The following is a 57101-nucleotide window of genomic DNA, read 5'->3' on the forward strand; positions in this document are numbered from 1 at the left end:
GCGAGGATCGGCGGTGGCTGCCGCCCTGACCGCTGCGCTGGTCATCGCGGGAGGCGCGGCCCCGGCCAGCGCGGACTCCTACCCGTCATGGGATGACGTGCAGGCCGCCAAGAACAACGCCGCGGCCGCCCAGGCGGAGGTGGATCGGATCAACGGCCTGCTGCAGAGCCTCCAGACTGCGGCCAACGCGGCAGGCGATCTCGCGGTCAAGCGTCTCGGGGAGTACGGCGCTGCCGAGGCGGCGCTGCAGGCGGCGACCGCGAAGGCGCAGGACCTCGCTGAGCGTGCGCAGGAGGCGGGCGCGAAGGCCGACCAGTTGAAGGCACAGAGCGGCACGCTCGCCGAGCAGCTCACGCGCGCGGGCACGTCCTCGGTGTCCCTCCGGCTCTTCCTCAGCCCGAGCGCCTCCCGGTCCGACTCGCTGCTCTACCAGCTGGGCGCCGTGTCGAAGCTGGCCGACCGCTCCAGCGCCCTGTTCGCGCAGGCGACCGCCCAGAAGAACCTCGCCACGTCGTTGAGCGCCCAGGCGTCCGCGGCGCAGACCATCCGCGACCAGCTCGCGACGGCCGCCAAGAAGGCGCTCGACGCGGCCACGGCGGCGAAGCAGGCGGCGGATGCGCAGCTCGCCGACCAGAAGCAGCACGCGAACACGCTCTACGCGCAGCTGGCGACCCTCAAGAACACGGAGGCGTCCGTCGAGCAGAAGTACGCCGAAGGCGTCGCGGCGGCCGAGGCCGCTCAGCAGGCCGCGAACTCGGGCGGCGGGTCCGACGGCTTCGCGCCTCCGCCCGGCATGGTGGTCGACCCGGCGGGAGCGCAGGCGTACGCGTCCAGCCGCCTCGCGGCCTTCGGCTGGGGGCAGGACCAGATGGGGTGCCTGATCAAGCTCTGGAACCACGAGTCGGGCTGGCGCGCCGACGCCTACAACACGTCGAGTGGCGCGTATGGCATCCCGCAGTCGCTGCCCGCCAGCAAGATGGCGAGCGCGGGCCCGGACTGGATGACGAACCAGAACACCCAGGTGAACTGGGGGCTCGACTACATCAACCGCGCGTACGGGTCACCCTGCGCGGCATGGAACTTCGAGATGAGCCACGACCCGAACTGGTACTGAGCGCAGACCTTTCGCCGAAGTGCACGTTGCTGTGCAGCCGCACGGCGTGTCCACCGCAACGACGTGCACTTCGGCGGGAGAGCGGATCCGGTCAGCTGGCGGGCGTCGCGGGGGAGCCGCCACGCGAACGGCGGCGACGCCGGCGCGGCGCGCTGTTGCCGTCGCGGTGCTGCGATCCGCCGCCGTCGTGCGTGCCGGCCGCGGCCTTCTGCTCGCCGCCCTCGGACGACGGAGCGCCCTCGGTCGACGCGGCCGGAGCGCCGCCCTGGGACTCGCCCGCTCCGCGGGTGCGGCGGCGACGGCGGCTGCCGGAGCGCTCGGAGGCCTCCGGCCCGGTCGAGTCGGTGCGCCCGCCGCGCGGGGTCTCCGGAGCCTTGACCGCCGGCGTCGACTTCAGCCGGCCCTTGGCGCCCGCCGGGATGTCGAGGTCGCTGAACAGGTGCGGTGACGACGAGTAGGTCTCGGTCGGCTCGGGCTGGCCGAACTCCAGCGCCCGGTTGATGAGGGCCCACTTGTGCAGGTCCTCCCAGTCGACGAAGGTCACCGCGATGCCGGTCTTGCCGGCGCGGCCGGTGCGGCCCGCGCGGTGCAGGTAGGTCTTCTCGTCGTCCGGGATGGTGTGGTTGATGACGTGCGTGACGTCATCCACGTCGATGCCGCGGGCCGCGACGTCCGTGGCGATGAGGATGTCCTTCTTGCCGGCCTTGAACGCGGCCATCGCGCGCTCGCGCTGCTCCTGGTTCAGGTCGCCGTGCACGGCCGCCGCGTTGAAGCCGCGGTCGTTCAGCTCCTCGACCAGCTTGGCGGCGGCGCGCTTGGTGCGCGTGAAGATGACGGTCTTCCCACGGCCCTCGGCCTGCAGGATGCGCGCGATCACCTCGTCCTTGTCGAGCGAGTGCGCCCGGTAGATGAGGTGCTTGATGTTGGCCTGGATCTGGCCCTCGTCCGGGTCGGTCGCGCGGATGTGCACCGGGCGCGTCATGAACCGGCGCGCCAGGGCGACGATCGGGCCCGGCATCGTGGCCGAGAACAGCATGGTGTGGCGGGTCGGCGAGGTCTGCGCGAACAGCTTCTCGATGTCGGCCAGGAAGCCGAGGTCGAGCATCTTGTCGGCCTCGTCGAGCACCATCTCCTGCACGTTCGCCAGGCTCAGCAGGCGCTGGCCGGCGAGGTCGAGGAGACGGCCCGGGGTGCCGACGACGATCTGCGCGCCGCCCTTGAGCTGCGCGATCTGGCCCTCGTAGGCCTTGCCGCCGTAGATGGCGGCGATGGAGGTCGGGCGGCCGGCGGCGGCGGTCTCGAGGTCTTCGTAGACCTGGATGGCCAGCTCGCGGGTCGGCACGACGACCAGGGCCTTCACGCCGGGCGCCGGGTCAAGGCCGAGCCGCTGGATCAGCGGGAGGCCGAAGCCGAGCGTCTTGCCGGTGCCGGTCTTGGCCTGGCCGATGATGTCCTGCCCGGTGAGGGCGAGGGGGATGGTCTGCGCCTGGATGGGGAACGGCTCGATGATGCCCTTGGCCGCGAGCGCGTCCACCATGTCCTGGTCGATGTTGAGTTCGGAGAAAGTCACTGGTGCGATGCCTGTCGATTCGATGGGAGGGTCCACGCCCTGTTCTCTGTCGCAGGCGTGAGGCCGTCGATCCTGCGCCGACGGCGTGACCAGCCTACTGGACCGTCCCGATACACTGCTGAGCGTGTCGACTTGGTTCACCCGTCGCCGGCCCTCCGGCGAGCTCCCGCGCCTGACCCCTCGGTCGCGCCCGGTCGCGACGGTGCGGGTCGACCTGCACGAGGTCATGCCGGACCTGCTGCCGTATCTCGGTCAGGCCGCGTACCTCCAGCTGGAGCAGTTCGAGACGCTGTCGCGTGTCGCGGCCGAAGCCGACGACCTCCGCGCGAAGGGGCTGGTCTCGGCGGCCGCGGGCCACGCACTGTCGAAGCACCAGGGGATCGTGGCGGAGATCCGCCGCCGCGGCGACGACCCGGCGGCGGCGATGGAGCCGTTCGCCGTGGAGATCGAAGGCTTCAGCGCGCTCATCGTCGGGGCGGACTGGCGCGAGACGCTGCTGTCGGCGCTCGTGACCGGCGGCCTCCTCGACGACTTCTTCATCCGGCTCGCAGCCGGTCTGCCGGGCGACGTGGGCCCGCGCATCGCGCACCTGCTGGGCTCGGAGTCCGGGCAGGAGGGCGTGCTGGAGGTGCTCCGCACCGAGATCGGCGCGGACCCGCTGCTGGCCTCGCGCCTGGCGATGTGGGGGAGGCGGCTCGTGGGCGACACGCTGCTCGTGGCGCGTTCGGCCCTGCACCTCTCGGGCAACCGGGCGACCGACGAGGAGCGGATCGAGCCGATCTTCACCGAGCTGATCGCCGCCCACACGCGCCGGATGGACGCCCTCGGCCTGACCGCCTGACGGACCCGCCCCGAAACATTCGTCACGAATGCGCCCTCGCTGGGCACGAAAGGCGACATTCGGCACGAATGTTCCCGGGTGCCGCAGCCGCACATTCGTCACGAATGCGCGCTCAGCGGGCACGAGAGGCGACATTCGGCACGAATGTGCGCGCGGGGCGCGTCAGCGGGCGACGGCGCCCTTCGCGAGCGCGTGCAGCATGCGGTCGTCGCTCTCGGTGCGCAGGCGGCCGATCAGGAGGTCGGCGACCGCCACGATAAGGGCGGTGCCGAGCAGCGTGATCCACCAGATCCAGCCGCCGTCCCACTTCAGCCCCGCCCAGGTGAGGGCGACCCAGAGGACGGACGCCGACGCGACGCCGATCGCGGGCATCAGCACGGAGCCGTGCGTGTGCCGGTTCGGCAGGAGGTAGCGGCCGGCGAGCCCGATGATGGCGCCGCCGAGGACGACGAAGAGCAGTTCCACGAGAGGGAGGCTAGCCGACGAAGCCGATCCGGCGCGATTCCTCGGTGCCGAGCTCGACGTAGGCGATGCCCGCGGTCGGCACGACGTAGAGGCGGCCCTTGTCGTCGGTGAGCTTGAGCACACCGCCGCCGTTCGTCAGCGCCGTCTCCACCTGCTGGGTGAGCTGCTCGGCCGGCTGCGACGTCTCGAAGCTGAGCTCGCGGGGGGCGTTGACGATTCCGATACGGATCTCCACGTTTGGTGCCTTTCGAGTCTGACCGGCGGGTGTGAGTTCAGACTACGGCACACGGCTCGCGGCCCCCGCTCGCGTTCTCTGTCGGCGGACGCCGATAGCGTGAAAGCCATGACGACGCAGGGCTTCCGGATGCGCGCAGCACGGGCTGACGGCGCGAGCGTCCCGACGCTCGACGCCGCGCAGGCCGAGGTGCTGACGCTGCCCGACGAGGCCTCCGCCGCGATCGTCGGCGCCCCCGGAACCGGCAAGACGACGACGCTCGTCGAGGCGCTCGCCGAGCGGGTGCTCGGCCGGGGGTACGGCACAGAAGAGGTGCTCGCGCTGAGCGCATCCCGCACCGCCGCGACGGCGCTCCGCGACCGGATCGCGCTGCGCCTCGCCGTCCCGACGCAGGGTCCGCTGGCACGCACGGCGACGTCCCTCGCGTTCCAGCTCGTCGGTGAGCGGGCCCGTCGCCTCGGCGCCGAGCCGCCACGGCTGCTGACCGGCGGCGAGCAGGACCAGATTATCGCCGAACTGCTCAGCGGCCACATCGAGGACCGCATCGGCCCGCACTGGCCGGAACCGCTGGTGGAGGAGGTGCGAACGCTCCGCGGGTTCCGCACCGAGCTGCGCGAGCTCATGGCGCGCTGCGCCGAGCGCGGCGTCACCCCGTCCCGCCTGTCCGAGCTGGGCGCCATCACGGGCCGCGACGAATGGCGGGCGGCCGCCCGGTTCATCGCCGAGTACCAGCTCGTCGTCGACAGCTACCGCGGCGGTTTCGTCGACTCGGCGGAGCTGATCGCCTCCGCCGTGACGGTCGTGCGCGAGGGCAGCTCGCTCGACCGCCTGCGCGTGGTGTTCGTCGACGACCTGCAGGAGGCGACGGTCGCCACGGTCGCGCTGCTCCGCGCCTTCGCCGACCGCGGCGTCGCCGTGGTGGCGTTCGGCGACCCGGACGTGGCATCCACCACCTTCCGCGGCGCCGAGACGACGGCTCTGGGGCAGCTGGAGTCGCGGCTCGGCGTCCCGGTGACCCGGTTCGTGCTCACCACCGCCCACCGGCAGACCCCCGCACTGCGCGAGCTCACCGCGCGCGTCACCGAGCGGATCGGCACGGCGGCGGCCGGCGTCCAGCGCATGGCGTCGGCCGGCCGCCCCGAGCCCGAGGCCGAGCCGAAGACGGAGCGGGATGTGCAGACCCCATCTGCCGAGGTCCCCCGCCCGGAGATCGTCCGCCTGGTCGCCGCCTCGGCGCCGGCGGAGGCGTCCCGCCTCGCCCGGAAGCTGCGCGAGCGGCACCTGCTCGACGGCGTGCCGTGGAGCGAGATGGCCGTCATCGTCCGCTCCGGAGCGCACGTCCCCGCGCTGTCGCGCGCGCTCGCCGTCGCCGAGGTGCCGACCACGACGAGCATCGCCGGGCGTCCGTTGCGCGACGACGTCGCCGCCCGCCAGCTGGTCACGGTCGCGGGCGTGCAGCTGGGGGCGATCGAGCTCACGCCGATCGTCGCGACCGAGCTGCTGCTCGGACCGTTCGGCGGCCTCGACAGCGTGAGCCTGCGGCGGCTGCGGCTGGCGCTCCGCCAGGAGGAGCTGGCCGGCGAGGGCAACCGGCCGGGAGACGAGCTGCTGGTGGAGGCGCTGGAGCACCCCGCCCACCTGGCCACGATCGACGCCGCCCCCGCCCGCCGTGCCGGACGGCTCGCCGAGACTCTGCGTTCCGGGCGCGAGAAGGCCGCGCAGGGCGCCTCCGTGGAGGAGCTGCTCTGGCACGTCTGGGAGCGCAGCGGCCTCGCGGCGCGCTGGCTGGAGCAGTCCGGGCGCAGCGGAATCGTCGCCGACGAGGCCAACCGCCACCTCGACGGCGTCGTCGCCCTGTTCACCGCCGCGCGGCGCTTCGTGGAGCGGTACCCCGAACGTCCGGCGTCCGACTTCGTCGTCGAGCTGCTCGGCGCCGAGGTCCCGGAGGACACCCTGGCCGCCCGCACCTCCGGCGAGGCCGTGCTGGTCTGCACCCCGAGCGCGGCCATCGGCCGCGAGTTCGAGGTCGTGGCGGTCGCGGGCCTGCAGGAGAGCGTCTGGCCCAACCTGCGCCTGCGCGGATCGCTGCTGCACCCGCAGGAGCTGGCGGATGCGTTGGAGGGCCGGCCGACCGCGACCGAGGACGAGCGCGCGGAGGTGCTCGGCGACGAGCTGCGGATGTTCGCGCTCGCCGTGTCGCGCTCCCGCGGGCAGGTGCTGCTCACCGCGACGGCGAACGACGACGAGCAGCCGTCGCCGTTCCTCCGGCTGGCCGGTGAGCTGGCCGTGGACGACCTGGACGACCAGCTGCATCCGCTCTCGCTGCGCGGCATGGTCGGCCGTCTGCGCCGCCGCCTGGTGGCGACGGGCGCGCCCGATGCCGCAGAGGCGCTCGCCCGGCTCGCGGATGCCGAGGTCGAGGGCGCCGATCCGGCCTCCTGGTACGGGCTCATCGAACCCTCGACCACGGAGCCGCTGGTCGACCTCGCCGACCCCGAGGCCGTCGTCCGCGTGTCGCCGTCCCGGCTCGAGACCTTCGAGAAGTCGCCGCTCGCCTGGTTCGTGGACACCATGGCCGCCTCGCCGAGCGGGCTCGCGGCGGGCATCGGCACCGTGGTGCACGCGGTGATGGAGGAGGCGAGCACCAGCGATGACCGCGACCTCAGCGTCGAACGGCTCTGGCGCGGCATCGAGCGGCGCTGGGGAGAGCTGGAGTTCGAGTCGCCCTGGCTCGAGGAGCGCGAGCGGCGGCGCACGCGCACGCTGACCGCGGGCGTCTCCGAGTACCTGCGCGACTTCGAGCGCGCCGGGGGCGTGCTGCTGGGCTCCGAGGGCGCCTTCGAGCTGCGCGTGGGACGCGCTCTGGTGCGCGGGACGATCGACCGCGTGGAGCGCACCCCGGACGGCACCGTGGTGATCGTCGACCTCAAGACCGGCAACCGCACGCCGTCGGCGGCGGAGGCGGCCGAGCACGCGCAGCTCGGCGCGTACCAGCTGGCGATGGAGCACGGCGCCGTCGAGCAGGCGGGCGGTCTGCCGTCCGGTGGAGCGAAGCTCCTGTTCGTCGCCAAGGGCGTGCGGGGCAAGGGCTACCGCGAGGTCGCGCAGGACCGGGTGGACGAGGAACGGCTGGACCGGCTCCGCGACCGCGTGGCGGGGGCGGCCGAGGGGATGGCGGGGTCGACCTTCGCCGGAGTGGTCGACCTCGGCGAACGCGATCCGCACGGGAAGTACGAGTACCGCATCCACCTGGTGCCTGCGGTCAGCGCGGGAGGAGCAGCATGACGGACGAAGCCACCCGCATCGACGAAGACGGCCTGCTGGAATGGGCGGCCGAGGAGGCGGGCCGCGACCTCGTCGAGCAGGCGTTCTCGCTGGCGGAGGCCCAGGAGGCCCAGGAGACCCAGGAGGCCGAGGCGGCCGACCGCGCCCAGAGGGATGCGGACGTCGCGTCTGACGGCCGCGCCCGGCCGCGCACCGCACTTGGCGCCGCCGCGATCGCCGAGGCGCTCGGGCTCCCCATCCCGACCCGGCAGCAGCAGGCGGTCATCGAGGCGCCGCTGCGGCCCGCGATCGTGGTCGCGGGAGCAGGCAGCGGCAAGACCGAGACCATGGCGAACCGCGTCGTCTGGCTGCTCGCCAACGGCCATGTCCGCGTGCCCGAGATCCTCGGGCTGACCTTCACCCGCAAGGCGGCGGGCGAGCTGGCCGGCCGCATCCGGACGCGCATCGAGCAGCTCGTCGCCTCGGGCGTGACCGACGTCGAGTTCGACCCGTTCGACGCCCCCGAGGTCGCGACCTACAACGCCTTCGCGAACGCGATCTTCCGTGAGAACGCGCTCCTGATCGGGCGCGAGCCCGAATCCGCCGTGCTCAGCGAGGCGTCCGCCTGGCAGCTCGCCCGCCGCCTGGTCGTGACCAGCACGGATGACCGGCTGGTGGAGCTCGACCGCGGCGTGGAGGCGGTGACGAGCGCCGTCGTCGGCCTCAGCCGCGCACTGAGCGAGAACGTCGCCGACGCGGGCGAGGTGGAGCGGATGGTGGAGCAGTTCGCGCGCACCGCCGAGCTCCCGACGGGCAACGGCCGGGTCAAGGACCTGTACGCGTCGGTGCGCTCGGCGGTCGACGCGGTCGGCGCGCTGCCGCCGCTGCTCGATCTCGCCCGCGCGTTCGCCGACGAGAAGCGGCGGCGCGGATTCGTCGAGTACTCCGACCAGGTGGCGCTCGCGCTCGACGTCTGCGAGCGGCTGCCCGCCGTCGTCGCCGACTACCGGCGGCGTTACCGGGTGGTGCTCCTCGACGAATACCAGGACACCTCGGTCGTGCAGACGCGCCTCCTCTCGCGGCTCTTCGCCGGGCAGCCGGTGATGGCGGTCGGTGACCCGCACCAGTCGATCTACGGGTGGCGCGGGGCGAGCGCCGCCAATCTGGGCCGGTTCTCGGCCGACTTCACCGGTCAGCGGCCCGGCACGCCGGAGGCCGCGGACGAGTACGCGCTGAGCACCAGCTGGCGCAATCCCACCCGGGTGCTCGACGCCGCCAACGTGCTGGTCGCCCCGCTGACCGCGGCCTCGCCCGTGCACGTCGAGCAGCTGCAGCCGCGTCCCGGTGCCGTCCCCGGCGAGCTGACCGCCGTCTTCGAGCAGACAGTGGCCGACGAGGCGGACACGGTCGCGCGCTGGCTGGCCGCCCGCCTGCGCGACCGGGACGCCGACGGCTCGCCGCCGAGCGCTGCGATGCTCTGCCGGTCGCTCAAGAAGATCGACGTGTTCACCAGCGCCCTGGCGCGCCACGGCGTCCCGTATCACGTGCTCGGGCTCGGCGGGCTGCTCGAGCAGCCGGTCATCGCCGACCTGGTGAGCGCGCTCCGCGTCATGCACGACCCGACGGCCGGCTCCGAGCTGATCCGGCTGCTCACGGGCGCCAAGTGGCGCATCGGCCCGAAGGACATCGCGGTGCTGCGGGATGTCGCCTCCTGGCTCGCCGAGCGCGACCACCGCCACCAGCGTCTCGACCCGGAGCTGCGCGAGCGCCTCCGCCGGTCGGTCGCGGGGGAGGAGGGCGCCTCCCTCGTCGACGCGCTCGACTTCGTGCTCGACGCACCGGACGGCCACTCCCTGCTCGCCGGCTTCAGCCCGGCCGGGCTCGAGCGGATGCGCGACGCGGGCCGTCGGCTCGACCACCTCCGCTCGCGCGTCGGCCTCGACCTTCTCGACCTGGTCACCCTGGTGCAGCAGGAGCTGCTGCTCGACATCGAGGTCGCCGCCAACGAGACGGCCCAGCTGGGCCAGGCCAGCCTCGACGCCTTCGCCGAGCAGGTCGCGTCGTACCTCGCCGCCGACGACCAGGCGACGCTCGGCTCCTTCCTCTCGTGGCTCGCGGAGGCGGAACAGCGCGACAACCTCGCGCCGCGCAGCGAGGAGCCGGAGCCGGGCACGGTCCAGATCCTCACCATCCACGGTGCCAAGGGCCTCGAGTGGGACGTCGTGGCGGTCCCGCGACTGGTCGACGGCGAGCTGCCCGGCCCGCCGCAGAGCCGCAAGGGCTGGCTCGCGTTCGGGCAGCTCCCGAACGAGTTCCGCGGCGACTCCGCCGAACTCCCGGTGATCGCGTGGCGCACGGCCGAGACCCAGAAGGACGTCCACGAGTCCATCGCCGCGTTCGAGGAGGAGAACGTCGCCCGGCACCTCGACGAGCAGCGCCGCCTGATCTATGTCGCGGTGACCCGCGCGCGGCAGAGGCTGCTGCTGAGCGGCTCCTACTGGTCGACGCAGACGAAGCCGCGCGGCCCGGGCGCGTACCTGCTCGAGCTCCAGGAGGCGGGACTGCTGCCGGAGGACGCCTTCCCCGACTGCGACGAGCCGGACGAGAACCCGCTCGCCCTCGCCTCCTCGACCGTCACCTGGCCGCTCGAGCCGCTCGGCGGCCGCCGCACCCGCGTGGAGCAGGCGGCCGAGGCGGTGCGCCGCGCGCGCGAGCAGGGCACCGGCGACGGCGGCGTCTACGCCCGCGACCTCGACCTGCTGCTCGCCGAGCGCGCGCGCCGCGCAGAGGACGCCGCGCTCGTGGAGCTGCCCGCCCGCATCCCCGCCTCGCGGTTCAAGGACTACGTCACCGACCCGGCCTCTGTCGCCGCCGCTCTGCGGCGTCCCATGCCCGAACGGCCCTATCGCCAGACCCGGCTCGGAACGCTGTTCCACGGCTGGGTCGAGGAGCGCTTCGGCACCCTGGCGGGGGCTGCGGACGAATTGGATGCGTACAGCGCCGAACTCGACGACCCGGCGGGCGACATCCTCGAGGCCGAGCGGTTCGCCGAGCTGAAGGCGACCTTCGAGCGCAGCGAGTGGTCGGGCCGGCGTCCGGAGGAGGTCGAGCTCGAGATCCACATCACGCTCGCCGGCCAGGTGGTGGTGTGCAAGCTCGATGCGGTCTACCGGGCCGGCGACGGCATCCACGACTACCAGATCGTGGACTGGAAGACCGGGAAGGCGCCGCGCGACGCGGAGGACCTCGAGCGCAAGCAGCTGCAGCTCGCGCTCTACCGGCTGGCGTTCGCCCGCTACGCCGGGGTGGACCCGGAGCGGATCGACGCCGTCTTCTACTTCGTCGCCGACGACCGCGTGGTGCGGCCGGAGCGGCTCTACGCGGAGGAGGAGCTGACGTCGCTCTGGTCGTCGGCGACGGGCTTCATCCCGCCGGAGCGGCGGTAGCCCTCGGGCCGGTCGCCCGGTGTCCGGTCGAGCATCGCCTCCACGTCGCCGACGGCCATGATCGGGCCGGTCGCGCTCGACAGCGGGTTCATCGAGTTGGTGTGCACCCGCTCGACCAGGCCGTCGAGCATCTCGACCGCGTCGTCCACGATGGACTGGTCGCGCACCTCACGGCCGTGCAGCAGCCAGCGCGCCACCTCCAGCTCCGCGTACAGCATGGCGCGCTGCGTGAACTGGCGGTCGGTGGCGACCTGCCGCGTGGAGGCGTAGGCGCCCAGGGCGCCGTCCGTCGCGTCCGGGTTCATGGCGAGCAGCCAGTGCAGGTCGCGGGCCGGGTCGCCGACCCGGAGCGCGGACCAGCCGATCACCGCGCTCACCACGTCGTCCTGCACGAGGAAGGAGTCGGCGGTGAGCGATCCGTTGATGACGGTCGGCTGGAACTGCCAGATGGAGTGGTCGGCCGCGGCGTCGCGCCAGCGGTCGCGCAGGGCGGTCGGCAGCAGCCCGGTGGATGCGGCCGACTCGATGACCGCGTTGGCGGCGGTCAGGCACTCGGCGGCGGACATCACGGGGAGTCCGGCCTCGCCGACGAAGGCGGTCGGGAGCGCGTGGATGGCGGCGATGGCGTGGCCGATCGAACCGGCGAGCCCGTCGCCCGGGGGCACATCCCCGACGGCGATGTGGTGGCCGGGCAGGAAGTCGTAGACGACCGCGCGGGTGCCGCCGATCGGCGCCTGACCCAGGTACCGCGGCACGTCGAACGGCAGGCGGCTGCGGATGCCCGTGGTGAGCGCGCGCAGCGCGACCAGGTCGGCGCTCTGCTCCGTCTCGGCCACCTGCGAGGTGGGGACGCGCACGATGACGGTGGAGCCGTCCCTCGTCGAAAGCAGCGCGGAGTCGAAGTCGCCGGACCCTCCGGCGCTGTGGGTGCGAGCGCCGGAGACGTCGAGGTCGGGGACGGCCGAGGTGGCCAGCGCGGCTAGAGTGAGATGGGATCTGGCCATGCACCCAGGCTAATCGGGCCTCCCTGCGACGGCCGTCCGCCACGCCCCGAAAGGACCTCGATGTCGTCCGCCCCGACCTCCGCTCTGCCGCTCGCGGCGCTCCCGCTGTCCCGCCACGCGACCGACCGCGATCACTCCGCCCGCTCGCGTCCCGCTCTGTTCGACGAGCTGTGGCAGGAATCGGGCACGCGGGTGCTCGCGCTGTGGAAGGGGCGCGCCCTGCTCACCGCGGAGAGCGTGGCCGCCGCGACTCCCGCCGCCGACGGCTGGTCCGCCCCGGATGCCGGTCCGGCCGCCCTGGAGCTGCTTCCCGTCGATCGGGTGACCTCCGCCCTGATCCGCGTCTACCTCGGGCGCACCACCGTGGCGAGCGCGACGGAGCCGTCCGGCACCGCTGTGGTGCTGGAGGTGCTGACGGACGCCGCCGCGCAGGAGCTGGAGCCGGACGAGGCGCGCTGGGGCAACCTGCGGACGGTGGCGACGGCGCTCAGCGACCGCGATGCGGGCCTGTTCACCGAGGCGCTGGCGATGGCGAACTGGCACGCGTCCCACACGCACTGCCCGCGCTGCGGCACGCCCACGGTCGTCGAGCAGGCGGGCTGGGTGCGCCGCTGTCTCGAGGACGGCTCCGAGGTCTTCCCGCGCACCGACCCCGCCGTGATCGTCACCGTGCTCGACGACGACGACCGGCTGCTCCTCGGCTCCAACGCCATGTGGGAGAACTCGCGCTACTCGCTGCTCGCCGGATTCGTCGAACCCGGGGAGTCGTTCGAGGCCGCGGTCGAGCGCGAGATGTTCGAGGAGGCGGGCATCCGCGTCGTGGATGCCCAGTACAAGGGGTCGCAGCCGTGGCCGTTCCCGGCGTCCGTGATGGTCGGCATGACCGCGCGGCTCGCCCACGACCAGGCCGCCGGGGCACTCGACCCGGACGGTGAGGAGATCCTCGACGTGCGGTGGTTCAGCCGCGACGAGCTGTGGGCGGCGCGCGAGCAGATCATCCTGCCGGGGCGTTCGTCGATCGCGCGTGCCCTCATCGAGGACTGGTACGGCGGCCCGCTCGACGAGCCGCCCGCGCCGTGACCGCGTCGCCCGCCGGGCCGGAGGCGCTGCTGGCCGGTCTCGACGCGCAGCAGCGGGTGGCGGCCGAGGCGCTGTTCGGGCCGGTGTGCATCCTCGCCGGTGCAGGCACCGGCAAGACCCGCGCGATCACGCACCGCATCGCGTACGGGGTCGCGTCGGGCGCCTACGCGCCCAACCGCGTGATGGCGCTGACGTTCACCGCCCGCGCCGCGGCGGAGCTGCGGGGGAGGCTCCGGCAGCTCGGCGCCGGCGGCGTGTCGGCGCGGACGTTCCACTCGGCCGCGCTCGCCCAGCTCAACTACTTCTGGCCGCAGGTCGTCGGGGGTCAGCTGCCCTCCGTGCTCGACGGGAAGGGCCGCATCCTCGGCCATGCCGCCGAGACGCTCAAACTCAAGGTCGACACGGCGACGCTGCGGGATGTGGCGGCCGAGATCGAGTGGCGCAAGGTCTCCGGCCTCGGAATCGACCAGTACACCGCGGCCGGCCGGCCCACTCCGGGGTCGCTGTCGGCGGAGCAGGTGGCCGCCCTGCTGCAGCGCTACGAGGACCTCAAAGACGAGCGCAAGCAGATCGACTTCGAGGATGTGCTGCTCGCCTGCGCCGGCATGATCGAGAGCGAGCCCGCGGTGGCGATGCAGGTGCGGGAGCAGTATCGCTTCTTCGTCGTGGACGAGTACCAGGACGTCTCCCCGCTGCAGCACCAGCTGCTGCAGCTCTGGCTGGGCACCCGGAAGGACCTCTGCGTGGTCGGCGACGCCAGCCAGACCATCTACTCGTTCGCGGGAGCCCGCAGCGAGTACCTGCTCGGCTTCGAGCGCGAGCATCCCGGGTCGACCGTGGTGCGGCTGGAGCAGAACTACCGTTCGACGCCCGCCGTGATCGAGACTGCCAACCGGCTGATGCGCGGCCGCTCCGGAGCCCTCACGCTGCGACCAGCGGAGGTGGCGTCGCACGGTGGCGGGGACTCGCCCGAGGTCGCCGTGCCGGAGCCCGCGGCCTTCGAGGACGACCGGGCGGAGGCGCGTGCCGTGGCCGAGCAGATCGCGGCGGAGCTCGCGGCCGGCGCGCGTCCGGAGCACATCGCGGTCCTGTACCGCGTGAACGTCCAGGCCGCCGCGCTGGAGCAGGCGCTCGGCGACCGGGGGATCAGCTACCAGATCCGCGGGTCGAAGCGGTTCTTCGACCTGCCCGAGGTGCGCCAGGCGCTCATGTCGCTCCGCGCCGCGAGCCTGGTGGCGTCGGACGAGCCGCTGTTCCGCACGGTCAGCGACGTGCTGCGCTCGCTGGGCTGGTCTGTGCAGCCGCCGGAGGGGCGCGGAGCTGTCCGGGAGCGCTGGGAATCGCTGAACGCCATCATGGGTCTGGTCGACGAGCAGCCGCCGGGGCAGACGCTGCGCGGCTTCACCGACGAGCTGCTCGCACGCCAGGCCGGCCAGCACGAGCCGACCATGTCGGCGGTCACCCTGGCGACCCTGCACGCGGCGAAGGGCCTGGAGTGGCCGTCCGTCTACCTGATCGGCCTCAGCGAGGGGCTCGTGCCCATCAGCTACGCCGGGACGTTCGAGCAGATCGACGAGGAGCGCCGCCTGCTGTACGTCGGCATCACCCGGGCACGGCAGCGCCTGCGCCTGAGCTGGTCGGCACGGGGCAACCAGCCCGGGCGTCCCTCTCTGCGGCAGCCGTCGCGCTTCCTGGCGGAGCTGCGACCGCCCGCCGCGCGCGCGAACGGCGCTGCGGCCGCAGGCGCGCCGGCCGCCTCGGCCGGCGTCACGGGGGCAGCCCGAGGCAGCCGCACGCGGGGTGCGGCGACCACGTCCGGCTGACCCAGTCCGCGGAACCCGGCGCCAGCCGCGCCGCCTCCCCGCACGCGGGACCGCCGTCGCGCAGGAGTGCGAGCAGCACCGCGGCCGCGCGTGCGGCGGTCGCCGCCGCGACGATCGGTGTCTCACCCGGCGCCGGACGGGTGTGCAGCTGCGCCGCCATCGCCGGCCAGGCGGGGTCGGCCTCCGTGCGGTGCAGGTCGAGGCAGCGCAGGCACGGGCCGTCGCCGGGGCGCACCATCGGCCCGACCATCACTCCGCGATCGCTGAACACCAGAGGCAGGTGCGGCACGTCCCGCCGGAGCCAGCGGGCATGCCGCTGGGGCTCGATCGCGTACGAGGCGACGATCACCGCGACGTCTGCGCGTTCGACGGCCGGGTCCGACCACGCCAGCCCGCTGCGCACCTCCACACCGGCGTCGGTCAGCATCCGCTGGAGCTGCACGGCCGTCGGTCCGGCCCCGTCGAGCACGACCAACGGGTCGCGAGCCGTCGGCGGCGCCGCAGAGGTCGGCGCCAGCACCGGCGCGAGCCGCCGCACCAGGTCCTCCGCCGCGCCTTCCGCAGCTCGCGCCCGGGACGCGATCACCCGGAGCCCCTCCTCGGTGACCCCGGCGGCCAGCCCGGCCAGCATGCGCTCCTCGGCATGACTCACCCGGTCGAGGACGAGCACGGGTTCGTCGACGCCGAACTGGAGGCTGTCGGGGGTGCGCCAGACGCGGGGGATGCGGGAGTCGAGAACGAGGACCATGTCCGAAATGCTGCCCGACCGACCGGGCCGATCCGGGGTTGTCCACAGGCCGGATTTCTTCGGCCTATCTCTCCACAGGACCGGTGCCGACGTCAGCGGCGACCGCTCCGGAAAGAGGTCACCGAAGCGGACATCAGCCCTCGGTCGGACGGTCCCGGTCGTCGCGCAGCAGGTCCTCGATCGCCTGGTCGAGCGCGTCCTGCTCCGGCTCCTGGCCGGTCGCGGCCGCGGTCAGCCGCGCGACGAGCGCCGACGGGTCGTCGAGGTCCGAGGACTGGGGGAGCAGGTCGGGGTGCGACCACAGGTCGTCGCGCGCGTCCATCCCGACCGCGTCCGTGACCGCCTGCCACATCGCGGCCGCGTCGCGCAGCCGCCGGGGTCGCAGCTCGAGTCCCACCAGGGTGGCGAAGGCGGACTCCGCCGGGCCCCCCGACGCGCGGCGGCGCCGCACGGTCTCGGCGATCGCGTCGGCGCGCGGCAGCAGCCGCGTGGCGTTCGCGGTCACGACGTCCACCCATCCCTCGACCAGCGCGAGCACCGTCTCGAGGCGCGCGAGCGCCTCCTGCTGCTCCTCGGTGCGCGGCGGGATGAGCCGCCCGCTGACCATGGCCTCACGCAGCTCTTCCGGGTTGGACGGGTCGAAGTTCTCGGCCAGCGACTCCAGAGCGTCCGTGTCGATCGTGATGCCCTTAGCGAACGCGGTGATCTGCGTGATCAGCTGGAGGCGCAGCCACTTGGCGTGGCGGAACAGCCGCGCGTGCGCCAGCTCGCGCACCGCGAGGTACAGCTGGATCTGGTCGGCGGGGATGTCGAGACCCTCGCCGAACGCCTCGATGTTCTGCGGGATGAGCGCCGCCTGCCCGTCCGGCAGCAGCGGGATGCCGATGTCGCCGCCCGAGACGACCTCCTTGGAGAGCTGCCCGACCACCTGGCCGAGCTGCATCGCGAAGAGGGCGCCGCCGATCGAGCGCATCACCTGGCCGGCGTTCTGCAGCATCGCCTGCATCTCCTCCGGCGCCTGCTCCGAGAGCACCCGGGTCAGAGCGTCCGAGATGCTCAGCGCGACCGGCTCGGCGAGCTGGCTCCAGAGCGGCATCGTCTGCCGCGCCCACTCGGCGCGACCGATGAGCTCGGGGGTGGCGCTGAGCGACGCGACGCCGGTCGCCTGGTCGAGCCACAGCGACGCCACGTGGAAGGCCTGGTCGAGGGATGCGCGCTCGGCCGGCGTCACGGAGTGCGCGCCGTCCGCGGCGAGCTGTCGAGCCTGCTGGTCGGCGATGTCCCAGTTGATGCCGCCGCCGGGGTTCATCAGGGCGTTCTGCAGCTGGCCGAGGAGCGCCTGGATGCTGGCCGGATCGTTGGGGAGGCCCGCGGCGCCGGCCAGCCGGCTCGGGTCGATCGAGGCCCCGTTCCCGGACAGGAACTGGCTCAGCATGTCGCGGAACTCGTCGTCCTCGCGGTCCGGATCCCGGTCGTCGTTCCGATCGTCGGCCATGGTCAGCGTCCTCTTCTCGAAGTGAGCCGGCCGTCGGCGATTCGGCGCCGTCGGCGCGACTTCAGGCTCGTGATCTACGCTAGCCGCTGGCGCCGGAGTGGCGGATGGGAATTGCCCTATGCTCGCCTTCGGGCCGTGCGCCCGTGGCGAACACTGACCGAGAGGACGGGCCCGTGACCCTGTTCAGCGACGACCGCCCGGAACGGGACGGCTCCGCGCCGGACGGCTCCGCCGGCGACGAGCCGGTCCGGGTCGCGCCGCCGCGCCGTGTCATCGCCGGGTGGGTGGCCATCGGCGTCGCCGTGGTGCTCGCCCTCGTGCTCGCGCTCGTCCCCGCCCCGTTCGTGATCGAGCAGCCGGGACCGGTCTTCAACACCCTCGGCACCGACCAGCAGGTCGGCGCCGAGCCCAGTGGCGACGCCAAGGAGCTCATCACCATCCCCGGCCAGAAGACCTATCCGACCTCCGGGTCGCTCGATCTGCTCACGGTCTCGGTCGTCGGCAACCCGGAGCAGCGGCCCAGCTGGCTCGAGATCGCGGGGGCGTGGTTCCAGCCCAGCAAGGCCGTCCTGCCGCTGGAGACCGTCTTCCCGCCCGGCACCACCACCGAGCAGTCGAACGCCGAGAACGCCGCGCTGATGGTCGACTCCCAGCAGGATGCGATCGCCGCCGCGCTGAACCAGCTCGGCTACACCTTCCCCGAGAACGTCGCCGTCAAGCAGCTGATCACCGGAACCCCGGCGTCGAAGGAGCTGAAGGTCGGGGACGAGATCACCGCCGTCAACGGAACGACGATCACGAGCATCCAGGGGCTGCGCGACGCGGTGAAGGCGAACGGCACGGGCAAGGCGGCCGAGCTCGCCATCGTGCGCGACGGCGTGGCGTCGACCGTCGCGATCACCCCGATCGAGTCGCAGGGCCAGGTCGTGCTCGGCATCGGCGCCGGGATGGACTACACCTTCCCGTTCGACGTCAAGATCCAGCTGAACAACGTGGGCGGACCGAGCGCCGGCCAGATGTTCGCGCTCGGGATCATGGACAAGCTCACCCCGGAGTCCCTCAACGGCGGCAAGCGCGTCGCCGGCACGGGCACCATCGACAACGCCGGCGAGATCGGCCCGATCGGCGGCATCCGGCAGAAGATGTACGCCGCGCGCGACACCGGCAAGGCGTCCTACTTCCTGGCGCCGGCCTCGAACTGCGACGAGGTCACCGGCCACATCCCGTCCGGGCTGCACGTGTTCGCCGTGAAGACGCTCGCCGATTCGCTGAAGGTCCTCCAGGCCGTCCGCGATGGAGGAAGCACGGCGGGGCTTCCCACCTGCCCCGCAGGCTGATCACCGCTCGACCGCAGCGTTCTCCAAGCGTTCGCTGCCTAGGATGGTTCTCACCCCCGCCACGAGACCAAGAAGGCCATACGTGAGTTCAACTGCTGCAGTCCGTCCCGCAGGCCGCCGGCGCGCGGCGATCTGGATCACTCTCGGGGTGATCGTCGCGGTGGTCATCCTGTTCTTCGTCTTCGCGGGGCTCTACGCCGACATCCTCTGGTACGACCAGCTCGGCTACCTGAAGGTGCTGACCACGCAGTGGTTCGCCGGCATCAGCATGTTCTTCATCGGCTTCCTCGGGATGGCCGTGCCGCTGTGGCTGTCCATCCAGCTCGCGTACCGGCTCCGTCCGGTCTACGCCAAGCTGAACTCCCAGCTCGACCGCTACCAGCAGGTCATCGAGCCGCTGCGCCGCCTCGCCATGTACGGCATCCCGATCGTGTTCGGCATCTTCGCCGGCGTCTCGACGGCGAGCCGCTGGCAGACCGCCGCGCTGTGGCTGAACGGCACGTCGTACGGCAAGACCGACCCGCTGTTCCACCTCGACATCGGCTTCTACCTCTTCGCGCTGCCGTTCTACCGCAGCGCGGTCGGCTTCGCCTCGGCCGTCGTCCTGATCTCGCTGCTGGCCACCCTCGCCACCTGCTACCTCTACGGATCGATCCGGGTGAGCGGCCGCGAGGTGCGCATCTCGCGGGCGGCGCGCGTACAGATCTCGGTCATCGCCGCGCTGTACCTCCTGCTGCAGGGCGTCAGCATCTGGCTCGACCGCTACGCGACCGTCACCGACTCGAACGTCAACGACATGATCAACGGCGCCGCGTACACCGACGTCAACGCGACCATCCCCGGCCGGGCGATCCTCGCGGGCGCCGCCGTGTTCGTGGCCATCCTGTTCGTCCTGACCGCCTTCATCGGCCGCTGGCGCTTCCCGATCGTCGGCACGGCGCTCCTCATCGTCGCCGCGCTCGTCGTCGGGGCCATCGTCCCCTGGGTCGTGCAGCGCTTCCAGGTCGACCCCAGCCAGAAGACGCTGGAGTCGCCCTACGTGCAGAAGGGCATCGACTACACGCGCGAGGCCTACGGGCTCAGCGACATCGAGACGATCCCGTACAACGCCAAGACCACGGCCGAGCAGGGCGCCCTGCGGCAGGATGCGCAGACCACCGCGCAGATCCGCATCCTCGACCCCGCGGTCGTCAGCCCCTCGTTCCGGCAGCTGCAACAGTTCCGCCAGTACTACGCCTTCCCCGAGAAGCTCAACGTCGACCGCTACGAGGTCAACGGCACGCAGCAGGACGCGGTCGTCGCCGTCCGCGAGTTGCAGCAGTCCGGCCTCGGCGGCACGCGCAACTGGTTCAACGACACCATCGTCTACACCCACGGCTACGGCCTGGTCGCCGCGTACGGAAACCAGCGCTCGCCCGACGGGCAGCCGGTCTTCATGGAGTCCGGCATCCCCACCACCGGGACGCTCGGCGAGTACCAGCCGCGCATCTACTTCGGCGAGCAGTCGCCGACCTACTCGATCGTCGGTGGCCCGAAGGACGGCAAGCAGGTCGAGCTCGACTACCCGGGCGGCGCCGACGGCGCCCAGCAGACGTACACGACGTTCAGCGGCAACGGCGGTCCGAAGCTCGACAACATCTTCAAGCGCCTCGTCTACGCGCTGAAGTTCCAGGACGAGCAGATCGTGCTGTCCGACGCCGTCAACAGCAACTCGCAGATCCTCTACGACCGCGACCCGATCAAGCGCGTGCAGAAGGTCGCGCCCTACCTGACCCTCGACTCGCAGGCGTACCCCGCGGTCGTGGACGGGCGGGTCAAGTGGATCATCGACGGATACACGACGAGCGACCAGTTCCCGTACTCTCACGTGGGCAGCCTCAGCGACGCGACGGCGGACAAGGACACCCCGAAGCCCGCCTACGCCTTCGACGACATCAACTACATCCGGAACTCGGTGAAGGCGACGGTCGACGCCTACGACGGCTCGGTGACCCTGTACGCGTGGGATACCACCGACCCGGTGCTGAAGACGTGGGAGAAGGTCTTCCCCGCGACGGTGAAGCCGGTGAGCGACATGAGCGCCGAGCTGATGAGCCACGTGCGCTACCCGTCCGACCTGTTCAAGGTGCAGCGCTCGGTGCTCGGCCAGTACCACGTCGACGACGCCGGCTCGTTCTACTCGCGCGAGGACGCCTGGACCACGCCGAACGACCCGACCTCGCCGTCGAGCAACCCGGCACTCCAGCCGCCGTACTACCTCACGATGAAGATGCCCGGACAGGAGTCGCCCGCGTTCTCGCTGTACTCGACGTTCATCCCGGCCGGTACGAGCGAGTCGAGCAGGTCGGTCCTGAAGGGCTATCTGGCGGTGGATGCGGACGCCGGCGACACCAAGGGGACGGTCGCGTCCGGCTACGGCAAGCTCAGGCTGCTGCAGCTGCCGTCGAGCGACACCATCCCCGGTCCCGGCCAGATGCAGAACCAGTTCGACTCGGATCCGACCGTGTCGCAGCAGCTCAACCTGCTCCGTCAGGGTAAATCGGAGGTCATCAACGGCAACCTGCTGACGCTGCCGGTGGGCGGTGGCCTGCTGTACGTGCAGCCGGTCTACGTCCGCTCGTCGGGGGAGACCAGCTACCCGCTGCTTCAGAAGGTGCTGGTGGCCTTCGGCGACAAGATTGAGTTCGAGGACACCCTGGACCAGGCGCTCGACGCCCTGTTCGGCGGCGACTCCGGCGCGTCCGCCGGCGACAACAACGTGCCGACCGAAGGTTCCGGGACCACGCAGCCCGGCACGGGCCAGTCCACCGGCGGATCGACGGGCAGCGGCTCCACCGCGGGGAACACCGCCCTGCAGGAGGCGCTGCAGCGCGCGAACCAGGCGCTCAGCGACAGCCAGGCCGCGCTGAAGTCGGGCGACTGGCAGGCCTACGGCGAGGCGCAGAAGCGCCTGCAGCAGGCGATCTCGGACGCCGTGGCGGCCGAGGGGCAGCCCGCCGCGAAGTAACGCGACCACCCGGAACGGCTCGCACGGACATCCCGTGCGGGCCGTTCCGCTATGTTCGGGCACTGTCGGAAGTGCGGGGAGCGCATCGCGCCGGCCGCTCGGACTTGTTCGTCCACCGCAGAAAAGTGGGCGCGAACAGTTGCCAGGACTTTGATTGTCAGCTTTACTAACAAACATGGCGATCGACCAGGGAACGCGCTCCACCCACTCGGAGCGGGCAGCAGCGCCCGACCGCGGCCTCGTCCCGGGCCGCGCGCTCCGGCCCCGGACGAAGGTGCTGCCGGAACACGCCCGCGGGCACAACCGCTCCCTGGTGCTGCAGTCGCTGTACCGCTCCGGCCGGGTCAGCCGCGCCGACCTCGCACGCACCACCGGCCTCACCCGGGTGACCATCTCCGACCTGGTGGGGGAGCTGATCGCCGAGGGTCTCGTGGTCGAGCTCGGTCAGCGCGACGACGCCCGCCCCGGCAAGCCGGCGGTGCTCCTCGACGTGAACCGCGGCGCCACGCAGATCATCGGCGTCGACCTCAGCGAGCACGCGGTGTTCCGCGGGGCCGTCCTCGACATGGACGGCCGCATCCTGGCCGCTGTCGAGGTGGAGCTCGCGGGCAGCCGCGGCGAGGAGGCTACCGAGAAGGTCCTCGCGCTGGTCGACCGTCTCGTCGAGGCGACGACCGCGCCCGTGCTCGGCGTCGGCATCGGCTCGCCGGGCATCGTGGATGCGGAGGGCACGGTCGCCGCCGCACCGAACCTCGGCTGGGTCGACGAGCCGCTGCAGCAGCGGGTCGCCGCGCGCACCGGCCTGCCCGTGTTCGTCGCGAACGACGCGAACGTCGCCGTGCTCGCCGAGCACGGCTTCGCCGACGCGCAGGGCGACATGATGCTGGTGAAGGTCGGCCACGGCGTCGGCTCGGGCCTGCTCGTCGCCGGAGCCCTCGTCTTCGGCAGCCGGTTCGCCGCGGGCGAGATCGGCCAGGTGATGGTCGGCACCGACGGCGGTCCCGAGGCGCCCTACGACCGCGAGCGCTGCCTGGAGGCCTGGCTGGCCGTCCCGCGGCTGGAGTCGCGCGTCGCGGCGGCCGCCGCGAAGGGGGAGCCCGCGGGTCCGGTGCTCCGCGAGGCGGGCCAGCGCCTGGGCGTGGCGCTCGCGCCGATCGTCGGCGCCCTCAACCTGTCCGAGGTCGTGCTCAGCGGCCCGGAGGAGCTCATCGACGGCGTCTTGCTGGAGGCGGTCGGTGAGACGCTCCGCAACCGCACCATGGCCGGTTTCCACTCGGGCGTCATGCTGCGGATGACGAGCCTCGGCCGCGACATCGTGCTCCGCGGGTGCGTGGTGATGGTGCTCTCCGCCCAGCTGGGGGTGTCCTGATGACCCTGGTCGCGGAGCCCGAGCTGCGATCCGCGTCGCCCGTGACCTTCGGGTTCGCGAACGGGGTGCGGGATGCGCTGCCGCGGTTCCGCGGCCGCTGCACCGTCGTGCGGCTGGCCACCCTCGACAACGACGTGCTCGGCGTGCCGCGCTGGTACACGCTGCAGGACGCGTGGGCCGAGGAGGGCAGCGCGCTCGCCTCCCGGTGGGCCGGCAATCCGGTCGTCCAGGTGGGACCTTCGGACGACCCGGAGCTCGTCCTGGCGACCGCGACCCCGGTCGTCGTGGTCGGCGCGGACAACGCCGCCACCCGCTGGGCCCGCCAGGTGGTGGATGCGGTGCGCGCCACGTGCCGCTCGGTGCTCGTGGTGGACATGGGCGCGCATCCGGAGCCCTCGTATGCGGACATTGCCACCTTCGGCCACGACCGGCGGCACGGCGCGGCCCTGCTGGCGCTGCTCACCGCATCCTGAGCCGCCCCCTGCGGCCGCCTGGCCCGGTCAGCCCGCCCAGCTGATGCCAAGGGTCGAGCGGAGCGCGTACTGCGCGGCGCCGCGATAGGGCTGCTCCTGCGCGACGCGCGCGTACCGGAAGCCGAGCGGCATCGCCGCCTTGACCGGATGCCGGGCCGCCTCGGCACGCAGGTGGCCGATGAACTCGGGGCCGAGCCGCGGCGCGGCGCCGCCGATGACGATGTTGGGCACGTCGAGCGCCGCTCCCACCAGCAGCAGGGCGCGCGCCAGCACCCGCGCGCCGTCCGCGATGCGCTGCCGCGACTCGGGCGCTGCGGCGAGGGCGGCGAGGTCGAGTGCCTCCAGGTCCGTGCCGTGGGGGAGGCCCAGCAGGCTGGTGACCGAGACGACCTCCTCGAGGCAGCCCCGGTTGCCGCAGGCGCACACCGGCGCCTCCGGCCCGAACAGCACCGGGACGTGACCGATCTCTCCCGCCCGGTGCGAGGCGCCCGCGACCACCTCGCCGTCCAGGATGACCGCGGCCCCGACGCCCGTGCTCAGCGAGACGAAGAGCTGACTGGCGCCGAAGTCGTCGGCGCCGGGCTCGTCCGCGGCGGTCGAGTCGGCGATGGCCTCCGCGTCGGCGTCGTTGATGAGGTGGATGGGCGCCTCCACGATGCCGGCCAGCTCGCGCGCCAGGTCGACGTCCGTCCAGCCGAGCTGCACGGACTCGCGGATGAGCGGGCCGTCGGCGATGCCGGGCACCTGCACGCCCACGGCGACGATGCGGGCGGTCGTGGCGGCCACCAGCTTGCGGACGACGGTGCGCACATCCTCGAGCGATCCCGGCGTGGCCGGCCGCTGGGACGCGGTGGCGACCTCGGCGCCGAGCAGGTCGATCACGGCGCCGCGGACGAGGCCGGGTTGCACGATCAGGGCGAGGATCACGTGGTCCTCGGCGGCGATCCGCAGCGTCGTGGCGCGCTTGCCGCCCGTGGACTCGGCCAGCTGTCCCTCGATGACGAGCCCGTCGGCGATGAGCCCGGCGAGCAGGGACGACACGGTCGCGCTGGTGAGTCCGGTGCGCCGGGCGATGCCGGCCCGGGTCGCGGTCCCGTTGCCGGAGAGCACGAGCTGCAGCGCGGTCGTCAGGTTGCGCTCGCGGACGGCGGCCTGCGTCGCCTTCCCGTGCTCCTCTGCCACTGCTGCTCCCGACGTGTCGTTGCGACACGACCCTAGCGAATCCGGCCGGAGCGGGCATCCGTCCGTGCTCTCCGCGCTCCGCGTCAGCGCGTTGTGTCGGAGATTCGCCTCCGTCTGTCGGAGAACCGCCGCGATTCGGCGCGAAACTCCCTCCGCAGCGCGTTGCGTCGGAGATTCGCGACCCGTTTTCCGACGGTAGCGTGCGGCAATGAGCGCGCGGCGACGGCGCGAAACCGCCCAAAACAAAGACCCCCTGGCCGGAGAATCCCCGGTCAGGGGGTCTTACTGGTTGCGGGGGCAGGATTTGAACCTACGACCTCTGGGTTATGAGCCCAGCGAGCTACCGAGCTGCTCCACCCCGCGGCACAAGAGACAACGTTAGCACGGGATTTCGCGGAGGTGAAATCGCGAACACCCTCCCGGGCGCGTCCCGTCGTGTGGACCGGTCGTCCTACTAGAGTCGTTCCGAGATAGGGGATGCGATGGCGAGTGCCGTGACGAAGTTCCGGGTGGTGGTGGTCGAGGACGACCCGGATGTGGCCTTCTTCATGAAGACCGTGCTGGAGAAGAGGGCGGACGCCGTGGCGATCGCGGTCACCGACCCGTCGGTCGCGCTGGACCGCATCGCGGAGTTCGAGCCCGACCTCGTCATCACGGACATCGAGATGCCGGGCATCTCGGGCCTCGACCTGCTCAAGGAGCTCCGCAGCCAGTACCCGGGGATGCCGGTGGTCGTCATGACCGCGCACGTCTCCGTCGACTACGCCGTGTCGGCGCTGCGCGCGCAGGCCGACGAGTTCCTGACGAAGCCCGTCGCGTCCGCCGAGCTCGTCGCGATCGTGAACCGCCTGGCCGCCGAGGGGCGGGTCAAGCGGGCCGCGTCGCGCCAGCAGGTGGTGCTCGCGATCGGCGCGCACCCGGACGACGTCGAGATCGGCGTCGGCGGCATCCTCGCGGCTCACCGCGACGCGGGCAACCAGGTGGTCATCCTGACGCTGTCACGGGGCGCCCGGGGCGGCGACGCCGACAACCGTCAGCACGAGTCGCTCGCGTCCGCCGAGCTGCTCGGCGCCCGGCTGTTCCTCGAAGACCTCGAGGACACGCAGATCTCCGCCGCCGACCCGACCGTCGGCATCATCGAGCGCGTGGTGGCCGAGGTGCAGCCCGACATCGTCTACACGCACTCGTCGCATGACCGCCACCAGGACCACCGGGCCGTCCACGCCGCGACCAACGTGGCCACCCGCACGGTGCGCACGGTCTGCTGCTACCAGAGCCCGTCCGCCACCATCGACTTCCGGCCGACCCGGTTCGTGCCGATCGACGGCTTCACCGACACCAAGCTGCGGCTCATCGACTGCTTCCGGTCGCAGACGGAGCTGCGGGCGTACCTGGAACCGGACTTCGTGCTCGCGACCGCCCGCTACTGGTCGCGTTTCGGCGGCGGCAAGAACTGCGAACCGCTGGAGGTGATGCGCGACACCGCGGACATCTCCATTCCCGCCTCGACGCTCTCCGCCGAGGCCCGCTACCCCGGAACCCGACAGTAGAGGACCGCGAATGACCGACTCCACACGAACCCGCGTCCTGGTCACGGGCGCCGGCGGCCCCGCGGGCGTCGCCGTCATCCGGTCCCTCCTGGCGCGGGGCGATTTGGACGTGTTCGCGGCCGACATGGACGGCTGGGCGAGCGGACTGTACCTGGTCCCCGCCGAGCAGCGCCGCATCGTGCCGCCCGGACGCTCCGACGGGTTCGTGGATGCGCTCATCGCCATGAGCCGCGAGGACCGCATCGACGTGCTGTTCTCGACCGTGGACGTCGAACTGCCCGGCCTCGCCGCCCGCCGCGACGAACTCAAGGCCGTCGGGACGGCGTTGGCGGCGCCGTCTCACGACACGCTCGTCACCTGCCTCGACAAGTTCGCGCTCGTGCAGCGCGTCGCCGGGAAGGCGCGCGTGCCGGAGACGCGGCTGCTGAACAGCGACGGCGTGGCGGCCGACTGGACCTTCCCGGTCATCATCAAGCCGCGGTCCGGCGCCGGCTCGCGCGGCGTTCGCCTGATCGCGGACCGCGAAGCGCTCGAGGCGCTCGGCACCGACGAGAGCATCATCATCCAGGAGAACCTGCCGGGCGAGGAGTTCTCGGTGGATGTGCTCGCGAGCCTCGACGGCGACGTCATCGCAGCCGTGCCGCGCTCGCGCGAGCGCGTCGATTCGGGCGTCTCGATCGCCGGCCGCACCGTCCGCCGCCCCGAGCTCTCCGACACCGCTGCGGCCGTAGCCCGTGCCATCGGGCTCACCGGCGTTGCCAACGTCCAGCTGCGCTACAGCACCGACGGCGTTCCCGCCCTGCTCGAGGTGAACCCCCGCTTCCCGGGTGCCATGCCGCTCACCATCGCGTCGGGCGTCGACATGCCGTCGCTGCTGCTCGACCTGGTGCTGGGGCGCCCGGTTCCGTCTGCCGTCGACTTCGAGGAGCTGGCGAACGTCCGGTTCCTCGAGGATGTGTTCCTGCGACCGGCCGACGTGCTGGTCTCCGAGAACGCCGCACACGCGGAGGGCCTCGAGGAGTGAGCGTCACCGAAGCCGAGCGGCTCCCCGCCCTGCTCCGCGGCGACTTCCACGTGCACTCCACGTTCTCCGACGACGCCCGCAGCACGCTCGCCGAGAACATCGCCGCCGCCTCTGCCGCCGGTCTGCGCACGGTTCGCTTGACGGATCACGTGCGCGCGTCCACCACGTGGGTGCCGGAGTTCGTCGCGGCGGCGGCGGCCGAGAGCGTCCCGGACGGCCTGACGGTCATCACCGGTGTCGAGGCGAAGCTGCTCGACGCCTCCGGCGCCGTCGACACACCCGCCGACCTGGTCGTCGGCCCCGGGGGAGTCGACGCCGTCGTCATCGGCGACCACCAGTTCCCGGGGACGGACGGCCCGTGGTCGCCCACCGCGACGCGCGAGCGGCTGGACGCCGGCCTGTCCGACGACGACGCCCTCGATCTGCTGATCGAGGCGAGCATCCGGGCGATGGAGCGGACGCGGCACGCGCAGCTGGCGCACTGGTTCTCGATCCTGCCGAAGGTCGGCCTGGACGAGGCGCAGCTGGGGCCCGAGCGCCTGCTCGCCTGGGCCGAGGCCGCAGCGGCGACCGGGACGATCGTCGAGGTCAACGAGAAGTGGGCCTGCCCGGGCCCGGCGGCGATCGCCGCCCTGCTGGACGCGGGTGCGCGTATCGTTGCGTCCACCGACAGCCACGTCGCGAGCGATGTGGGGCGCTACTCGCGCGTCCCGCAGCTGCTCGATGCCGCCGCGGCATCCAGCCGCGCCGAACGGGAGGGAGGGCGATGAGCCCCGTCGAGCCACCGGCCGAGCTGCGCGAAAGCATCCAGGACGAACTGGAGCGCAACCGCCGCTGGGAGTACCGGCTGCCGCTGTACGGCGCCATCGCGCTGCTGGTCTGCGCCGCCATCGTCGTCGTGCGGGTGGTGTTCCTGCATGTCTGACGAGGGACGCCTGAGGCGGGTCGTGATCGCCGATGACGACGACGACATCCGGGGCCTGATGACCATCGCCGCCAAGCGCGCGGGCGTCGAGATCGTGGCCGCCGTCGACAACGGCCGCGCGGCCCTCGACGCGGTGCGCGGCGGGGATGTCGACCTCGCCGTGCTCGACATCTCGATGCCCGGCCTGAACGGCGTCGAGGTGGCCGAAGCGATCCGCGCGGACGACCTCACCCGCTCGACGCTGATCCTCATGGTCTCCGCCTCGGTGCAGCTGCTCACCGACCACGGCGTCGTCGCCGACCGCTCGGACAGCTTCATCGTGAAGCCGTTCAGCCCGCGTGTCCTGTCCACCCGCATCCGCGAGATGCTCGAGCTGGGGGAGCCCGCATGACCCTCGACCGGTGGCTCAGCCGCATCCCGATCGACTCGCCGTCGGCGTTCATGAAGCAGGTGCCGACGATCATCGGCTTCGCCATCGCCGCGGTGATCGCCGCCGTGCCGAACGGTGTGCCCGTCACCAACGGTCCGCTGTTCATCGCCGGGATCGCGCTGGTGGCCGTCGCCACCGTCCTCGCGCTGGTCGTGCCGTGGGGGCGCCTGCATCCGGAGTGGGCGGTCGTCATCCCCGTCCTGTCGCTCTTCGCGGTCGGGCTGCTGCGGCTCGGAACCGGCTCGGCCGCCTCGCCGTTCGCCGTGCTGACCCTGCTGCCCTTCGTGTGGATCGCCACGGAAGCGGGCCGGATCAACATCCTGATCGCGGCGCTCGGCACCTTCGTCGTGCTCATCGCCCCGATCGTGGTCGACGGTGTGGGTCACACCGCCGGCGATGTCGTCCGGGCCTTCTTCTCGCCCGTGATCTACCTCATCGTCGCCATCGTCATCAACGAGATCGCCCACCGGATGCGCATCCAGCTCGCCGCCGCCCGCGAGGCGAGCGAGCAGCAGCAGCAGCTGCTGGCGCAGGCGGTGCAGGCGCAGGACGAGCTGGTGCTGAACGAGGCCCGGCTGAAGACGGCGAACCGGCTGATCCAGAGCATCTGGAACGCGGTGACCGAGCAGTCCGTGATCGGCACCGATCTGGACGGCCTCATCGACGTGTGGAACCCGGGCGCGGAGAAGATGTTCGGGATCACCGAGAAGGAGGTGCTCGACGCGAAGCACCGCATCGTGGACTTCCACCTCGACTCCGAGCTCTCCGACCGGCTGCAGGACATGGATGCGCGCTTCACGACCGTCGCGAGCACCGACGAGTTCTCGGCGCTGGTCGACACCGTGCGCGCCGGCTCCGCCGACGTGCGCGACTGGACGTACGTGCGACCGGACGGCAAGCGCGTCTCGGTGCAGGTCGCGGCGACGCCGCGCCTCGACGAGAACGGGCATCGGGTCGGCTTCATCTTCGTGGCGACCGACATGACGCAGGCGCGGGAGTTCGCCCGGCTGAAGGACGAGTTCGTCGGCCTGATCTCGCACGAGCTGCGCACGCCGCTCAGCTCGATCCTCGGCTACCTGGAGCTGATGCGCGACGACGAGGAGTCGCCGCTCTCGGAGGAGCAGCAGCAGTACCTGAGCGTCGCCGAGCGCAACGCGCACCGCCTGCTGCGGCTGGTCGGCGACCTGCTCTTCACGGCTCAGGTCGAGTCCGGCCGCTTCCCGCTCGACCTGAAGGACGTGGAGCTCGGCGGCGTCGTCTCCGCATCGGTGGAGTCGGCACGTCCCGTCGCCGCGAACTCGGGAGTGACCCTCGTGGGCGACGTCCCCGAGTCGCCGGTCGAACTGCGGGCGGACCCGCTCCGGCTCGGGCAGGCGGTCGACAACCTCATCTCCAACGCCGTCAAGTTCACGCCCTCCGGCGGCACGGTCACGGTCTCGCTGCGCTGCGAAGGCGAGCAGGCGGTGATCGCCGTCACCGACACGGGGATCGGCATCCCGGCTGTCGAGCTGAGCCAGCTGTCGCAGCGGTTCTTCCGGGCGTCCACCGCGACGCGCAACGCCGTTCCCGGCGTCGGGCTGGGCCTCAGCATCACGAAGGCCATCGTCACCGCGCACGGCGGCCGCCTCGACATCGCGAGCGAGGAGGGCGTCGGCACCTCGATCAGCATCGTGCTCCCCGTGGAGACGCCGCGGCCGGTCGTCGATGCGATCCCGCGCGCGGAGGTGGCGCCGTGACCGACCGGCCTGCAGAACTGACCGTGGACGACCGCTCCATCGCCGTCGCGGTGGCCCAGTTCGCGCCGGGCGAGGACCGCGTGCACAACCGCGATGTCGTCGCGGGGCTGGTGGCGGTGGCCGTGTCCCGGGGCGCCCGCCTGGTCGTCCTGCCCGAGTACTCCTCCTACTTCACCGACCCGCTCGGTCCGTCGTTCGCCCGGAACGCGGAGCCGCTGGACGGCGACTTCGTCCGCGGCCTCGCCGCGACGGCGCGCGAACAGGGCGTCTTCATCGTCGCCGGACTGGTGGAGCGGACGGACGTGCACCACAAGTTCTCGAACACCCTCGTCGCGGTCGACCCGGGCGGCGATGTGGTCGCGACCTACCGCAAGCAGCACCTCTACGACGCCTTCGGGGCGCAGGAGTCCGACTGGGTCGTGCCTGGCGACCTGGATGAGCCGCAGACGTTCGAGGTGGACGGCATCACGGTCGGCCTCCAGACCTGCTACGACCTGCGGTTCCCCGAGGTGACCCGGCGCCTCGCGGACGCCGGCGCCGATCTCGTCGCTGTCCCTGCCGAGTGGGTGCGCGGGCCGCTCAAGGAGCACCACTGGAACACCCTGCTGGCCGCCCGCGCGATCGAGAACACGCTCTACGTGGCCGCCGCCGACCATCCGCCGTCGATCGGCATCGGTGCGAGCGCCGTGGTGGACCCGATGGGTGTCACGCTCGCCGGCCTCGGCGAGACGACCGGGGTGGCCGTCGCCGAGGTGTCGTCCGCGCGCATCCGCGAGGTGCGGGAGCGCAACCCGGCTCTGCAGCTCCGGCGGTACCGCGTCAGCCCGCTGTGATCGCGGCGAGCCGCCTCGCCGCCTCCTCCAGCACCTCGATCCGCTTGCAGAAGGCGAAGCGGACAAGGGATGCGGTGCGCCCGGCGTAGTCGCCGCGCGCGAACGCCGACAGCGGGACGGCGACGACCCCGGCGAGCTCGGGCAGCTCGCGGCAGAGCCGGACCGCATCCGGATAGCCCAGCGGTGCCGCATCGGCGACGACGAAGTACGTGCCGTCGGAGGGGAACACCCCGAACCCGGCGGCGCGCAGCCCGTCGGAGAGCACGTCCCGCTTGTGCGCGAGCGTGTCCGCGATCCCTGTGAAGAACGAGTCGGGCAGCCGGAGGCCGGCCGCGATGGCGGGCTGGAACGGTGCACCGTTGACGTAGGTGAGGAACTGCTTCACGGCGAGCACCGCCGTCACGAGCTCCGGGGGAGCGGTCAGCCAGCCGATCTTCCAGCCGGTCGTGCTGAACGTCTTGCCGCCGGACGAGATCGCGACGGTGCGGTCGCGGGCTCCGGGCAGCGACTCGATCGGGATGTGCTCCGGACCGAAGGAGAGGTGCTCGTAGACCGAGTCGGTGACGATGATCGCGTCGTGACGCTCCGCGAGCTCCACGACGAGGGAGAGCGTCTCCCGGTCGAGGACGGCGCCGGTGGGGTTGTGCGGCGTGTTCACCAGGATGACGCGCGTGCGGTCCGTCACCGTCGCGCGGAGCCGGTCCAGGTCGGGCCGGAAGGCGGGCGGTTCGAGCGGAACGGTGCGGTGGATGCCGCCCGCGAGCGCGATGACCGCACCGTACTCGTCGTAGTAGGGCTCGAAGGTGACGACCTCGTCTCCGGGTTCGAGCAGGGCGAGCAGCGTGGCGGCGATGGCCTCGGTCGCCCCGGCGGTGATCAGGACCTCGCGATCGGGGTCGACCTCCAGCCCGTAGAACCGGCGCTGGTGCTCGGCCACGGCCAGCCGGAGGTCCGGGATGCCCGGCCCGGGCGGGTACTGGTTGTGCCCGTCGCGGATCGCGGCGACCGCCGCCTCCAGCACCTCGGCCGGTCCGTCCTCGTCGGGGAAGCCCTGGCCCAGGTTGATGGCGCCGGTGCGGGTGGCCAGCGCGCTCATCTCCGCGAAGATCGTCGGGCGCACCGTCCCGTCCGCGCCGAGGAGTCCCGCGCCGCCCGCGGCTCGCCGCCACGCTCCAGGAATCGTCATGGGACAACGCTACGGCCTTACTCGCATCGAACCCATCGGATACGTTGTGGAGAGTCATCGACATGCAGAAGGTCGCCCACAGCATCGGCAAATAGAACGCTCAGGTTGGCATCCCAAGCTGTCTGTGCTTGGAAGGAGCAACACCATGACCGACACCCCGAACACCCCGGAGCCCGCGAAGCCCGAGCACGACGCCGACACCGACGCGGTCGTGGACGCTTCCACCGGTTCCGAGCACACCCCGGCCGCGCCGACCACGGCCGCCGAGACCCCCGCCGCCCCGCAGCCCACCGCCGAGCAGCCGGCCGCCGGATGGACCGCCCCGGCCGCCGAGGGCGCCGCACCGCAGCCTGCCGCGCAGCAGCCCGCCGCCGAGCAGGCGACGGCGCAGCAGCCGACGGCGCAGCAGCCGACGGTCCCGGTGCAGCCCGCCGCCCACCAGACGCAGCCCACCCAGCCGGTCCCGCCGCAGCCGTACGGCCAGCCCTACGGCCAGCAGCAGCCGCACTACGGCAACGGCGCCTTCGGCCAGCCGGCCGGCTACGGCCAGCCCTACGCTCCGAACGCCCACCAGCAGCCGTACGCGACCGCACCCGGCGCCCCTGGTGCCCCGACCGCGACCGCTCCGAAGCCGGCCAAGCGCGGCAACACCGGCCTGATCATCGCGACGCTCGCGATCGGCGCCCTGATCGGCGGCGTCGCCGGCGCAGGCGCCGGTGTCGGCATCTTCGCCGCGACCGACGGCGGCAACGCGACCATCAAGACCGTCTCGGGTCCGCAGAACATCACCGTCAACGACGCGAACGACGCCAGCACCGTCACGGCCGTCGCCGCGAAGGCGTCGCCGAGCGTCGTCACCATCTCGGTGACCGCGTCCAGCTCCGGCGGAACCGGTTCCGGCGTCGTCCTCAGCTCCGACGGCTACGTGCTCACCAACACGCACGTCGTGACCCTCGACGGCCAGGCGTCCAACGTGAGCATCACCGTGACCGACAACGATGGCAAGATCTACACCGCCAAGCTGATCGGCACCGACCCGACCACCGACCTCGCCGTGATCAAGCTGGACAACGCGTCCGGCATGACCCCGATCACCTGGGGCGACTCGAGCAAGCTGAACGTCGGCAGCACCACCGTCGCCATCGGCGCACCGCTCGGTCTCTCCGGCACCGTCACCGACGGCATCGTGAGCGCGCTGAACCGCAGCATCAGCATCGCCTCCTCGGCGGCCCCGAAGGACGACTCGAACAGCGGCGGCAACAGCCAGAACCCGTTCAACTTCGACTTCCCCGACCAGGGCGGCTCCGGCTCGCAGCAGCAGCAGTCCGGCGCGCAGGGCACGATCTCGCTGCCGGTCATCCAGACCGACGCGTCGATCAACCCCGGCAACTCGGGCGGCGCCCTACTCAACAGCAAGGGCGAGCTGATCGGCGTCAACGTCGCGATCGCGAGCGCCGGCGGCTCGAGCTCCGAGGGATCCCAGTCGGGCAGCATCGGCGTCGGCTTCGCCATCCCGTCCGACCTGGCCAAGCGGATCTCCGGCGAGATCATCAAGAACGGCTCCGCAACGCACGGCCTCCTGGGCGCGTCGGTGGCCGACGCGAGCAGCGACAGCAAGGCGACCACGGTCGGCGCGCTGATCAAGAGCGTCACCGGCGGCGGCGCCGCGGCGAACGCAGGGCTCAAGGCGGGTGACGTCGTGGTCAACCTCGACGACACCCCGATCACCGACGCCACCGACCTCACCGCGCAGGTGCGTGCGCAGGCGGCGGGCGCGAAGGTCGACGTCACGTACATCCGCGACGGTCAGACCAAGACCGCTTCGGTCACCCTGGGGTCGCTCCCGGCCGAGTGACGCATCCCGCCACCCGGAAGGCCGTCCCGCGATGCGCGGGGCGGCCTTCCGCCGTCAGGGCGTCCCCGGTTTCGTGCAGGGCCCGGCTGATAGGCTCGACGCCGACCCGCTACACCGAAGGATCAGATGCCGGACCACACCGTGAACACCCTCCCGGGTGTCTCGTACGTGATGCCCGTGCTCAACGAGGTCACCCACGTGCGGGCGGCCGTCGACAGCCTGCTGGCGCAGGACTACACGGGCCCCTTCGAGGTGACCATCGCCCTCGGCCCGAGCATGGACGGCACCACCGAGCTGGTCGAGGAGCTGGCAGCGGTGGACCGCCGCATCCGCGTCGTCGACAACGCCGTCGGGTCCACGCCCGCCGGGCTCAACCTGGCGATCCGCGAGTCGCGGTATCCGATCGTGATCCGCGTCGACGCGCACAGCGTCCTCCCGCCCGACTACGCCCGCATCGCGGTGGAGACCATCCTCGAGACCGGCGCCGACAACGTCGGTGGTCTGATGGATGCGCAGGGCACGACCGACTTCGAGCGCGCCGTCGCGCGCGCCTACGGCAGCCGCGTCGGCCTCGGCGGAACCAAGCTGCACGTCGGCGGCGAAGCCGGCCCGGCGGAGACGGTGTACCTCGGAGTGTTCCGCCGCGATCGCCTGATCGAGGTCGGCCTGTTCGACGAGGAGATCAAGCGCGGGCAGGACTGGGAGCTCAACCGCCGGCTCCGCACCTCGGGCGGCACGGTCTGGTTCACCCCGCGGCTCAAGGTCACGTACCGTCCGCGTCCCAACCTCTACCGCCTCGCCCGGCAGTTCTTCTCGACCGGCATCTGGCGCGGCGAGCTGGCCCGGCGGTTCCCCGCCTCCAACGGCCTCCGCTACTTCGCGCCGCCGGTGATGGTGCTCGGCGTCGCGATCGGCACGCTGCTCGGCCTCGGCGGGATCGTGCAGGCGATCGTCGGCGCCGCGCCGTGGCTGCTGTGGGGCTTCGCGATCCCGGCGCTCTACATCGTCATCGTCATCGTCTCGGCGGTGCTGTGGGGGCGCAAGGACGGCTTTCGCCCGTTCCTGTGGTTTCTCGTAGTCTTGCCGTGCATCCACTTCAGCTGGGGGGTCGGGTTCATCCTCGGATACCTGTCGCTCACCCGCAACATCACAGCCCACACCGGAAGGTAGGCATGACCGCACCCGGACCTTCGGCGCACGGCGCCCGTCCCACGTCGATCGCCGAGCTGCGCGCGGTGGCGCAGCCGCCCGAGGTCCGTGGGCGCCGCAACGCCGAGCACTGGACCGCGTCGCTCTACCTGCGCAATCTGTCGCCGTACCTCACCTGGGTGCTGCTCAAGACGTCGATCTCGGCCAACGGCGTCACCGGGCTGATGATCCTGACGGGATGGGCGACCGCCGCCTCCCTTCTCATCCCGGGCATCGGGGGCGCCGCTCTCGCGCTCGTCCTCGGGCAGCTGCAGATGCTCGTCGACTGCTGCGACGGCGAGGTCGCGCGGTGGCGCGGCACTTCGTCGCCCGCGGGCATCTTCCTGGACAACGTCGGCCACTACTCGACCGAGACGCTGATCGCCATCGCGCTCGGCATCCGGGCGGCGGGCTACCCGTTCGAGGCGCCGCAGGACTTCCTCTGGACGAACCTGGGCACGCTCCTCGCCCTCGTCATCGTGCTGAACAAGGCGCTCAACGACATGGTCCGCGTGGCCCGCGCGAACGCCGGTCTGCCGAAGCTGGCCGACACCCAGTCGGAGTACGCGCCGACCCACGGCCTGGTCGCGACACTGCGCCGCGCCGCGCGGTTCCTGCCGTTCCACCGGCTGTACCACTCGGTCGAGCTGACCATCCTGATCTTCGTGTTCTCGATCGTCGGGCTGTTCATCGGTGCGACCTTCGCCGACCGCATCCTGCTGGTGGCGCTGGTTCCGCTGTCGATCCTGGCGCTGATCGGGCACTTCGTGACGATCATGGCCTCGCGGCGGGTCCGTGGCTGAGCAGCGGGCGTCGTCCGGCGAGCAGCCGCGGGTGGCCGTCGTGGTGCTCACGCAGGGCACCCGCCCGGTCGAGCTGCGCCGGGGGCTCGAGTCGGTGCTCGCCCAGCAGGGGGTCGAGACGGACATCGTGGTCGTCGGCAACGGCTGGGACCCGGCGACAGCGGATCCCGCCCTCCCCGAGGGCGTGCGCGCGCTGGCGCTGCCGGAGAACGTCGGCATCCCGGCCGGCCGCAACGCGGGAGTCCCGCTGGTGACCGGCGAGTGGCTGTTCTTCCTCGACGACGACGCGGACATCCCGTCGGCCACGTTCCTCGCGGACGCCATCGCTCTGCTGCGGCGCGACCCCTCGATCGGGATGCTGCAGCCGCGGCTGCGCGTGCCCGACGGGACGCCCCCGCCGCGGCGCTGGATCCCGCGCATCCGCAAGGGCGATCCGGCTCGGTCGAGCAACGTGTTCGCCGTGCTGGAGGCGGCGATCGTGCTGCCGCGCGACGTCTTCGAGCGCGCGGGCGGATGGGCGGCCCCGTTCTTCTACGCGCACGAGGGCATCGACCTCGCCTGGAAGGTCTGGGACCAGGGCAAGCGCGTCTGGTACGCCGGCGACCTGGTGGCCGAGCATCCGTCGGTCTCGCCGACCCGGCACTCGTATTACTACCGGCTCAACGCCCGCAACCGGGTCTGGCTGGCCCGCCGCAACCTGCCGGCCGTGCTCGTCCCGCTGTACGTGGGGTCGTGGACCGGCATCCAGCTGCTCCGATGGTTCCGCAAGCCTGCCGTGCTGCGCGCGTGGTTCGGCGGCTGGGCGGAGGGCTGGCGCACCGACCCGGGGGAGCGGCGTCCGCTGCGCTGGCGCACGGTCGCGCGCATGACGGCTGCGGGCCGGCCGCCCATCGTCTGACGACCGGAGCCCGGAACGGCTTCGCTCAGCCGGCGACGCGGGCCCGATCGTCTCCGTCGTCGTCGCCCGACCCGGCACTGGTGCCCGGTCGTTCGGCAGGCGGTTCGAGCGCCAGCGGCTCGTCCGGTGCGTCCAGGCCCGGCTCCTCATCCGTCGGACGTCTGCGCGGCAGGGCGCCGCGCAACGCCTTTCCGAGGCGCGCCGCGCGCTCGCCGGTCGCCCGGCCCATCCGGGCGGCGCCCTCGCCGGTGGCGCGGGTGACCCGGACCGCGCGGTCGCCGGTGGCCGAGCCGAGACGGCGCACCGCCCCCGGTCCCTCGATGGGAGCGAGCGCGGCGGGGATCACCAGCGGCGCCGGCCCGAAGGCGAGCCGGGCGTTCTGCACCACGCGGCGTCCGAGGATGTTGTTTCCGGTGCCGCCGATGACCGCGCCGATGCCGAACGGGATCGCGCGGGCCACGATGCTGGCGCCGCCGCGGATCGCGAACTGCCGGATGAACGCGCTCTTCAGCCGGTCGACCAGCGGTCCGACCACCATGCTCGGGAGGCTGGACGTCACGAGCTCACCCCAGTAGGCGGTGCGCGTGACGCCTCCGCCGAACTGGCCGGCGAGCTGGCGGACGAGGTCGGAGCCTTCCCGCCCCAGCATCATCGTCAGCACGAGAGCCCGAGCACGCTCGGGATCGTCGACCGCGATCCCGTGCAGCTCGCTCATCGACTGGGCGTACAGGGCCGTGGCCTCCAGGAACCCCGCCGTCTCGAGCCCGGAGAGCGCCAGGGTGACACCGGTCCCGATCGCCGGGATCACGGCCGTCGCGCCGACGGCGGCGCCGCCGCTCGTGACCGCCGCCAGGTACCGGCGTTCCAGGATGCGCGCGAGCTCGTCCGCGGACGCCTGCGGGTTGCGGCGGCGGATACTGCGCAGGTGGGCCAGCACCACCGGCCGCTGGATGCCGAGGAACCGGTCCAGGGTCGTGTTGAGTGCGCGCGGCGTATCGCCGCCTCGCTGCGGGCCGCCCGTGACGGAGATGATCGGTTTCTGCTTGGCTGCCATCTCGGTAGAGTGTAGGCCGCCCAGCCGGAAGCGCCATCCATGTCGTGCCGGCGACCGGGCGGCCGGGATCAGCGACCGCGAGTGCGCCGACGGGAGCGCTCGTCGAGGTACTCGTGCGCCGACAGCACCCCGAGGTCGTCGGGAACCGAGTCGCGCGTGATGTCCTGAGTGAGCGTCGCCACGTCGGTGCCGAGGGCGACGGCGATGCGCAGCATGGTCAGGAGGCTGGGATTCGCGCGCCCGCGCTCGATCTTGCCGAAGTTCGTGACGTGCATACCGGCGAGACCGGCGATGGCTTCCTGGCTGAGCCCGAGGCCGATGCGGGCCTGGCGGATGCGTTCGCCGAGCAGTGCGGCAGCGGGTGCGACGGAGTGGTGCATGATGCATCCACTACAGAGCCAAGTGCGCGCCGACTCCAGAGCGCCTGCACCCGAATGCGCGGACCTCACGATTCGGTGTCCGGAAATGACGTCGATGCATGCGTTTGCCCCGCGCCCCGCGGCCCGCGCCCCGGGGTGTCCCGACGGGACGTGTCGGGACACCGCACTGGCGCACGCGCCGCCGGAGGCGGTGCGCCCGCCTCAGAGGCTGATCTGCCAGAGGTACTCGCGGCCGTCCGGTGGGAACCACCGCACGACCAGCACGGTGTCGCGCGACGGGTGCGGACCGGTCACGCTGGCCCGGACCGACCCGCCCGGTGGAACGGTGGCGGGGATGCTCACCCGCAGCCGGGACTCGCCGGCGATGCTCACGGTGACGCCGCGCAGGGTCTCGCGGCCGGTGTTCACGATCCGGTAGTGCGGTGCGGTGGTGCGGTCGACGCTCCACGGGACGGGGTAGGCGAGACGGCGAGGACGGACGGCGGGGGAGGGGGCGCGGAGGAGCCGGAGAGGATTCATGGCTCGAAAGTAACGACCCCCTCCGACGCTCGAGGCCCGGAATCGGGCACGAAAGCCCCTTCTGGGGAGAACTCGCCGAACTATTTTCTGTGGACGATTTCTCGTCGCGGCACCGGCCGCAGAACGGGTGGGGTCAGGTGCCGTAGTCGGCGTTGTACAGAGCGAGGACCTCGTCGATCGGACCGTCGAGAACGAGGGCGCCCTTGTCGAGGTACAGCCCGCGCTCGCAGAACCGTCGCAGGTCCTTCTCGTTGTGCGAGACGAAGAACAGGGTCCGGCCTCCGGCCAGCAGCTCCTCGATGCGGCGGTAGCACTTCTCGCGGAACCCGCGGTCGCCGACCGCGAGCACCTCGTCCACCAGCAGCACGGGCTCCTCGAGCTGCGCGATGACGGAGAAGGCGATGCGCACCTTCATCCCGCTCGAGAGGTGCTTGTAGGGGGTGTCGACGAAGTCCTCGATCTCGGCGAAGCCGATGATCTCGTCGAAGCGCTCGTCGATCTGGGACCGCGACATCCCGTGCAGTCCCGCCGTCAGATACACGTTGTCGCGCACGGTGAGGTCGTCGACGAAACCGCCCGTGATCTCGATCAGCGGCGCGACGCCGTCCGTCACGCGCACCGTGCCCTCGTCGGGGAGCATGACGCCGGCGACGAGCTTCAGCAGCGTCGACTTGCCCTGGCCGTTGCGGCCGACGACGCCGATGGCCTCACCGGGCTGGACATGGAAGCTGACGTTGCGGAGCGCCCAGAAGTCGTCGGGACGCGCGCGCCGCTGCTTCGACGAGAAGAGGTCCTTGAACGTGCGCCGGGCGCCCCGGTTGCGGCGGAACCGGACGCCGAGGCGGTCGACCGCGATGACGGGTGCCACTCAGATCTCCTTCAGGATGTCGCGCTCGAAGCGCTTGAACACGCCCCAGCCGATCGCCAGCAGCACGAGCGACATCGCCGCGCTGACCCCGACGAGGAACCAGTCCAGCTCCTCGGGGAAGAATGCGGCGCGATACAGGCTGAAGATGCCGGTCAGCGGGTTGAACGCCGACCAGAAGTGCAGCGAGAAGAGCACGTCGGTCTGCGCTCCGGGATGCGTGGCGAGGTACGCGGCGCAGTGCTTGGCCGCCACGCCCGCGCCGCAGCCTCCGGGCAGGTCGCGCGCGCTGTAGATGATCGGGGACGCGTAGAAGAGGAAGCGCAGCGCGAGCTTCACCGCGCGCTCCAGGTCGCGGTAGAAGACCACCAGGGGCGCGACGATGAGGCCGACGCCGACGGTCAGCACCGTCTGGATGAGGATGGCCAGCGGGAACAGCAGCGCCTCGACGTTCAGCCGCGCTCCGGTGAAGATCGCGAAGACGGCGAGCACCGGCAGCGACAGCAGGAACTCGATCCCCTTGGAGGCGGCGATCCGGTTCACCCAGATCGTGCGTGGGATCATCGTCGAGCGGATGAGCTTCGCCTCGCGGATGAAGGCGCGCGTGCTGTCCGAGACCGCCCCGTTGAACCACATCCACGGCAGCAGGGCCGCCAGCAGGAAGACGATGTACGGGTTCTCACCGACCGTGCGGTGGAAGATCACCGTGAAGACGAACCAGTAGATCAGGCTCATCACCAGCGGGTCGAGGATCGACCACAGATATCCCAGCGCGCTGGTGGAGTAGCGGACGCTGAGGTCCCGCTTGGTCAGCAGCCAGAGGGAGTGCCGGTAGCGCGTGAAGCGCGAGCGCTGCGCAGGGCGCACTTCAGTCGGGGTACTGGTCACGAGAACCCATCGTATTGATCGAAGCTGCGTGAGGGCTCACGCAGCGTCGACTACACGAAAAGATTCGCGCGCTCCAGGTCCTCCTGGAAGTCGACCTCGACGGCGTACAGGTCGGAGATGTCGACCGGCTCGGCCAGCAGGTGGTCCTGCTCGATCGCGAGCTCGATGCCGCGCTCGAAGTAGTCCTGGTCGCCGACGCGCTGCAGCTGACGCAGCAGCGTGGCCTTGTCGGCCGACGAGATGTAGTTGATGCCGACCGCCTCGCCGAGACCGTTCTTGACGGTCTTGGACAGCTCCTGGATGTAGCCCTCGGGACCGGTCGTGTACTTGACCTCCTCGTCGGCGACGGAGGAGGTGTTGACCGTGACGAAGGTCTGGTCGCGGGCCACCATGGCCGCGCCGCGCACGAGGACGGCCGGGTCGAAGACCACGTCGCCGTTCATCCAGAGCACGCCGCCGGGGCCGGACGCCTGGAGGGCGCGCATGAGGCTCTTGGAGGTGTTGGTCTGGTCGTACTGCTCGTTGTAGACGAACTGGGCGTCGGGGAACGCCTCGATGATGTGCTCCAGCTTGTAGCCGACGACGATCGTCACCTGCACGTCTTTGCCGAAGGCGGCGTGGATGTTGTCGAACTGCTGCTGCATGATCGTGCGGCCGTCGCTCAGCTCGGTCAGCGGCTTGGGGAGGCTCCGTCCGAGCCGGCTTCCCATGCCGGCCGCCAGAATCACTACCTGGGTCGTCACAATCATCTCCTTGGGTCTGCGGGCCCGGGAATGGTTCACCCAGGATTAATCCGCGTGTGGGGCGATCGACACGCGTCGTACCGATTTCCCCCGAATGCTGCCCCAGACTACCGGGGGCCCCTGTCGGGGGGCAGGGGTTGACGGATGTCGTTGTTGTGTCGTTATGTTCCTCACAGGACATTCGGAGGCGCCGCCGCGCGCCGCGGATGACGCCGGGGGGTTCGCGCCGATCCAGGTCTTGGTACGTTAGCGGGGTGAGTTCCGAGCACGCCCGTCCCCAGATCACCGAGCCCGCCGAGGATCGGGAGCAGGGAGCGGAGCCGGACCCGCAGAGGGGGGAGACCATGGCGGAGGCTGCCGAGCCGACGGCCGCGCAGATCGAGGCGGAGGCGGCGCCGCCGCCGCGCCCTGCGCAGAAGCGCGCGCCCGCGAAGACGGCTGCGGCCGCCGCGGGCACCAGTACTCGCGCGCCGCGCAAGCGGACGACGACGGCCAAGCCGCGGCAGACCACGCGGGCCGCTTCCGAGCCCCGGGCGACCGAAGCGCCGGCTCCCGCGGTCGACACCCGCCCGACCGTGCTGTCGCTGGGCGGCCTGCACAAGCGCTACGGCGACACGGTCGCGGTCGACGGAGTGAGCCTGGAGATCAAGGAAGGCTCCTTCTACGGGATCGTCGGTCCCAACGGCGCCGGAAAGACCACGACGCTCTCGATCGTCACGGGCCTGCTCCGACCGGACGCGGGCCGCGTGATCGTGCACGGCGTCGACGTGTGGGCCGAGCCGGTGCGCGCCAAGCACATCATCGGCGTGCTCCCGGACAAGCTGCGGCTCTTCGACCGCCTCACCGGCGCGCAGTTCCTGCGGTACGCGGGGACGCTGCGCGGCCTGAGCGCGAAGACGGTTCGCGCGCGCACCGCCGACCTCGCCGCCGCCTTCGGCATCGAGGACGCCCTCGACCGCCTCGTGGCCGACTACTCCGCCGGCATGACGAAGAAGATCGCGCTCGCCGCGGCCATGATCCACTCGCCGCGCCTCCTGGTGCTCGACGAGCCGTTCGAGTCGGTCGACCCGGTCTCCGCCGCGAACATCATCGACATCCTGCAGCGCTACACCGCCGCGGGCGGCACGGTCGTCGTGTCGAGCCACGGCATGGACATGATCCAGCGCGTCTGCGACAGCGTCGCGATCATCGTGCGCGGACAGGTTCTCGCCTCCGGCACGATCGACGAGGTGCGCGGCGAGCAGACGCTCGAGGAGCGGTTCGTGGAGCTGGCCGGCGGCCGCAAGGCAGCGGAAGGCATGGAGTGGTTGCACAGTTTCTCGGACTGAAGCTCCGGATCATGGGCAACGCCTTCCGGCGCTCGCCCTGGCAGGTGTTCGGCCTGGTGATCGGGCTGCTCTACGGAGGCTTCATCACCGTCATCGTGGTGGGCTCGCTCGTCGCTGCCCGGGTGGTGGACGACGCGTCCGCGACGCACAGCGTGATCGTCGTCATCGGGTCGGTCGTCGTCGCCGGCTTCGCGCTGCTCCCTCTGCTCTTCGGTGTCGACGACACGCTCGATCCGCGGGAGTTCTCGCTGTTCGGCATCCCGAACCGGACGCTCGCGACCGGGCTCCTGCTCGCAGGCCTGATCGGCATCCCGTCGCTCGTGCTCATCGTGTGCAGTGCGGCGACCGTCGTGACCTGGTCGCAGAATCCCGGGACCGTCCTGGTCGCCCTCGTCTCCGCGGTCGTGGTCGTGCTGACCTGCGTGCTGGCCTCCCGGGTGACGACCGCCATCGCTCACTCGCTCCTGAACACCCGCCGGTCGCGTGAAGCGGGCGGGGTCATCGGCATCCTGCTGCTCGTGCTCATCGCCCCCGTTCTGCTGCTCCTGGTGACCGTCGACTGGGGCCGTGACGGCCTCGGCGCCCTCGGCGGCTTCGCCCGCTGGCTGGCGTGGACGCCGCTCGGCGCCGCCTGGTCGGCGCCCGGCGCCGCGGCGCAGGGGGCCTGGGGCACCGCGATGCTGCAGCTGCTCATCGCGCTGGCGACCCTCGCCCTGCTCTGGCTGGCGTGGACGGCCCTGGTCGCCCGCGTCGTCGCCTCGCCGGAACGAGAGGCCCGGTCGAAGGCGTACCACGGCCTCGGCTGGTTCGACCGCCTGCCGGGCGGGCCGACCGCCGCGATCGCCGCGCGCTCGATGACCTACTGGGGCCGGGATGCGCGCTACTGGGTGTCGATCGTGCTCATCCCGGTGATCCCCGTCCTGGTGATCGTCGCCCTCGCCGTCGCCGGCCTGCCGTCGCACTTCGTGGCGCTGGTACCGCTGCCGCTGGTCTGCCTGTTCCTCGGGTGGAGCATCCACAACGATCTCGCGTTCGACAGCACCGCGATCTGGCTGCACCTCGTCTCCGGCACGCGGGGCATCTCGGACCGCGCGGGCCGCATGTTCCCGCCCGTGGTCGTCGGCATCCCGGTGCTCATCGTCGGGTCGATCGCCACCACGATCGTCTTCGGCGACTGGGCCGTGCTGCCCGCCGTCGCAGCTCTCAGCGGCGCGATCCTGGTGATCGGCCTCGGGCTCTCCAGCATCTCGTCGGCGCTGTTCCCCTATCCCGCGACGAAGCCGGGGGACAGCGCGTTCACGCAGCCGCAGACCTCCGGCGCCTCCGCCGCGGTGGTTCAGTCGCTGAGCTTCTTCGCCATCCTGATCCTGGCCTCGCCGGTGCTGGTGTTCCTCGTGCTGGGGCTGACGGTGAACCCGTTCTGGCTCGGCATCGCCCCTGTGGTCGCGGTGCTGATCGGGTTCGGGACGCTGTTCTTCGGGCTGTGGCTCGGAGGCCGCGTGTTCGACCGCCGCGGGCCGGAGCTCATGGCGTTCGCCAACCGCAACGACTGAGGCGGGTCCGCGGGGTTTCGGGGTCCCGTCACCCCGGAGCGTTCGGACCTCGGGCGTCTACACTGGAGACATGAACGAAGCCAGCATCTCCGATCCCTTCGGCGAGCCCGGCGGCGGCGGTGCGACCACGCTCGATCGCGAGCTCGAGGAGCTCCTGCAGAACCAGGAGCCGGGCGATCACGAGCGCTTCTCGCACTACGTGAAGAAGGAGCAGATCCTGGAGTCCGCCATGACCGGCAAGCCGGTCAAGGCGCTCTGCGGCAAGATGTGGACGCCGAACCGCGACCCCGAGAAGTTCCCGGTCTGCCCGACCTGCCGCGAGATCTACGAGGGCCTGCAGGGCGACTGATCGCCGATCGCGGGCGTCCCCGCTCGTCACTCGAAGATCGTCGGGAGCACCGGGTCGCCGCGGCCCAGACGGAACGCCTCGTCCGGGAGCTCGCTCATGGCCAGTTCGCGGTGCTCGCGGGCCCGGCGCGTCCCCTCGACCCCGAGGTGCTCCTGGTGCACCTCGCCGCGGGTGATCAGTGGCACGAGCAGGTCGCGACCGGTGTCGTCCGGGATGTCGCCCTTCTCGACGATGTGCACGACCTCCGCCACGGCGGTGCCGGCGGCGTCGTGGCGGCGCACCGGGTGCTTCCTGCCCCCGACGCTCGCCTTGCCGTCCGACTTCTTCGCCACCGGGATCCACTCGCCCGAGCTGCCGTGACTGCGGTGCGCCACCAGCTTGTAGACCATGCCGGACGCCGGATTGCCCGAGCCGGTCACGACCGACGTCCCCACACCGTAGGAGTCGACGGGGGAGGCCGCGAGGGCCGCGATCGTGTACTCGTCGAGGTCGTTGGTGACGGTGATGCGCGTCTTCGTCGCTCCCAGGGAGTCGAGCTGCTCGCGCACCTGCTTCACCAGCTTCGGCAGGTCGCCCGAGTCGAGCCGCACGGCGCCGAGCTCGGGGCCGGCCACGCGCACGGCGGTCTCGATGGCCTTGGCGACGTCGAAGGTGTCGACCAGCAGCGTCGTGCCCGGGCCCAGCGCATCCACCTGCGCCCGGAACGCGGCCTCCTCGGAGTCGTGGAGCAGCGTGAAAGCGTGCGCGGCCGTGCCCATGGTGGGCACGCCCCAGGTGCGGCCGGCCTCGAGGTTGGAGGTGGCGGAGAACCCGGCGATGAAGGCGGCGCGCGCGGCAGCCACCGCGGAGCGCTCGTTCGCGCGGCGTGAGCCCATCTCCGCCAGCGGACGCCCGCCCGCGGCCGCGACCATGCGCGCGGCCGCCGAGGCGACGGCGGAGTCGTAGTTGAACACGCTCAGCAGCAGGGTCTCGAGGATGACGCCCTCGGCGAAGGGCGCATCCACGATGAAGAACGGCGAACCCGGGAAGAACAGCTCGCCCTCGCGGTACCCGCGGATGGTGCCCGAGAAGCGGTAGTCGGCCAGCCAGTCGATGGTCTCGTCCCGCACGATCCGGTTGTCCCGCAGGAACTGCAGCTCGGCATCCCCGAAGCGGAACTGGTCGACCAGCTCCAGCAGCCGCCCGGTTCCTGCGAGCACGCCGTAGCGGCGCCCGGCCGGCAGGCGGCGGGTGAACGCCTCGAACACGCACTCGCGATCGTGCGTGCCGGCGAGGAGGGCGGCGTCGAGCATCGTCAGCTCGTAGCGGTCGGTGAGGAAGGCGGAGGACGTCGGTCTCTCGGTCACGCCGCCCAGCCTACTCACGACCGCCGCAGCGGAGGCGGCGAGCGGACGGCGGGTAGGCTGGACTGCTGTGACGGATGCGCCGATTGGGATCTTCGACTCGGGTGTGGGCGGGTTGACCGTCGCCCGCGCCATCCGCGATCAGCTCCCCAACGAGTCGCTGCTCTACGTCGGCGACACGGCGCACTCGCCCTACGGGCCGAAGTCGATCGCGGATGTGCGCCGCTACTCGCTCGAGGTCATGGACTTCCTGGTCGAGCAGGGCGTCAAGCTCCTGGTGATCGCCTGCAACACCGCCTCGTCGGCCATGCTCCGGGATGCGCGCGAGCGCTACGACGTGCCCGTCATCGAGGTCATCCAGCCCGCCGTCCGCCGCGCCGTCGCCGCGACCCGCACCGGCCGCGTCGGCGTGATCGGCACGGTGGGGACCATCGCCTCCCGGGCCTACGAGGACGCCTTCGCGGCAGCACCGACGCTGGAGCTCTTCACGCAGGCGTGCCCCCGGTTCGTCGAGTTCGTGGAGGCCGGTATCACCTCCGGCGAGGAGGTGCTGCGCGTCACCGCCGAGTACCTGCGCCCGCTGCGCGAGGCGGACGTCGACACGCTGGTGCTCGGCTGCACCCACTACCCGTTCCTGAAGGGCGCCATCTCCTACGTGATGGGCGAGGGCGTCTCGCTGGTCTCCAGCGACACGGAGACCGCGAAGGACGTCTACCGCACGCTCGTGGGCCAGGGACTCGAGCGGCGCTCGCCGCTGCCGCCCACGATCCGGTACGAGGCCACCGGCTCCGACGCCGACACCTTCCTGCGCCTGGCGCACCGCTTCATCGGCCCCGAGGTCTCGCGGGTCGACCTGGTGCAGACCGGCGTCATCGACCTGCCCCTGTAAAGCAACCATCCCCCGATCCGAGGAGATCCCCGTGACCGACATCACCCGCGCCGACGGGCGCACACCCGACCAGCTCCGGCCGGTCACCATCGAGCGGGGCTGGAGCCGTCAGGCCGAGGGCTCCGCGCTGATCTCGTTCGGCAACACGCGGGTGCTGTGCACGGCATCCTTCACGAACGGCGTCCCGCGCTGGATGGCCGGAAAGGGCCGCGGCTGGGTCACCGCCGAGTACGCCATGCTTCCCCGGTCGACCAACGAGCGGATGGACCGCGAGTCCGTGAAGGGACGCGTCGGCGGCCGCACGCACGAGATCAGCCGGCTGGTCGGCCGGAGCCTCCGCGCCGTCGTCGACATGAAGGCGCTGGGCGAGAACACGATCGTGCTCGACTGCGACGTGCTGCAGGCCGACGGCGGGACGCGCACCGCCGCGATCACCGGCGCCTACGTGGCGCTCGCCGAGGCGCTGGAGTGGGGTCGCGAGCACCGCTTCATCGGTCAGAAGGCGACGCCGCTCATCGACTCCGTCTCGGCCGTCTCGGTCGGCATCATCGACGGCACGCCGATGCTCGACCTCGCCTACGTGGAGGACGTGCGCGCCGAGACCGACATGAACGTCGTCGTCACCGGCCGCGGGCTGTTCGTGGAGGTGCAGGGCACCGCCGAGGGCGCGCCCTTCGACCGTCGCGAGCTCAACGACCTGCTCGACCTCGCTCTCGCCGGGACCACCGAGCTCGCGGGCATCCAGTCGGCCACGCTGACGCCGGCCGTCGCGGAGGCGTGACCGCCGTGCGCGTGGTCCTCGCCACCCACAACGCTCACAAGGCCCGCGAGTTCCAGGGGATCCTCGGCAGAGAGCTGCCGGGGCTCGAGATCGTCGCCTACGACGGTCCTGTCCCGGTCGAGGACGGCACGAGCTTCGAGGAGAACGCGCTGATCAAGGCGCGCGCGGCGGCCGAGCACACCGGCCTGCCGGCGCTCGCCGACGACTCCGGCATCTGCGTGGATGTCATGGGCGGCGCGCCCGGCATCTTCTCCGCCATCTGGTCCGGCACGCACGGCGACGCCGCCGCCAACCTGCGGCTGCTGCTCGACCAGCTGGCCGACATCCCGGACACGGCCCGAGCCGCGCACTTCACGGCGACACTCGCCCTGGTGGTGCCCGGCGAGGAGCCGACCATCGTCCAGGGCATCTGGCCGGGACGCATCGCGCGGGAGCCCCGTGGCGACGGCGGCCACGGCTACGACCCGATCTTCGTGCCGGACGGCCACGACGTGACGGCGGCGGAGCTCGCTCCCGAGCAGAAGAACGCGGAGAGCCACCGGGCGCGGGCGTTCGCGGCCATCGTGCCCGCGCTTCGGGAGCTCACGGCGGCCGAGCACGCCGGCAGCTGAGAACGCCACTCATTCCCATCTAGTCGCCGCCTCTGGCGGACACCGCGAGTTCTATCTACCGTAGAAGTCGAGATGAGTCACGACCACGGCCACACCGCCAACCGAAACCGCCTCCTGATCGCCATCGGGATCGTGGCGGCGGTGCTCGTCGTCGAGGTCTTCGGAGCCTGGCTCAGCGGTTCGCTCGCTCTGCTCGCCGACGCCGGGCACATGCTCAGCGACCTGGCCGGACTGATCATCGCGCTGATGGCGACCATCGTCGCGGCGCGTCCGGCGACCGACCGCCAGACGTTCGGATACCGCCGCGCCGAGGTGTTCGGCGCGCTCATCAACGGGCTCATCCTCGTCGTGGTGGCGGTCGCGGTGACGGTCGGCGCCATCGGCCGGCTGGTCGGCGGCGAGACGGAGGTGCACAGCATCCCGATGCTGATCGTCGCCGTCATCGGCCTCGTCGCGAACCTCGGCGCGCTGCTTCTGCTCCGCCCGGCGGCCGGCCGGTCGATCAACATGCGCGGCGCCTACCTCGAGGTGCTGGGCGACCTGATCGGGTCCGCGCTCGTCATCGTGGCGGCCGTCGTCATCCTGACCACCGGTTTCGCCCCGGCCGACGCGATCGCCTCGCTGCTCATCGCCGTGCTGATCGTCCCGCGCGCGTTCTCGCTGCTGCGGGATGTGGTGCGCGTGCTCAGCGAGGCCGCCCCGGCCGACACCGACGTCGCGGAGATCCGGGACCACATCCTGGGCACGCCGGGCGTGGTCGCCGTCCACGACGTGCACGTCTGGGCGATCACCTCCGGGGCGCCGGTGTTCAGCGCGCACGTGGTGTGCGAGCAGTCGGTGTTCCGCTCCGGCCGCACCGGCGCGCTGCTCGACGAGCTGTCCGGCTGCCTCGCGAAGCACTTCGACGTCGAGCACTCCACGTTCCAGCTCGAGCCGGCCGAGCACGCCGCCCACGAGGACGAGTTCCACCGCTGACCCGCGTCGGCCTCCCGTCCGTCAGTTCGCCGAGGTGCACCTTGTTGCGCCCGACACGCCGTGCGCCTGCGCAACAACGTGCACCTCAGCGAATCGGACGGCGCCGTCCTGCGGTCGGAGATCTGTGCGCGTACGTCGGAGATCCGACGGCTTCGCCGCGGAATCTCCGTCTCCAGAGCGTTGCGTCGGAGATTTGGGAACCGTTCTCCGACGCAAGCCACGGGTCAATTCGCCGAGGTGCACCTTGTTGTGGGAGACACGCCGTGCCGCGGCGCAACAAGGTGCACCTCAGCGAGACGGGACGGGCAGCCCCGCGACGGGAGGGACGCGGACGCTTACGCCTCGGGGCGGGTGGGCGCCGGCTGCGCGGCGCGCGGCGCCGGGGACGCGTCGCCGGCGGTCGGCTGCGCGCCCGGCTGTGCCGCAGCGGCCTGCGCCTCCGCGGCCTTGCGCTTGGCCTTGCGGGACGACTGGAAGTAGTGGATCAGCGTGGGCACCAGGGTGATCAGCACGGCGCCGATCAGGATGACGTCGATGTAGCTGGAGACGAAGTCCGCGACCGGCGGGATGTAGCCGATCAGGTAGCCGAAGTACGTCACGCCGGCGCCCCAGAGCAGCGCGCCGAGGGCGTTGTAGAGCGAGTACTTGCGGTAGCTCATGTGACCCACGCCGGCCGCGACGGGCGCGAAGGTGCGGACGATGGGCACGAACCGGGCGACGATGATCGCGAGCGCGCCGAAGCGTTCGAAGAACGCGTTGGTCCGGCGGACGTTCTCCATCGAGAACAGCCCGGACTCCTTGCGTTCGAACACCTTCGGGCCGGCCTTGTGGCCGATCAGATAGCCGACCTCGCCGCCGATGAAGGCCGCGAACGCGATCGCCAGGGCCACCCACCAGATGTCGAGCCCGAAGACGTGCGAGGTGTGCGTGAGCAGGCCGGAGATGATCAGCAGTGTGTCGCCGGGGAACAGGAAGCCGATCAGCAGGCCGGTCTCGGCGAACACGATGCCGCACACGACCAGGAGCGCCCACGGCCCGGCGGAGTCGATGATCGTGTGGGGGTCGAGCCACGGGATGAGGCCGGCGTGATGGATCACTGTTCTCCAGGAGGGATCGGTGGGAAAGCTGTGGCCGAGTTTAGCGGCGGCTGGTGGCCGGAAGCTGCACGAAGCGTGCGAATTCGGCGCCGCGGGGAAAGATCATCCCGTGGTCGTACGAGGTGCGGGAGAAGGGACTCGAACCCTCACGCCGAAGCACAGGAACCTAAATCCTGCGTGTCTGCCAGTTTCACCACTCCCGCGGTCGCTGTGCGCGGCTACGACATTAGCTCATGGACGCGCGGCGCGACCTCCGTGCCGTACAGCTCGATCGAGCGCATCAGGTCAGAATGCGGCAGCGTCCCGTTGCTCATCTTGATGTCGACGCGCGAGGCGCCGAGGCCGCGGGCGGCGTACACGATCTTCTGCGCGACGGTCTCCGGCGAGCCGACGACGAGCGCGCCGTCCGGCCCCGCCTCGTGCTCGAACCGGGCACGGGAGGCGGGCGGCCAGCCGCGCTCGCGGCCGATCCGGTTCGTCATCACCTCGTAGTGCGGCCACAGCGTGTCCTTCGCCTCCTCGTCGGTCTCGGCGACGAAACCGGGGGAGTGGATGCCGATGGGCAGCGTCGTGTCCTGGCCGAACTGCTCCAGCGCGTTGCGGTAGAGCTCGGCGAGCGGCTGGAAGCGCATGGGGCCGCCGCCGATGATCGCCAGCATCAGCGGGAGCCCGTAGTGCGCGGCGCGCACGACCGACTCCGGGCTGCCGCCGACGCCGATCCACGTCTTCAGCGGCGCGTTCTCGACGTGCGGGTAGACCGACTGCTCGGTGAGCGGCGCGCGCAGCTGCCCGGTCCAGGTGACCGGCTCCTGCGTGCGCAGAGCGGCGAACAGTCCCAGCTTCTCCTCGAACAGCTCCTCGTACTGGGTGAGGTCGAGGCCGAAGAGGGGGAAGGACTCGATGAACGACCCCCGCCCGAGGATGACCTCGGCGCGGCCTCCCGAGACGCCGTCGAGAGTGGCGAAGCGCTGGTAGACGCGCACCGGGTCGTCCGAGCTCAGCACGGTGACGGCCGAGCCGAGGTGGATGCGCTCGGTGCGGCCGGCGATGGCGGCCAGCACGACCTCGGGCGCGGAGACGGCGAAGTCGGCGCGGTGGTGCTCGCCGACGCCGAAGAAGTCGAGGCCGACGCGGTCGGCCAGCACGCCCTCCTCGACGACGTTGCGCAGCACCTGTGCCTGCGGCAGCGGGGTGCCGTCGGCGTCCAGCGTCACGTCCCCGAAGGTGTCGATCCCGAGTTCCAGTCGTGCGGCCATGTCATCCTCGTCTCATGCGTATGCATGGAAGCTAGCACCGTCGGGGCCGAGCGTATTCCCTGTCAGGCCGTGCGCGCCTTCCTCGGCACATAGCGGGGGATGTAGCGGGCCAGCATCCCGGCGCCGACGAGTCCGAGCACGCCCATCACACCGCTGGCGAAGGAGATCGAGACGAGCGCGGTCAGCAGCGACACGAAGAGGGGAGCGGCGGCCTGCCCGGCGTCCGCCGAGAACCGCCACGCGCCGAGGAAGGGCGCGGGCCGGTCCTTCGGCGCCAGGTCGGCGCCGAGCGTCATGACGATGCCCGACCCGATGCCGTTGGCGAGCGAGAGGAACAGCGAGACCCCGATGTACCAGGCGACGTTGGTGCTGAGATCGTGCGAGAAGGCGAGTACGAGGAAGCCGAGCCCGAGCCCGATCATCGACGGGATGGCGCTCCACATCCGGCCGAACCGGTCCATGATCTGGCCGCTGGCGTAGAAGAGTGCGAAGTCGACCGCTCCGGCGATGCCGATGATGAGCGCGGTGTTCGACTCGCTCAGGCCGATGGACACCGCCCACAGCGGGCGCAGCACCGTGCGCGCCGAACGGATGGCGGCGACCAGCGAGACGCCCGCGCCCATCCGGGCGAGCACCTCGCGGAACGACCAGATGGTGCGGAACAGCCCGTGCGTACGCTCCGCCGCATCCTCCTCGCCCTCCGTCACCTGGGCGCCGGACTCGTCGGCGACCCGCTGCGACGGACCGAACATCGCCTCCGGGTCGGGGAGGGCGAGCAGCACGATCACCGAGCCCAGGCAGCTGACGATGAAGATCCAGAACACCGACTGCGTCGAGCCGGTCGCCGCGATGACGGCCGAGGCGATCAGCGGTCCGATGAACCAGCCGCCGCGGAAGATGCCGCCGAGCGTCGACAGCGCCCGGGCACGGTAGCGGGCGGGCACGTAGGTGGTCATGAAGGCGTGCCGGGCGAGCGCGAAGACCGCGGTCGCGATCCCGACCAGGAAGATGCCGCCCATCAGCACCCAGTAGTTCGGCGCGAGCAGGCAGATCACGACGCCGACGATGGCCACGACGGCCGCGCCGATCATGGATGTGCGCTCGCCGAAACGTGAGACCACCCATCCGCTCGGGATGTCGCCCGCCAGCTCTCCGAGCATCACCATGGATGCGATGAAGCCCGCCATCGCGAGGCCGGCGCCGAGGTTGCCGGCCGCGACGGGGATGATCGGGATGATCGCGCCCTCCCCGATGGAGAACAGCAGGGTCGGCAGGAAGGCGGCGAGGGCGACGGAGCGGAAACGGAAGGGGCGCTCGTCGGAAGTCATGTCGTTAACACCGTACAACTTTCCCGCACGGCACCGGCCGTCCCGCGGCGGCGACCGCCCGGTAGGCTGGAGGGCGACATGATCGAACTCGACCTCTCCTCCCAGATCGCGGACCTGCGCTCCACCTTCGACGACATCACCGCGGTGGTGGATGTGCCGCGCCTCCGCGCCGAGATCGCCGACCTCAGCGAGAAGGCCGGAGCCCCGGACCTCTGGGACGACACCGCCAACGCGCAGAAGGTCACCAGCGCCCTCAGCCACCGCCAGTCGGAGCTCGCCCGCATCACCGCGATCGAGCGACGGCTCGACGACCTGGAGGTGCTGGTCGAGCTCGCGAACGAGGCCGACGACGAGGAGTCCGCCGCCGAGGCCCGCACCGAGCTGCAGTCCCTGCAGACCGCGCTGGGCGACCTCGAGGTGCAGACGCTGCTGAGCGGCGAGTACGACGACCGTGCGGCGATCGTGACCATCCGCTCCGGCGCCGGCGGCGACGACGCCACCGACTTCGCCGAGATGCTGATGCGCATGTACCTGCGCTGGGCGGAGCAGCACGAGTACCCGGTCAAGGTGATGGACACGTCCTACGCCGAGGGGGCGGGCATCAAGTCCGCGACCTTCGAGGTGGATGCGCCCTACGCCTTCGGAACGCTGTCGGTCGAGGCCGGGACGCACCGGCTCGCCCGGATCAGCCCCTTCGGCTCGGCGGACAAGCGCCAGACCTCGTTCGCCGCGGTCGAGGTCATCCCGCTGATGGAGGAGGCGACCGAGGTCGAGATCCCGGAGGGCGACATCCGCGTGGATGTGTTCCGGTCGTCCGGCCCCGGCGGCCAGTCGGTCAACACGACGGACTCCGCCGTCCGCATCACGCACCTCCCGACCGGCCTCGTCGTGTCGATGCAGAACGAGAAGTCGCAGATCCAGAACCGCGCCGCCGCCATGCGCGTGCTGCAGACCCGACTCCTGCTGCTGCAGAAGGAGGAGGAGGCCGCGAAGAAGAAGGAGCTCGCGGGCACCATCACGGCGAGCTGGGGCGACCAGATGCGCTCCTACTTCCTCTACGGCCAGCAGCTCGTGAAGGACCTGCGCACGGGATACGAGTCCGGCAACCCGAGCTCGGTGTTCGACGGCGACCTCGACGGCTTCATCGCCGCGGGCATCCGCTGGCGCGCAGGCAACAAAGCGGAAGCCCAGGCGTAACAGCGGCGGCGTCCATCCGGCGCCCCGAAGACTGTCAGGCTTGCCGCGCGCGGGCATGTCGCTACTGCGGAACGGGCCGGGACTGCTTAGTCTCAAGAAGTCATGATCCGGTTCGAACACGTATCCAAGCAGTACGCGGGCACGGCGCGCCCGGCGCTGAACGGCATCAACCTGGAAGTGCTGCGCGGAGAGTTCGTCTTCCTCGTCGGCGCCTCCGGCTCGGGCAAGTCCAGCTGCCTGCGACTGATCCTCAAAGAGGAGAAGCCGACCAAGGGCAAGATCCATGTGCTGGGGCAGGACCTCGGCACGATCTCGTCCCGCAAGGTCCCGTACTTCCGCCGCAACATCGGTGTCGTCTTCCAGGACTTCCGCCTGCTCCCGAACAAGAACGTCTTCCAGAACGTCGCGTTCACGCTTCAGGTGATCGGCAAGTCCCGCGGCTTCATCCAGGAGGCCGTCCCGGACGTCCTGAAGATGGTGGGCCTCGACGGCAAGGCGCAGCGTCTGCCGCACGAGCTCTCCGGCGGTGAGCAGCAGCGCGTGGCGATCGCCCGCGCTGTGGTCAACAAGCCGCAGGTGCTGCTGGCGGACGAGCCGACCGGAAACCTGGACCCCGCGACGAGCGCCGGCATCATGGCCGTGCTCGAGCGCATCAACGCCGGTGGCACGACCGTGCTCATGGCCACGCACGAGGCCGCGATCGTCGACCAGATGAAGCGCCGCGTGATCGAGCTCGTCGGCGGTCAGATCGTGCGCGACGAGCGCCACGGCGGCTACGGCTTCACGGCCGCTGTGCCGATCGCGCAGCCGCTCGAGCGCGACGAGCCGATCTCGGTTGCGACGCCCGCCGCCGCGACGCCCGCCGCCGCGACGCCCGCCGCTGCGACGCCCGCCTACGGCGGCGCGGTGCCCGCCCCGCAGACGGCGGAGGCGCCGATGACCCGGCCGCACGCGCCGACCTCGACGCCGACGGCTCCCGTGTCCGTGCCGCAGCAGACCGCTCCGGTGCAGCCGGTTCCGGGCGCGCAGCAGCCCGTCCAGCCCGCCGCGCAGCCGGAGCCGGCCCGCCAGGTTCCCGCCCCTGTGCAGTTCGCGACCGCGCCCATCACGCCGGCTCCCGCGTCGGAGGAGCTGCCGGACCACCTCAACTTCACCGCGAACCTCGACCTCAGCGGCCTGCGCGAGGGCGCGGACCGCGACGGCGACCAGAATGTGGGGCCGACGAAATGAGATTCGGACTCATCTGGTCGGAGGTCGGCAACGGCCTCCGCCGCAATCTCTCGATGGTGGTCTCCGTCATCCTGGTGACCTTCATCTCGCTGACCTTCGTCGGAACGGCCGTGCTGCTGCAGATGCAGATCGGCCAGATGAAGACCTACTGGTACGACCGCGCCCAGGTCGCCGTGTACATGTGCACGCAGACCGACAACTGCGCGGGCGGCGCCGCGACCGGCCAGTCGATCGAGGCCGTCAAGAAGCAGCTGGAGTCGCCGGAGCTCTCGCCCTACATCCAGAAGTTCTACTTCCAGGACCAGAAGCAGGGCTACGAGCAGTTCAAGCAGCAGTTCAAGGGCAACCAGATCGCCGACTTCGTGACGCCGGACATGATCCCGCAGACGTTCTGGGTGAACCTCAAGGACCCGAACAACTCCGCCGTGCTCACCGAGACCCTGTCGGGATCGGCGGGGGTGCAGAGCGTCGTCGACCAGCGCAGCTACCTCGATCAGATCTTCAGCATCCTGAACGCCGCCAGCTACACCGCGATCGGCATCGCGGCGCTGATGCTCGTCGCCGCCGTGCTGCTGATCGCGACCACGATCCGGCTCTCCGCGTTCTCGAGACGCCGGGAGATCGGGATCATGCGCCTCGTGGGCGCGTCGAACAGGTTCATCCAGACGCCGTTCATCATCGAGGGCGTGATCGCCGCGCTGATCGGCTCGGTGCTGGCGTCGGTGGTGATCGCGCTGGGCGTGCAGTTCTTCGTGCGCGGCTATCTGAGCGACCGCATCCAGTCGATCAACTTCGTCGGGATGGAGCAGGCCTGGCTGGTCATTCCCATCCTGGTCGTCATCGGCATCGTGCTGGCCGCGGCCTCGGCTAACTTCGCGATCAAGCGCTATCTGAAGGTCTGAACCGCCCGCGAACGGCCGTGTCACGATAGACTGGTCCGCTGCCCGGCGAACCCGCCGTGCGCGGAACCGGTCGAGTCGAGGAGTGTGCTGTGCCGAAGGAACGTGGTCAGAAGGTCGTGGCCACCAATCGCCGTGCGCGCCATGACTACACGATCGAGGACACCTACGAGGCCGGCCTCGTGCTCACCGGCACCGAGGTGAAGTCGCTGCGTCTCGGGCGCGCGTCGCTGGTCGACGGCTACGCCTTCGTCGACGGCGGCGAGGCGTGGCTGGATGCCGTGCACATCCCGGAGTACGCGGACGGCACCTGGAACAACCACGCCCCGCGCCGCAAGCGCAAGCTGCTGCTGCACAAGGCGCAGATCCTGAAGATCGAGAACAAGGTCAAGCAGGGCGGCTACACGATCGTGCCGTTGTCGATCTACTTCAACGACGGGCGCGCGAAGGTCGAGATCGCGGTCGCGAAGGGCAAGCGCGAGTACGACAAGCGGCAGGCTCTGCGCGAGCGTCAGGACAAGCGCGAGGCCGAGCGCGCCATGTCCACCCGCAATCACCTCGGCGAGTGACGGAGTGCGAGACTGAGTCCATGGACTCGATCGCACAGCGCATCCCGATCGCCGGCACCTACAACTTCCGCGACGTCGGCGGCTACCCGGCCGACGGGGGAGCGACCCGACCGGGCAAGCTGTTCCGTGCCGACGCGCTCGGCCGGCTCGGTGAGGCGGGGCGCGAGGGGATGCGCGAGCTCGGCATCCGGATCGTCATCGACCTGCGGGACGACTTCGAGGTGCAGGCGCTGCCCGACGACCTCGACGGTCTCGACGTGGAGGTGCTGCACCTGCCGGTCTTCGAGGGCTCCGGCGCCTCGGCCTCGACGGTCGGCGCGACCATCGTGCACCTGTACGACAAGATCGTGTTCCAGCACACCGATG

51 protein-coding genes and 2 tRNA genes (1 of these 53 running past the window's edge) are annotated in these 57101 nt (G+C 71.4%); 33 read left to right on the forward strand and 20 right to left on the reverse strand.

What is annotated here, in order from left to right:
- The first annotated feature begins 13 nt into the window (after positions 1 to 13).
- Complete coding sequence (locus tag ACTJI1_RS16835) at positions 14 to 1114, forward strand: hypothetical protein (protein ID WP_310128504.1); 1101 nt, start codon at positions 14 to 16, stop codon at positions 1112 to 1114.
- A gap of 91 nt (positions 1115 to 1205) precedes the next feature.
- On the opposite strand, the gene ACTJI1_RS16840 is transcribed toward ACTJI1_RS16835, so the two are convergent.
- Positions 1206 to 2684, reverse strand: a complete 1479-nt coding sequence (locus ACTJI1_RS16840) for a DEAD/DEAH box helicase (protein ID WP_440743539.1) — start codon at positions 2682 to 2684, stop codon at positions 1206 to 1208.
- 124 nt (positions 2685 to 2808) lie between these two features.
- Here ACTJI1_RS16840 and ACTJI1_RS16845 point away from each other — a divergent pair, with 124 nt between their 5' ends.
- On the forward strand, positions 2809 to 3525 hold the full coding sequence (locus ACTJI1_RS16845) for a ferritin-like fold-containing protein (protein WP_310128508.1): 717 nt from the start codon (positions 2809 to 2811) through the stop codon (positions 3523 to 3525).
- Positions 3526 to 3687: 162 nt separating this feature from the next.
- On the opposite strand, the gene ACTJI1_RS16850 is transcribed toward ACTJI1_RS16845, so the two are convergent.
- Positions 3688 to 3990 (reverse strand): hypothetical protein, encoded by a 303-nt coding sequence (locus ACTJI1_RS16850; protein ID WP_310128510.1) that lies wholly within the window; start codon positions 3988 to 3990, stop codon positions 3688 to 3690.
- Positions 3991 to 4000: 10 nt separating this feature from the next.
- Positions 4001 to 4225, reverse strand: coding sequence for a DUF3107 domain-containing protein (locus ACTJI1_RS16855; RefSeq protein ID WP_440743540.1), 225 nt, complete (start codon positions 4223 to 4225; stop codon positions 4001 to 4003).
- Between the two features lie 108 nt (positions 4226 to 4333).
- Here ACTJI1_RS16855 and ACTJI1_RS16860 point away from each other — a divergent pair, with 108 nt between their 5' ends.
- Both ACTJI1_RS16860 and ACTJI1_RS16865 read left to right on the forward strand, forming a co-directional pair.
- The gene (locus ACTJI1_RS16860; RefSeq protein ID WP_440743541.1) at positions 4334 to 7510 is read left to right on the forward strand and encodes an ATP-dependent helicase; all 3177 of its coding nucleotides are present in this window, start codon (positions 4334 to 4336) and stop codon (positions 7508 to 7510) included.
- A complete protein-coding gene (locus ACTJI1_RS16865; protein WP_440743542.1) occupies positions 7507 to 10935 on the forward strand; it encodes a UvrD-helicase domain-containing protein in 3429 nt (1142 codons plus the stop codon). The genes ACTJI1_RS16860 and ACTJI1_RS16865 overlap by 4 nt, the downstream gene beginning before the upstream one ends.
- Here ACTJI1_RS16865 and ACTJI1_RS16870 read toward each other — a convergent pair.
- Complete coding sequence (locus tag ACTJI1_RS16870; protein WP_440743543.1) at positions 10866 to 11939, reverse strand: phosphotransferase; 1074 nt, start codon at positions 11937 to 11939, stop codon at positions 10866 to 10868. The two genes, ACTJI1_RS16865 and ACTJI1_RS16870, sit on opposite strands and share 70 nt — an antisense overlap.
- A 60-nt stretch (positions 11940 to 11999) precedes the next feature.
- On the opposite strand from ACTJI1_RS16870, the gene nudC reads away from it, so the two are divergent.
- Both nudC and ACTJI1_RS16880 read left to right on the forward strand, forming a co-directional pair.
- A complete protein-coding gene (nudC, locus tag ACTJI1_RS16875) occupies positions 12000 to 13019 on the forward strand; it encodes an NAD(+) diphosphatase (RefSeq protein ID WP_440743544.1) in 1020 nt (339 codons plus the stop codon).
- The gene (locus ACTJI1_RS16880; RefSeq protein ID WP_440743545.1) at positions 13016 to 14842 is read left to right on the forward strand and encodes an ATP-dependent helicase; all 1827 of its coding nucleotides are present in this window, start codon (positions 13016 to 13018) and stop codon (positions 14840 to 14842) included. Before nudC ends, ACTJI1_RS16880 begins: the two co-directional genes overlap by 4 nt.
- Here the strand turns inward: ACTJI1_RS16880 and ACTJI1_RS16885 are convergent.
- On the reverse strand, positions 14787 to 15590 hold the full coding sequence (locus ACTJI1_RS16885) for a hypothetical protein (RefSeq protein WP_440743546.1): 804 nt from the start codon (positions 15588 to 15590) through the stop codon (positions 14787 to 14789). The genes ACTJI1_RS16880 and ACTJI1_RS16885 overlap by 56 nt on opposite strands.
- A 133-nt stretch (positions 15591 to 15723) precedes the next feature.
- The gene (locus ACTJI1_RS16890; RefSeq protein ID WP_310128526.1) at positions 15724 to 17085 is read right to left on the reverse strand and encodes a zinc-dependent metalloprotease; all 1362 of its coding nucleotides are present in this window, start codon (positions 17083 to 17085) and stop codon (positions 15724 to 15726) included.
- Between the two features lie 173 nt (positions 17086 to 17258).
- Here ACTJI1_RS16890 and ACTJI1_RS16895 point away from each other — a divergent pair, with 173 nt between their 5' ends.
- From ACTJI1_RS16895 to ACTJI1_RS16910, 4 genes are all read left to right on the forward strand, one after another.
- Positions 17259 to 18422: a YlbL family protein gene (locus ACTJI1_RS16895; RefSeq protein WP_440743547.1), complete on the forward strand. Its 1164-nt coding sequence runs from the start codon at positions 17259 to 17261 to the stop codon at positions 18420 to 18422.
- An 82-nt stretch (positions 18423 to 18504) separates the two neighbouring features.
- Positions 18505 to 21429 (forward strand): UPF0182 family membrane protein, encoded by a 2925-nt coding sequence (locus ACTJI1_RS16900; RefSeq protein ID WP_440743548.1) that lies wholly within the window; start codon positions 18505 to 18507, stop codon positions 21427 to 21429.
- Between the two features lie 175 nt (positions 21430 to 21604).
- Entirely contained in the window at positions 21605 to 22798 is a 1194-nt protein-coding gene (locus tag ACTJI1_RS16905; protein ID WP_440743549.1) for an ROK family transcriptional regulator, read from the forward strand.
- The gene (locus tag ACTJI1_RS16910; RefSeq protein ID WP_310128532.1) at positions 22798 to 23271 is read left to right on the forward strand and encodes a hypothetical protein; all 474 of its coding nucleotides are present in this window, start codon (positions 22798 to 22800) and stop codon (positions 23269 to 23271) included. Before ACTJI1_RS16905 ends, ACTJI1_RS16910 begins: the two co-directional genes overlap by 1 nt.
- 27 nt (positions 23272 to 23298) lie before the next feature.
- Here the strand turns inward: ACTJI1_RS16910 and ACTJI1_RS16915 are convergent, their stop codons facing one another.
- Both ACTJI1_RS16915 and ACTJI1_RS16920 read right to left on the reverse strand, forming a co-directional pair.
- Positions 23299 to 24453 carry an ROK family protein gene (locus tag ACTJI1_RS16915; protein ID WP_440743550.1) on the reverse strand — a complete coding sequence of 385 codons (1155 nt, stop codon included), beginning with the start codon at positions 24451 to 24453 and terminating at the stop codon, positions 23299 to 23301.
- A gap of 286 nt (positions 24454 to 24739) precedes the next feature.
- A tRNA-Met gene (locus tag ACTJI1_RS16920) sits at positions 24740 to 24816 on the reverse strand.
- A gap of 119 nt (positions 24817 to 24935) precedes the next feature.
- Between ACTJI1_RS16920 and ACTJI1_RS16925 the strand changes: the two genes are divergently transcribed.
- The 7 genes from ACTJI1_RS16925 to ACTJI1_RS16955 are packed head-to-tail and all read left to right on the forward strand — an operon-like array spanning position 24936 to position 30951.
- Positions 24936 to 26003: a response regulator gene (locus ACTJI1_RS16925; RefSeq protein WP_310128536.1), complete on the forward strand. Its 1068-nt coding sequence runs from the start codon at positions 24936 to 24938 to the stop codon at positions 26001 to 26003.
- Positions 26004 to 26013: 10 nt separating this feature from the next.
- The gene (locus ACTJI1_RS16930; protein ID WP_440743551.1) at positions 26014 to 27027 is read left to right on the forward strand and encodes an ATP-grasp domain-containing protein; all 1014 of its coding nucleotides are present in this window, start codon (positions 26014 to 26016) and stop codon (positions 27025 to 27027) included.
- Positions 27024 to 27797, forward strand: coding sequence for a PHP domain-containing protein (locus ACTJI1_RS16935; protein WP_440743552.1), 774 nt, complete (start codon positions 27024 to 27026; stop codon positions 27795 to 27797). The genes ACTJI1_RS16930 and ACTJI1_RS16935 overlap by 4 nt, the downstream gene beginning before the upstream one ends.
- Positions 27794 to 27952, forward strand: coding sequence for a hypothetical protein (locus ACTJI1_RS16940; RefSeq protein WP_440743553.1), 159 nt, complete (start codon positions 27794 to 27796; stop codon positions 27950 to 27952). Before ACTJI1_RS16935 ends, ACTJI1_RS16940 begins: the two co-directional genes overlap by 4 nt.
- The gene (locus tag ACTJI1_RS16945) at positions 27945 to 28343 is read left to right on the forward strand and encodes a response regulator (RefSeq protein WP_310128542.1); all 399 of its coding nucleotides are present in this window, start codon (positions 27945 to 27947) and stop codon (positions 28341 to 28343) included. Before ACTJI1_RS16940 ends, ACTJI1_RS16945 begins: the two co-directional genes overlap by 8 nt.
- Complete coding sequence (locus ACTJI1_RS16950; RefSeq protein WP_310128544.1) at positions 28340 to 30118, forward strand: sensor histidine kinase; 1779 nt, start codon at positions 28340 to 28342, stop codon at positions 30116 to 30118. Before ACTJI1_RS16945 ends, ACTJI1_RS16950 begins: the two co-directional genes overlap by 4 nt.
- Positions 30115 to 30951 (forward strand): carbon-nitrogen hydrolase family protein, encoded by an 837-nt coding sequence (locus ACTJI1_RS16955; RefSeq protein ID WP_440743554.1) that lies wholly within the window; start codon positions 30115 to 30117, stop codon positions 30949 to 30951. Before ACTJI1_RS16950 ends, ACTJI1_RS16955 begins: the two co-directional genes overlap by 4 nt.
- Here the strand turns inward: ACTJI1_RS16955 and ACTJI1_RS16960 are convergent.
- On the reverse strand, positions 30938 to 32137 hold the full coding sequence (locus ACTJI1_RS16960; protein WP_440743555.1) for a pyridoxal phosphate-dependent aminotransferase: 1200 nt from the start codon (positions 32135 to 32137) through the stop codon (positions 30938 to 30940). The two genes, ACTJI1_RS16955 and ACTJI1_RS16960, sit on opposite strands and share 14 nt — an antisense overlap.
- A 145-nt stretch (positions 32138 to 32282) precedes the next feature.
- Here ACTJI1_RS16960 and ACTJI1_RS16965 point away from each other — a divergent pair, with 145 nt between their 5' ends.
- From ACTJI1_RS16965 to ACTJI1_RS16980, 4 genes are all read left to right on the forward strand, one after another.
- Entirely contained in the window at positions 32283 to 33992 is a 1710-nt protein-coding gene (locus ACTJI1_RS16965) for a trypsin-like peptidase domain-containing protein (RefSeq protein ID WP_440743556.1), read from the forward strand.
- A gap of 126 nt (positions 33993 to 34118) precedes the next feature.
- A complete protein-coding gene (locus tag ACTJI1_RS16970; protein WP_440743557.1) occupies positions 34119 to 35162 on the forward strand; it encodes a glycosyltransferase family 2 protein in 1044 nt (347 codons plus the stop codon).
- Positions 35163 to 35164: 2 nt separating this feature from the next.
- Positions 35165 to 35983 carry a CDP-alcohol phosphatidyltransferase family protein gene (locus ACTJI1_RS16975; RefSeq protein WP_310128554.1) on the forward strand — a complete coding sequence of 273 codons (819 nt, stop codon included), beginning with the start codon at positions 35165 to 35167 and terminating at the stop codon, positions 35981 to 35983.
- Entirely contained in the window at positions 35976 to 36881 is a 906-nt protein-coding gene (locus ACTJI1_RS16980; protein ID WP_440743558.1) for a glycosyltransferase family 2 protein, read from the forward strand. The genes ACTJI1_RS16975 and ACTJI1_RS16980 overlap by 8 nt, the downstream gene beginning before the upstream one ends.
- A gap of 25 nt (positions 36882 to 36906) precedes the next feature.
- On the opposite strand, the gene ACTJI1_RS16985 is transcribed toward ACTJI1_RS16980, so the two are convergent.
- The 6 genes from ACTJI1_RS16985 to ACTJI1_RS17010 all read right to left on the reverse strand — a co-directional run bounded on the left by ACTJI1_RS16985 (position 36907) and on the right by ACTJI1_RS17010 (position 41330).
- Positions 36907 to 37935, reverse strand: coding sequence for a hypothetical protein (locus ACTJI1_RS16985; RefSeq protein ID WP_440743559.1), 1029 nt, complete (start codon positions 37933 to 37935; stop codon positions 36907 to 36909).
- A gap of 68 nt (positions 37936 to 38003) precedes the next feature.
- Positions 38004 to 38315 carry a helix-turn-helix domain-containing protein gene (locus tag ACTJI1_RS16990; protein WP_310128559.1) on the reverse strand — a complete coding sequence of 104 codons (312 nt, stop codon included), beginning with the start codon at positions 38313 to 38315 and terminating at the stop codon, positions 38004 to 38006.
- Between the two features lie 201 nt (positions 38316 to 38516).
- Positions 38517 to 38834 (reverse strand): hypothetical protein, encoded by a 318-nt coding sequence (locus ACTJI1_RS16995; RefSeq protein WP_310128561.1) that lies wholly within the window; start codon positions 38832 to 38834, stop codon positions 38517 to 38519.
- Positions 38835 to 38967: 133 nt separating this feature from the next.
- Complete coding sequence (locus tag ACTJI1_RS17000; protein WP_310128563.1) at positions 38968 to 39702, reverse strand: ABC transporter ATP-binding protein; 735 nt, start codon at positions 39700 to 39702, stop codon at positions 38968 to 38970.
- Positions 39703 to 40566: an ABC transporter permease gene (locus ACTJI1_RS17005; protein WP_310134868.1), complete on the reverse strand. Its 864-nt coding sequence runs from the start codon at positions 40564 to 40566 to the stop codon at positions 39703 to 39705.
- 71 nt (positions 40567 to 40637) lie between these two features.
- A complete protein-coding gene (locus ACTJI1_RS17010; RefSeq protein ID WP_310128564.1) occupies positions 40638 to 41330 on the reverse strand; it encodes a phosphocholine cytidylyltransferase family protein in 693 nt (230 codons plus the stop codon).
- A gap of 344 nt (positions 41331 to 41674) precedes the next feature.
- Here ACTJI1_RS17010 and ACTJI1_RS17015 point away from each other — a divergent pair, with 344 nt between their 5' ends.
- The 3 genes from ACTJI1_RS17015 to ACTJI1_RS17025 all read left to right on the forward strand — a co-directional run bounded on the left by ACTJI1_RS17015 (position 41675) and on the right by ACTJI1_RS17025 (position 44560).
- Entirely contained in the window at positions 41675 to 42658 is a 984-nt protein-coding gene (locus ACTJI1_RS17015) for an ABC transporter ATP-binding protein (protein ID WP_440743802.1), read from the forward strand.
- Positions 42634 to 44211 (forward strand): hypothetical protein, encoded by a 1578-nt coding sequence (locus tag ACTJI1_RS17020; RefSeq protein ID WP_440743560.1) that lies wholly within the window; start codon positions 42634 to 42636, stop codon positions 44209 to 44211. Before ACTJI1_RS17015 ends, ACTJI1_RS17020 begins: the two co-directional genes overlap by 25 nt.
- A 70-nt stretch (positions 44212 to 44281) precedes the next feature.
- On the forward strand, positions 44282 to 44560 hold the full coding sequence (locus ACTJI1_RS17025; RefSeq protein ID WP_310128568.1) for a DUF3039 domain-containing protein: 279 nt from the start codon (positions 44282 to 44284) through the stop codon (positions 44558 to 44560).
- A gap of 26 nt (positions 44561 to 44586) precedes the next feature.
- Here ACTJI1_RS17025 and ACTJI1_RS17030 read toward each other — a convergent pair whose 3' ends face one another.
- On the reverse strand, positions 44587 to 45906 hold the full coding sequence (locus ACTJI1_RS17030) for a nicotinate phosphoribosyltransferase (RefSeq protein WP_440743561.1): 1320 nt from the start codon (positions 45904 to 45906) through the stop codon (positions 44587 to 44589).
- 67 nt (positions 45907 to 45973) lie between these two features.
- Here ACTJI1_RS17030 and murI point away from each other — a divergent pair, with 67 nt between their 5' ends.
- From murI to ACTJI1_RS17050, 4 genes are all read left to right on the forward strand, one after another.
- The gene (gene murI, locus ACTJI1_RS17035) at positions 45974 to 46792 is read left to right on the forward strand and encodes a glutamate racemase (RefSeq protein ID WP_440743562.1); all 819 of its coding nucleotides are present in this window, start codon (positions 45974 to 45976) and stop codon (positions 46790 to 46792) included.
- A gap of 31 nt (positions 46793 to 46823) precedes the next feature.
- Entirely contained in the window at positions 46824 to 47573 is a 750-nt protein-coding gene (gene rph, locus ACTJI1_RS17040) for a ribonuclease PH (protein WP_440743563.1), read from the forward strand.
- Complete coding sequence (gene rdgB, locus ACTJI1_RS17045) at positions 47570 to 48184, forward strand: RdgB/HAM1 family non-canonical purine NTP pyrophosphatase (protein WP_440743564.1); 615 nt, start codon at positions 47570 to 47572, stop codon at positions 48182 to 48184. Before rph ends, rdgB begins: the two co-directional genes overlap by 4 nt.
- Before the next feature lie 72 nt (positions 48185 to 48256).
- Positions 48257 to 49159, forward strand: a complete 903-nt coding sequence (locus tag ACTJI1_RS17050; protein WP_440743565.1) for a cation diffusion facilitator family transporter — start codon at positions 48257 to 48259, stop codon at positions 49157 to 49159.
- A 335-nt stretch (positions 49160 to 49494) separates the two neighbouring features.
- Here the strand turns inward: ACTJI1_RS17050 and ACTJI1_RS17055 are convergent, their stop codons facing one another.
- The 4 genes from ACTJI1_RS17055 to ACTJI1_RS17070 all read right to left on the reverse strand — a co-directional run bounded on the left by ACTJI1_RS17055 (position 49495) and on the right by ACTJI1_RS17070 (position 52840).
- Complete coding sequence (locus ACTJI1_RS17055) at positions 49495 to 50256, reverse strand: DedA family protein (RefSeq protein ID WP_440743566.1); 762 nt, start codon at positions 50254 to 50256, stop codon at positions 49495 to 49497.
- A 123-nt stretch (positions 50257 to 50379) separates the two neighbouring features.
- Positions 50380 to 50459: transfer RNA gene (locus ACTJI1_RS17060), tRNA-Leu, on the reverse strand.
- Between the two features lie 15 nt (positions 50460 to 50474).
- A complete protein-coding gene (locus ACTJI1_RS17065; RefSeq protein ID WP_440743567.1) occupies positions 50475 to 51512 on the reverse strand; it encodes an LLM class flavin-dependent oxidoreductase in 1038 nt (345 codons plus the stop codon).
- Positions 51513 to 51574: 62 nt separating this feature from the next.
- On the reverse strand, positions 51575 to 52840 hold the full coding sequence (locus tag ACTJI1_RS17070; protein ID WP_440743568.1) for an MFS transporter: 1266 nt from the start codon (positions 52838 to 52840) through the stop codon (positions 51575 to 51577).
- A 78-nt stretch (positions 52841 to 52918) separates the two neighbouring features.
- On the opposite strand from ACTJI1_RS17070, the gene prfB reads away from it, so the two are divergent.
- The 5 genes from prfB to ACTJI1_RS17095 all read left to right on the forward strand — a co-directional run.
- On the forward strand, positions 52919 to 54037 hold the full coding sequence (gene prfB, locus ACTJI1_RS17075) for a peptide chain release factor 2 (protein WP_440743569.1): 1119 nt from the start codon (positions 52919 to 52921) through the stop codon (positions 54035 to 54037).
- A gap of 102 nt (positions 54038 to 54139) precedes the next feature.
- Positions 54140 to 55267, forward strand: a complete 1128-nt coding sequence (ftsE, locus tag ACTJI1_RS17080; protein ID WP_440743570.1) for a cell division ATP-binding protein FtsE — start codon at positions 54140 to 54142, stop codon at positions 55265 to 55267.
- Complete coding sequence (gene ftsX / locus ACTJI1_RS17085) at positions 55264 to 56169, forward strand: permease-like cell division protein FtsX (protein WP_310128587.1); 906 nt, start codon at positions 55264 to 55266, stop codon at positions 56167 to 56169. The genes ftsE and ftsX overlap by 4 nt, the downstream gene beginning before the upstream one ends.
- A gap of 89 nt (positions 56170 to 56258) precedes the next feature.
- Positions 56259 to 56735: an SsrA-binding protein SmpB gene (smpB, locus tag ACTJI1_RS17090; protein WP_310128589.1), complete on the forward strand. Its 477-nt coding sequence runs from the start codon at positions 56259 to 56261 to the stop codon at positions 56733 to 56735.
- Positions 56736 to 56755: 20 nt separating this feature from the next.
- Positions 56756 to 57101: the start of a tyrosine-protein phosphatase gene (locus tag ACTJI1_RS17095; protein ID WP_440743571.1), read on the forward strand. The gene runs 395 nt beyond the window's last position; only the first 346 of its 741 coding nucleotides appear in the window; its start codon is at positions 56756 to 56758; its stop codon lies beyond the right edge, outside the window.

Source organism: Leifsonia sp. 22587 (assembly GCF_052044215.1).
Taxonomy (GTDB): Bacteria; Actinomycetota; Actinomycetes; order Actinomycetales; family Microbacteriaceae; genus Leifsonia; species Leifsonia shinshuensis_C.

Bases quoted from the DNA above. Each gene is read 5' to 3' on its own strand.
- ACTJI1_RS16860 (WP_440743541.1), top strand. From the start codon at position 4,334: ATGACGACGCAGGGCTTCCGGATGCGCGCAGCACGGGCTGACGGCGCG.
- ACTJI1_RS16865 (WP_440743542.1), top strand. From the start codon at position 7,507: ATGACGGACGAAGCCACCCGCATCGACGAAGACGGCCTGCTGGAATGG.
- ACTJI1_RS16870 (WP_440743543.1), bottom strand. From the start codon at position 11,939: ATGGCCAGATCCCATCTCACTCTAGCCGCGCTGGCCACCTCGGCCGTC.
- nudC (WP_440743544.1), top strand. From the start codon at position 12,000: ATGTCGTCCGCCCCGACCTCCGCTCTGCCGCTCGCGGCGCTCCCGCTG.
- ACTJI1_RS16885 (WP_440743546.1), bottom strand. From the start codon at position 15,590: ATGGTCCTCGTTCTCGACTCCCGCATCCCCCGCGTCTGGCGCACCCCC.
- ACTJI1_RS16890 (WP_310128526.1), bottom strand. From the start codon at position 17,085: ATGGCCGACGATCGGAACGACGACCGGGATCCGGACCGCGAGGACGAC.
- ACTJI1_RS16905 (WP_440743549.1), top strand. From the start codon at position 21,605: ATGGCGATCGACCAGGGAACGCGCTCCACCCACTCGGAGCGGGCAGCA.
- ACTJI1_RS16910 (WP_310128532.1), top strand. From the start codon at position 22,798: ATGACCCTGGTCGCGGAGCCCGAGCTGCGATCCGCGTCGCCCGTGACC.
- ACTJI1_RS16925 (WP_310128536.1), top strand. From the start codon at position 24,936: ATGGCGAGTGCCGTGACGAAGTTCCGGGTGGTGGTGGTCGAGGACGAC.
- ACTJI1_RS16930 (WP_440743551.1), top strand. From the start codon at position 26,014: ATGACCGACTCCACACGAACCCGCGTCCTGGTCACGGGCGCCGGCGGC.
- ACTJI1_RS16940 (WP_440743553.1), top strand. From the start codon at position 27,794: ATGAGCCCCGTCGAGCCACCGGCCGAGCTGCGCGAAAGCATCCAGGAC.
- ACTJI1_RS16945 (WP_310128542.1), top strand. From the start codon at position 27,945: ATGTCTGACGAGGGACGCCTGAGGCGGGTCGTGATCGCCGATGACGAC.
- ACTJI1_RS16950 (WP_310128544.1), top strand. From the start codon at position 28,340: ATGACCCTCGACCGGTGGCTCAGCCGCATCCCGATCGACTCGCCGTCG.
- ACTJI1_RS16960 (WP_440743555.1), bottom strand. From the start codon at position 32,137: ATGACGATTCCTGGAGCGTGGCGGCGAGCCGCGGGCGGCGCGGGACTC.
- ACTJI1_RS16965 (WP_440743556.1), top strand. From the start codon at position 32,283: ATGACCGACACCCCGAACACCCCGGAGCCCGCGAAGCCCGAGCACGAC.
- ACTJI1_RS16970 (WP_440743557.1), top strand. From the start codon at position 34,119: ATGCCGGACCACACCGTGAACACCCTCCCGGGTGTCTCGTACGTGATG.
- ACTJI1_RS16975 (WP_310128554.1), top strand. From the start codon at position 35,165: ATGACCGCACCCGGACCTTCGGCGCACGGCGCCCGTCCCACGTCGATC.
- ACTJI1_RS16985 (WP_440743559.1), bottom strand. From the start codon at position 37,935: ATGGCAGCCAAGCAGAAACCGATCATCTCCGTCACGGGCGGCCCGCAG.
- ACTJI1_RS16990 (WP_310128559.1), bottom strand. From the start codon at position 38,315: ATGCACCACTCCGTCGCACCCGCTGCCGCACTGCTCGGCGAACGCATC.
- ACTJI1_RS16995 (WP_310128561.1), bottom strand. From the start codon at position 38,834: ATGAATCCTCTCCGGCTCCTCCGCGCCCCCTCCCCCGCCGTCCGTCCT.
- ACTJI1_RS17015 (WP_440743802.1), top strand. From the start codon at position 41,675: ATGGCGGAGGCTGCCGAGCCGACGGCCGCGCAGATCGAGGCGGAGGCG.
- ACTJI1_RS17025 (WP_310128568.1), top strand. From the start codon at position 44,282: ATGAACGAAGCCAGCATCTCCGATCCCTTCGGCGAGCCCGGCGGCGGC.
- ACTJI1_RS17050 (WP_440743565.1), top strand. From the start codon at position 48,257: ATGAGTCACGACCACGGCCACACCGCCAACCGAAACCGCCTCCTGATC.
- ACTJI1_RS17065 (WP_440743567.1), bottom strand. From the start codon at position 51,512: ATGGCCGCACGACTGGAACTCGGGATCGACACCTTCGGGGACGTGACG.
- ACTJI1_RS17070 (WP_440743568.1), bottom strand. From the start codon at position 52,840: ATGACTTCCGACGAGCGCCCCTTCCGTTTCCGCTCCGTCGCCCTCGCC.
- prfB (WP_440743569.1), top strand. From the start codon at position 52,919: ATGATCGAACTCGACCTCTCCTCCCAGATCGCGGACCTGCGCTCCACC.
- ftsE (WP_440743570.1), top strand. From the start codon at position 54,140: ATGATCCGGTTCGAACACGTATCCAAGCAGTACGCGGGCACGGCGCGC.
- ftsX (WP_310128587.1), top strand. From the start codon at position 55,264: ATGAGATTCGGACTCATCTGGTCGGAGGTCGGCAACGGCCTCCGCCGC.